The sequence below is a fragment of the Rathayibacter sp. AY1A7 genome (genome assembly GCF_002930845.1).
Taxonomy (GTDB): Bacteria; Actinomycetota; Actinomycetes; order Actinomycetales; family Microbacteriaceae; genus Rathayibacter.
The window spans coordinates 170,958-228,628 of the sequence record NZ_PSTL01000001.1; the positions used below are offsets into that span (position 1 = coordinate 170,958).

Sequence of the window (57,671 nt, forward strand, 5' to 3'; positions counted from 1 at the left end):
AGCCAGGCCCGTGGTCTCGCGGAGAGTGCGGCGGGCCGACTCGGCGAGGTCCTCGTCCGGATGCAGCGGTCCGCCGGGCAGTGCCCAGAGTCCCTCGAACGGCTCGCGGATGCGCCGGACGACGGGGATCCAGACGGTGCTCGCTCGGGTCTCCGGGTGCGGCCGCAGGGCGAAGATCACCGTCGACACGGCGAGCTGCACGTCCGGCATCCGATGTCCCTACTAAGAGTCGCACCGACTGTAAGTGCTGGGATCACCTTAGTGTCACCAACACCTGAACACCTAGCGGGAGAAGCGACACGCCGCTAAGGGCCCGCCCCGCCCGCTAGGCTGACCGCACAACCGAATACCGGGCCGCAATACGCGACGCGGGAGAGCCGACTCCGGTCGGCACCGAAGGAGCAAGCCTCCCCGCCAATCTCTCAGGTCTTGTACCGCGTCGAACTGGCCACTCTGGAAAGCGATCCGCTCGGATCCGCCCATGGTGAAAGCGCTCGACCCCTCGGGGCGGCGCGAATCTCTCAGGCTCCACGACAGAGGGGGAGTTCCCACGGCACTGCTGTGCTCTGCCGCGAACGCGGCGCGAGTCCAGCACTGCGACGAAATGGAGAACTCATGTCCGAGACCCCGACGACCAGCCCCGAAGCCCGCTACTCGCCCCTGCACGAGGTGCACGTCGCCGCCGGCGCGTCCTTCACCGACTTCGCCGGGTGGCAGATGCCGGTCCGCTACTCCGGCGATCTCGCCGAGCACCACGCAGTGCGCACCGCCGCCGGCCTCTTCGACCTCTCGCACATGGCCGAGATCCTCGTCGTCGGCACCGAGGCGGTCGACGCCCTCGACTACGCGCTGGCGAGCGACATCTCGGCCGTCGCCACCGGCCGCGCGAAGTACACCCTTCTCCTGGAGCGCACGGGCGGCGTGATCGACGACCTCGTCGTCTACCGCACGGGCGAGGACCGCTTCATGGTCGTCGCGAACGCGGCCAACCGGCACATCGTCGTCGAGACGCTCCGCGACCGCACCGCGATGTTCGAGTGCGAGCTGTTCGACGAGAGCGACGACGTCGCCCTCATCGCGCTGCAGGGCCCGCGCTCGCTCGAGATCCTGCAGAACGTCCAGGGCCTCGCCGTCGAGACCGAGCGGGGAGCGGAGTCGGTGCTCGACACGGACGACGCCGCCCGCCTGCTCGCGGAGCTGCGCTACTACCGCGCCGTGCCCGCGACCTTCGAGGCGCACCCGATCCTGATCGCGCGCACCGGGTACACGGGCGAGGACGGCTTCGAGATCTACGTCTCGCCCGACTCCGCTCCCACGCTCTGGCAGGCTCTCGCCGAGACCGGCGCCGGAGCGGGCCTCGTCCCCGCCGGCCTCGCCGCCCGCGATACCCTCCGCCTCGAGGCGGGCATGCCGCTCTACGGCCACGAACTCTCCCGCGACGCCTTCCCCGCACAGGCCGGCCTCGGCCGCGTCGTCGCCTTCGGGAAGCCGATCGACTTCGTCGGCCGCGCGGCCAGCGAGGAGGGTCCCTCCGGAGACGCTCCCGTGCTCGTCGGGCTCGTCGGCGAGGGCCGCCGCGCCGCCCGTGCCGACTACACCGTCCTCTCCGGCGACGACGAGGTCGGAGTGGTCACCAGCGGCGTCCTCTCGCCGACCCTGGGCGTCCCGATCGCGATGGCCTACGTCGCCCCCTCCTCCGCGCAGCCCGGGACGGCGCTCGCCGTCGACATCCGCGGCACGCGCCTCCCGATGACCGTCACCGAGCTCCCCTTCTACTCGAGAAAGAAGAATTGACATGGCCGTGCCCACCGAGCTGCAGTACACCTCCGACCACGAGTGGATCCGGGTCGACGGAGAGGTCGCGACCGTCGGCATCACCGCCTACGCCGCGGACAAGCTGGGCGACGTCGTCTTCGTCGAGCTCCCCGAGGCGGGAGCCCGCGTCGAGGGCGGCAGCGTCGTCGGCGAGATCGAGTCGACCAAGTCGGTGGGCGAGCTGTTCGCCCCCGTCGACGGCGAGGTCCTCGAGGCCAACACGGCCGTCGTCGACAGCCCCGAGCTCGTCAACTCCGACCCGTTCGGCGAGGGGTGGCTGATCCGGGTCCGCTTCGACGCCCTGCCCGACGGCCTCCTCGACTCGGCCGCCTACACCGAGCTGGTCGGCGAGTAGATGGCGGCCACCAGGACCCCCGGCGCCTTCGAGTCCCGCCACATCGGGACCGACGCCGACGCGCAGCGCACCATGCTCGCGGCTCTCGGCTACGACTCCGTGGAGGAGCTCGTCACCGCCGCCGTCCCCGAGTCGATCCACGTCCGCGACCTCCCGCAAGTGCTGCCCGCTCCGGCCACCGAGACGGAGGCGCTCGCCGAGCTGCGCGCCCTCGCCGCGAGGAACACGGTGCGTCGGCCGATGATCGGCCTCGGCTACTACGGCACGCACACCCCCGCGGTGATCAAGCGCAACGTGCTCGAGAACCCCAGCTGGTACACGGCCTACACGCCGTACCAGCCCGAGATCTCGCAGGGGCGCCTGGAGGCGCTGATCAACTTCCAGACGATGGTCTCCGACCTCACCGGCCTCGACACGGCCGGCGCGTCGATGCTCGACGAGGGCACGGCCGTCGTCGAGGCCATGCTGCTCGCGCGCCGCGCCTCGAAGGCGCGCACCGACGTCTTCGTCGTCGACTCCGACGCTCTCCCGCAGACCCTCGCGCTGCTGCGCGGCCGCGCGGAGGCCGTCGGCATCCGCATCGTCGAGCTCCCGCTCTCGCGCACCGCCGCGGAGGAGGTGCCGGAGTGCTTCGGCGCACTCGTGCAGTACCCCGGCGCGTCCGGGCACCTCTGGGATCCGTCGGCGGTGCTCGCCGCGGTGAAGGCCCACGGAGGCCTGGCCGTCGTCGCCGCCGACCTGCTCGCGCTGACCCTGGTGCGCTCGCCGGGCGAGCTCGGCGCGGACGTCGCGGTCGGCACCACGCAGCGCTTCGGCGTCCCGCTGGGCTTCGGAGGACCGCACGCCGGCTACCTCGCCGTCCGCAAGGGACTCGAGCGCCAGCTGCCCGGCCGTCTCGTCGGCGTCAGCCAGGACGCGGACGGCCACCCCGCCTACCGCCTGTCGCTCCAGGCCCGCGAGCAGCACATCCGCCGCGAGAAGGCGACCTCGAACATCTGCACCGCGCAGGTCCTCCTGGCCGTCATGGCGGCGATGTACGCGGTCTACCACGGGCCGGACGGGCTCGCCGCGATCGCCGAGCGCGTGCACGGCCGGGCCGCGCTCCTCGCGCGCCTCCTCCTCGACCGGGGCCACTCCCTCCGGCACGCCGACTTCTTCGACACCGTCTCGGTCGTCGTGCCCGGCGGCGCGGAGGCGGCGGTCGCCCGCGCCCGCCAGGCCGGCTTCGACGTGCGCCTGGTCGACGCCGACACGGTCTCGGTGTCGATCGACGAGACGGTCACCGACCTCGAGGTGATCGCCGTCGCGACCGCCGTCGGGCAGCTGGACTCGTCGTTCGGCTTCCTCGGCGGCTCCGCGCGGAGCATCCCCGCCGAGCTCGACCGCCGCACGCCCTTCCTCGTGCACCCGGTCTTCAGCAGCCACCACAGCGAGACCTCGATGATGCGCTACCTCAAGCGCCTCGCCGACTCGGACTACGCGCTGGACCGCGGCATGATCCCGCTCGGCTCCTGCACCATGAAGCTGAACGCTGCCACCGAGATGGAGGCGGTCAGCTGGCCCGAGTTCGCGGGCCTGCACCCGTTCGCCCCCGAGGCGGACGTGCAGGGCTCGCTGGCGCTGATCGACCAGCTGGAGGGGTGGCTCGCCCACCTCACGGGCTACGACTCCGTGTCGCTCCAGCCCAACGCCGGCTCGCAGGGCGAGCTCGCGGGCCTGCTGGCGATCCGCGGCTGGCACCGGTCGAACGGCGACGAGGACCGCACGGTCTGCCTGATCCCCTCGAGCGCCCACGGCACCAACGCCGCGAGCGCGGTCCTCGCCGGCATGCGCGTCGTCGTCGTGGCCTGCGACGAGCTCGGCAACGTCGACCTGGACGACCTCCGGATGAAGATCGCCGAGCACGCGGGCTCCCTCGCCGCGCTGATGATCACCTACCCGTCGACCCACGGCGTCTACGAGCACGAGGTCGCCGAGATCTGCCGCCTCGTCCACGAGGCCGGCGGACAGGTGTACGTGGACGGCGCGAACCTCAACGCGCTTCTGGGCTTCGCCCGCTTCGGAGACTTCGGCGGCGACGTCTCGCACCTCAACCTGCACAAGACGTTCTGCATCCCGCACGGCGGAGGCGGTCCCGGCGTCGGTCCCGTCGCCGCGAAGGCGCACCTCGCGCCGTTCCTGCCCGGCCACCCGCTCGCGCAGCGGCTCGAGCACGGCGTGGGCACGCAGGGCGAGCGGATCGTCCACGGCGGCGCACCGGTGTCGGCAGCTCCCTACGGCAGCCCCGGCATCCTGCCGATCTCGTGGGCGTACGCCCGGATGATGGGCGAGGAGGGCCTGCGGGCCGCGACCGGGGCGGCCGTCCTCTCGGCCAACTACGTCGCCGCGCGCCTCCGCGAGCACTACCCGGTGCTCTACACGGGGGACAACGGGCTCGTCGCCCACGAGTGCATCCTCGACATCCGCCCGCTGACGGCGGCGACCGGAGTGACCGTGGACGACGTCGCCAAGCGCCTCGTCGACTACGGCTTCCACGCGCCGACCATGAGCTTCCCCGTCGCCGGGACCCTGATGGTCGAGCCGACGGAGAGCGAGGACCTCGCCGAGATCGACCGCTTCATCGACGCGATGATCGGGATCCGGGCCGAGGCCGACCGCGTCGGCGCGGGGGAGTGGCCGGTGGACGACAACCCGCTGCGCGGCGCCCCGCACACCGCCGAGTGCCTGACGGCCGAGGAGTGGACGCACCCGTACAGCCGCGAGGAGGCCGTCTACCCGGTCCGCTCGCTGGTGCGCGGCAAGTACTGGCCGCCGGTCCGCCGGATCGACCAGGCCTACGGCGACCGCAACCTCGTCTGCGCCTGCCCGCCCATCGAGGCCTTCGCCTGATCCGCCCGCACGCGCTCGTCCGCAACCGAGGGTGAGAGAGCAGGAACGGAGCCTCGAGCCCGTCCTGTCATCTCCCACCCTCGGCTGCGGACACCGTCGGTCCCGCACAGGCGCGGAGTGGGGCGCAGTCCTCCCGATCCGGGGGGAACGGCGCACGGCGACTCCGGTGCACGAGGGAGCCCGACCGTGGGGAACGCGTGGTGGAGGTGCCGGCAGGGCTCGACGGAGTCGCGACGAGCGAGCAGCTCCACCGTGCGGGCGTCACGCCGCGGCTCCTGAGAGCCGCCGTCGAGCGCGGCGCGGTCCTGCGGCTCCTCGGATGCGATCGGTCCGACGTCACGTCCGCGGAGCCGACGGCGCGAACAGCTCGGGCCAGAGGGCGACGGCCAGCGGGTACCCGACGAACGAGACGATGTCGATGATCGAGTGGGCGATCACCAGGGGCAGGGTGCGGCCGAAGCGCTGGTAGAACAGTCCGAACACCAGGCCCATGACCACGTTCCCGATGAAGGGCCCGATGCCCTGGTAAAGGTGGTAGCTGCCCCGGAGCAGCGCACTGGTCACCAGGATCCGCCACCGCCCCCAGCCCAGATCGCCCAGGCGGGCGAAGAGGTACCCGATCACGACGACCTCCTCCTGCACTCCCGCCCGGATCGCGGAGAGCACGAGCACCGGCACCGTCCACCAGTACGCGTCCAGCGGCGAGGCCACCACCGCCACGGTGATGCCCAGCGCGCGTCCGACGGCGTACAGCGCGATGCCCGGCGCGCCGATCGCCACCGCGAGGACGGTCCCGGTCCCCAGGTCCGCGAACGGCCGGCGCAGGTCGAGCCCCAGGCGCCCGAGCGGACGGCCCGAGCTCTGCCAGAGCAGGAACGCGCAGAGGGCCACCGGCACCAGGTCGAAGAAGAGCGCGAGCAGCTGGTAGACGAGGTCGAAGCCCGGGCGGTCGCTGAGGGCGCCGTTGATCGTCGCGGTCTGGTCGGCCAGTGCGGTCGAGCGGGTGAGCCGGTTGGCGATGGAGACCACCGAGTAGACCGCGGAGGCGCCCAGCGAGAGCCCGAGGACCAGCAGGATCTCGATGCGGATCCGGCGCCGTCCGGGCGCGGATCCTGACAGGTCGGTGGACACTCCGTGCGTCTCCTCTGAAGTCGATGTGTTGCGCGACGGCCGCCCGGTACGCACGTTTCGTGCAGAACAGCGCAAGGATTCCACCTCCCGGTTACCGCTGTGTAACGGTTGCCACACGCTTTTGTGCAGATAGCGGGCGAATACATAGTCTCGTTGAAGGCATCCGCGCGACGGCCACCAGTCTCGTGCGCCGCCGCCGTCGCCACGCGCACGGCACTCCACGCGTCAGGGAAACCACTTCTCGCGCGCCCCCACATCACTGGAGGAATAGTGAACATCAGACGTTACGGATTCGGGGCTCTGGCGCTCGTCGCCGCGAGCACGCTGGTCCTGGCCGGCTGCAGCAGCTCGAACGACTCGGGCGGAGGTGCATCGGGAGGCGACGCCGCCGCGATCATCTCCACGAACGGCTCCGAGCCGCAGAACCCGCTGATCCCGACGAACACCAACGAGGTGGGCGGCGGCAAGATCCTCGACGAGATCTTCGCGGGCCTGGTCTACTACGACGCCAAGGGCGCCCCCGAGAACGACGTCGCCGAGTCCATCGAGTCGGACGACGCGCAGAACTACACGATCACAATCAAGTCGGGCCTGACCTTCACGAACGGCGACCCGGTCACCTCCAGCTCGTTCATCGACGCCTGGAACTACGGCGCCAAGCTGTCGAACAACCAGCTCAGCGCGTCGTTCTTCTCGAACTTCGAGGGCTTCAGCGACACCGAGGACAGCGAGCTCACCGGCCTCAAGGCCGTGGACGACACCACCTTCACCGTCGCGCTCAAGTCCCCGCAGTCGGACTTCCCGATCAGCCTCGGCTACTCGGCGTACTACCCGCTGCCCGCCGCCGCGTTCGACGACATGGCCGCCTTCGGTGAGAACCCGATCGGCAACGGCCCGTACAAGCTCGACGGCGACGACGCGTGGCAGCACGACGTCCAGATCGAGCTCGTCAAGAACGACGAGTACACCGGCCCCCGCGAGGCCCAGAACGGCGGCCTGAAAATCGTCTTCTACGCCACCCAGGACGCCTCCTACGCCGACCTCCTCGGCGGCAACGTCGACGTGATCGACCAGATCCCGGACTCCGCCTTCGGCACCTTCGAGAGCGACCTCGGCGACCGCGCCGTGAACCAGCCCTCGGCCGTGTTCCAGTCCTTCACCATCCCGGGCCGTCTCCCGCACTTCGACGGCGAGGAGGGCCAGCTCCGCCGCCAGGCGATCTCGATGTCCTTCGACCGCAAGGAGATCACCGACGTGATCTTCGAGGGCACCCGCACCCCGGCCTCCGACTTCACCTCCCCGGTGATCGACGGCTACAGCGACGCCCTCTCCGGCGCCGACGTGCTCGAGTACAACCCCGACGAGGCCAAGGCGCTGTGGGCTCAGGCCGACGCGATCAGCCCCTGGGACGGCACCTTCAAGATCGCCTACAACGCCGACGGCGGCCACCAGGGCTGGGTCGACGCGGTGACCAACTCGATCAAGAACACGCTGGGCATCGACGCCGAGGGCGACGCGTACCCGACCTTCGCCGAGGCGCGCACCAAGATCGTCGACCGCTCGATCGAGACCGCGTTCCGCACCGGATGGCAGGCCGACTACCCGAGCCTCTACAACTTCCTCGGACCGCTCTACGTGACCGGCGCCTCGTCCAACGACGGCGACTACTCGAACCCCGAGTTCGACACCCTGCTCCAGCAGGGCCTGTCGGACGCCGACGCCGACGCTGCGAACAAGACGTTCCAGCAGGCCCAGGAGATCCTCCTGAAGGACCTCCCGTCGCTGCCCCTGTGGTACGCGAACGTGACCGGCGGCTACGGCGAGGGCGTGTCGAACGTCGAGTTCGGCTGGAACTCGGTGCCGCTCTACTACGAGATCACCAAGAACTAAGCTCGAACCACTGGGGCGCTTCGCCCGTGCCGTCGGCCACCAGGTCACGGCACGGGCGGAGCGCCCTGTTTCGGTCACAATCGAATGAGGTCCCCATCCATGCGACTCCGGAACCGGCTGGGCTGACATGCTCGCCTACATCGTCCGACGCATCCTGCAAGCCGTCCCCGTGCTCATCGGCACCACGTTCCTCATCTACTTCATGGTCTTCTCCATGCCGGGGAACCCGCTCCTGTCGCTCTTCGGCGACAAGACGCCGAGCCCCGCACTCCTCGCCCGCCTCGAGGAGCAGTACCACCTGAACGAGCCCTTCTTCGTCCAGTACCTGTACTACCTGGGAGGCGTCGTCCGCGGCGACTTCGGCATCTCGTTCTCCGGCCAGTCCGTCAACGAGATCCTCGCCCGCACCTTCCCGGTCACCCTGACGCTCGCCATGATGGCGATCGTCATCGAGATCGTCGTCGCGCTGACCATCGGTCTCATCAGCGGTCTGCGCAAGGGCAGCTTCTTCGACGCGAGCGCGCTGGTCGTCAGCCTCCTGCTCGTGTCGGTGCCGATCTTCGTGCTCTGCTTCATCGCGCAGTCCTTCTTCGCGATCCAGCTGGGATGGTTCCCTCCGACCGTCGGAGCCGACGCGTCGTTCCAGAGGCTGCTGCTGCCCGCGATCGTGCTCGCCCTCTTCGTGGTCGCCTCGGCCATCCGCCTCACGCGCGGCTCGGTCATCGAGACGGCCGGCTCGGACTTCGTCCGCACCGCGTACAGCAAGGGGCTCTCGCGACGCCGCGTCATCCCCGTGCACGTCCTGCGCAACTCGCTCATCCCGGTCACGACGCAGTTCGGAGCCGACTTCGGCCTCCTGATCGTCGGCGCGACCGTGACCGAGGGCATCTTCAACGTTCCCGGAGTCGGGAACACGCTCTATCAGGCGATCATCCGAGGTGAGCGGCCGACCGTCGTCTCCTTCGTCACGGTCATGGTGCTGTTCTACCTCGTGGTGAACATCCTCGTCGACCTGCTCTACGCCGTACTCGACCCGAGGATCCGCTATGCCAAATGAGTCCACCGGCGGCGCGCAGAAGGCCCGCCGCATCGACCACTTCGTGGCCCCGATCGAGGAGACGCCGATCGCGTCGGTCGACGCCGTCAGCCTCGACGAGAAGCCCAGCAACCTCTGGACCGACGCGTGGCGCGACCTGCGCAAGCGGCCCATGTTCTGGATCTCGGGCGTCCTGATCCTCGTCATCATCGCCGTCGCGCTGTTCCCGGGCCTGTTCACCTCGGTGGACCCCCGCCAGTGCGCGCTCTCGTTCAGCAACCAGGGCCCCGGCGACGGCAGCCTGCTCGGCTACACCAAGCAGGGGTGCGACGTCTTCTCGCGGATCATCCACGGCACGTCCACGTCGCTGACCGTCGGCCTCATCGTGATCGTGATCACGACGGTCTCCGGCGTCATCGGCGGCGCTCTGGCCGGCTTCTTCGGCGGCTGGGTCGACACCGTGATCATGCGCCTCGGCGACATCTTCTTCTCGATCCCCTACATCCTCGCCGCGGTCGTCATCATGTCCGTCTTCTCGGCCTACCGGAACGTGTTCGTCATCGCCCTGGCGATCGGCGCGTTCGCCTGGCCGACGACGGCGCGCGTCCTGCGCTCCGAGGTCCTCCGCGTGAAGCAGGCCGACTTCGTCGGCGCCGCCACCGCGACCGGCCTCTCCCGCATGGCGATCCTGTTCCGGCACGTGTTGCCGAACTCGATCGCTCCCGTCATCGTCGTCACGACGATCTCGCTCGGCGCGGCCATCACCGCGGAGGCGACGCTGTCGTTCCTCGGCGTCGGCCTGCCCGGCTCGGTCATGTCGTGGGGCAACGACATCAGCCAGGCCCAGCGCGATCTGCGCACCAATCCGCAGACGCTGATCTACCCGTCGATCGCCCTGACGGTCACGGTGCTGAGCTTCATCCTCCTCGGCGAATCGCTCCGCGACGCGCTCGACCCGAAGGCGAGGGCCCTCCGATGACCGCCACGACACCGAACGCACCGCACGGGCCGCTGCTCGAGGTCACCGACCTCGAGGTCGGCTTCCAGACCGGCAGCGGACTGGTCCCCGCCCTCCGCGGCGTGAGCCTCACGATCGAGCACGGCCAGACCGTCGCGATCGTGGGGGAGTCGGGCTCCGGCAAGTCGACGACCGCCGCGGCGATCATCGGCCTGCTCCCCGGCACCGGCCAGGTCACCGCCGGCTCCGTGCTGTTCGACGGCAAGGACCTCGCGAAGGCGACGAGGACCGAGCTCGAGGACATCCGCGGCCGCCGGATCGGCTACGTCCCGCAGGACCCGATGTCGAACCTGAACCCCGTGTGGTCGGTCGGCTTCCAGGTCGAGGAGACCATCAAGGCCAACGGCCTCGCGACCGGTCGCAAGGAGGTGCGCGCCAAGGCGATCGAGGTCCTGCAGAACGCGGGCCTCGCCGACGCGGAGAAGCGCCTCAAGCAGTTCCCGCACCAGTTCTCGGGCGGCATGCGCCAGCGCGTGCTGATCGGCATCGGCCTGGCCGCGGCTCCCCAGCTGCTGATCGCCGACGAGCCCACCTCGGCGCTCGACGTCACGGTCCAGCGCCGGATCCTCGACCACCTCGAGACTCTGACGAAGACCGACGGCACCGCGCTGCTCTTCATCACGCACGACCTGGGCCTCGCCGCCGAGCGCGCCGAGAAGCTCATCGTCATGTACAAGGGCCGCATCGTCGAGTCCGGCGCCTCGGTGGAGGTGCTGCAGAACCCGCAGCACCCCTACACGCAGCGCCTGATCGCGGCGGCGCCCAGCCTCGCGTCGCGCCGCATCCAGTCGACGGCCGGCCGGGCCGTGGAGTCGGTCTCCGGCGAGTCGGAGGCCGTGCGCGAGGTCGACCTGGTCGGCGCGGGCGCCGCGCACCACGCCGGCGCGGTCGCCTCGGGCGCCCCGATGATCGAGGTCGACGGCCTCACGAAGGTCTTCAAGATCCGCCGCGGCGGCCTGAAGGCCGAGGACTTCACCGCCGTCGACAACGTGTCGTTCTCGATCCCGAAGGGCACCACCACGGCGCTCGTGGGCGAGTCCGGATCGGGCAAGTCGACGATCGCCCGCCTGGTGCTGGGCCTCGAGACGGCGACGTCCGGAGCGATCTCGATCGCCGGTCGCCGGACCGAGAAGCTCAAGGGCCGCGACATGCTGGCGCTCCGGCGCTCCATGCAGCCGGTGTTCCAGGACCCGTACGGCTCGCTCGACCCGCTGCACAACATCGGCAACACCATCTCGGAGCCGCTGCGAGTGCACAAGGTCGGCGACCGGACGTCGCAGCGCGAGCGCGTCCTCGAGCTGCTCGACCAGGTGTCCCTCCCGCGCGTGATCGCTAGTCGGTACCCGAACGAGCTCTCCGGCGGCCAGCGCCAGCGCGTGGCGATCGCCCGCGCGCTCGCGCTGAAGCCGGAGATCGTGGTGCTCGACGAGGCCGTGTCGGCTCTGGACGTCCTCGTCCAGGCGCAGATCCTCCGCCTCCTCGCCGACCTGCAGGCCGAGCTCGGGCTGACCTACCTGTTCATCACGCACGACCTGGCGGTGGTCCGCGTGATCGCCGACGACGTCTGCGTGATGCAGAAGGGCAGGATCGTCGAGCACGCCCCGACGGACACCGTGTTCGACTCGCCGCAGCAGGAGTACACCCGCGAGCTGCTCGACGCCATCCCCGGCGCCGGCATCGAGTTCGCGGTCTGACCGACCGTCACCTGGGCCCCGGCCCCGCCTGGAGCGCTCCTCGGAGCCCTCCGGAGCGGGGATCCGGGGCCCTTCGCCGTGCGGACGCCTCGCTGCGGTACGATGGATGGTCCCCCTTTTGCACGAGAACACGAGACGAGTCCGTATCCATGGCAAGTGCCACCCGCTCCGACCTGCGCAACGTCGCGATCGTCGCCCACGTCGACCATGGCAAGACCACGCTGGTCGACGCCATGCTCAAGCAGACGAACTCCTTCGACGCGCACGCCCACGTGGACGAGCGCGCGATGGACTCCAACGAGCTCGAGCGCGAGAAGGGCATCACGATCCTCGCGAAGAACACCGCTGTCTCGTACAGCGGCAAGCACGCGAGCGACGGTCCCATCACCATCAACGTCATCGACACCCCGGGCCACGCCGACTTCGGCGGCGAGGTCGAGCGCGGCCTGTCGATGGTCGACGGCGTCTGCCTCCTCGTCGACGCGTCCGAGGGCCCGCTGCCCCAGACCCGCTTCGTGCTGCGCAAGGCGCTCGAGGCGAAGCTCCCCGTCATCCTCCTGGTCAACAAGACCGACCGCCCCGACGCGCGCATCGACGAGGTCGTCGCCGAGAGCCAGGACCTGCTCCTCGGCCTCGCCTCCGACATGGCCGACGACGTGCCGGACCTCGACCTCGACGCGATCCTCGACGTCCCCGTGGTCTACGCCTCCGGCAAGGCCGGCCGCGCCTCGGCGAACAAGCCCGAGGACGGCACGCTGCCGGACGCCGAGGACCTGGAGCCGCTGTTCGAGGCGATCCTCAAGCACATCCCCGCGCCGACCTACGACGACGACGCGCCCCTCCAGGCCCACGTCACCAACCTCGACGCGTCGCCGTTCCTCGGCCGCCTCGCCCTCCTCCGCGTCTTCAACGGCACGATCAAGAAGGGGCAGACGGTCGCCTGGGTCCACCACGACGGCACCCACACCAACGCGCGCATCACCGAGCTGCTGATCACGAAGGCGCTCGACCGCTACCCGGCCGAGTCCGCGGGCCCCGGCGACATCGTCGCGATCGCGGGCTTCCCCGAGATCACCATCGGCGAGACCATCGCCGACCCCGAGGACATCCGCCCGCTGCCGGCCATCACGGTCGACGACCCGGCGATCTCGATGACGATCGGCACCAACACCTCGCCGCTCGTCGGCAAGGTGAAGGGCCACAAGCTCACGGCGCGCATGGTCAAGGACCGCCTCGACCGCGAGCTCATCGGAAACGTGTCGCTCAAGATCGTCGACATCGGACGCCCCGACTCGTGGGAGGTCCAGGGCCGCGGCGAGCTCGCGCTGGCCATCCTCGTCGAGCAGATGCGCCGCGAGGGCTACGAGCTGACCGTCGGCAAGCCCCAGGTGGTCACCCGCCAGGTCGACGGCAAGACGCACGAGCCCTTCGAGCACCTCACGATCGACGCCCCGGAGGAGTACCTCGGTGCGATCACGCAGCTCCTCGCCGCCCGCAAGGGCCGCATGGACGGCATGTCGAACCACGGCACCGGCTGGGTCCGCATGGAGTTCATCGTTCCGTCGCGCGGCCTGATCGGCTTCCGCACCGAGTTCCTCACCACCACGCGCGGCACCGGCATCGCGAACGCGATCCTGCACGGCTACGAGCCGTGGGCCGGCGCGATCGTCACCCGCAACAACGGGTCGATCGTCGCGGACCGCAACGGCGTCGTCACCCCGTTCGCCATCATCGCGCTCCAGGAGCGGATGACCTTCTTCGTGAACCCCACCGAGGAGGTCTACGAGGGCATGGTGATCGGCGAGAACTCGCGCAACGACGACATGGACGTCAACATCACCAAGGAGAAGAAGCTGACCAACATGCGTCAGTCCACCTCCGACACCTTCGAGTCGATGACGCCGTCGCGTCAGCTGACGCTCGAGGAGTGCCTCGAGTTCGCCCGCGAGGACGAGTGCGTCGAGGTCACCCCCGAGGTCGTCCGCATCCGCAAGGTGGAGCTCGATGCGAACGCCCGCGCGCGCATGACGAGCCGCCTCAAGAAGCAGGGCTGAGCCCCGGGCGCCTCGGCGCCCGCCCACGACGAGACCGGCCGGAGCGATGCTCCGGCCGGTCTCGTCGTCTCCGCCCGGTGTTGCAGCGTGCAGCGCCGATCCCGTCCCTCGCGGTCCGGATCAGCCCGCCGGACTCGGAGAGGGAGAGGGGGTCGCGGACTCCGCCTCGAGCGTCGAGGTGACGAAGGAGACGAACGCCGCCGCGTCGTCCGGCTTCCCCGTGTACTGCTCGCCGTTCACCAGCACGGTCGGCGTCGACTCGAGCTTCGGAAGGGAGGAGTTCGCGAGGGGGAGCGAGGTGGCCCGCTCCGTCGCGGCCTTCACCCAGGGCCGGAACTCGCCCGCGGTCATGCAGGCGAGGACGTCGTCGTCGGTGACGCCCGCTCCGGTCACCAGCGCCCGCAGAGCGTCGTCGTCGAGGCCCGTCGTCCCCTCCGCCGGCTGCTGCGCGAAGAGCGCCGCGTTCACGGCGAGGAAGCGGTCCGGATCCTCGTCGGCGACGCACGCCGCGGCGTTCGCGGCCCGGCTGGAGTACTCGGAGCCGGCCGAGGAGGAGTCGAGGATCGCCACCGGATGGATCTCGAGCGTGATCGCCCCCTTCGTCAGCCACGACTGCAGCTGCTCGGCGTTTGCCTTCTCGAACTGCCCGCAGTACGGGCAGAGGTAGTCGACGTAGAGGTCGACGGCGACGACTCCGCCTGCCCGTGTGGCGCTCTCGTCGGTCGGGACGGGGGATGCTCCCGGAGCGATCGCCGCGCTCGTCGTCGCCGTCACGGCCGAGCCGTCGCCCGCGAGGACGATGCCGTCGCTGAGCATGTTCGCCGGGCCGGCGCTCGCGACCTCCTGCTGCGACCAGACGTTCCAGCAGACCAGGGCCACGACCGCGAGGAGCCCGACGACCGCTCCGCCCTGCCCGAGCAGCCGGTTCCGGCGCCGCCGGCGCCTCTCGGCTTCGCGGCGCTCCCGCGCCTGCGCTCGGGCGAGCTCCTGGCGCTCGCGCTTGGTCAGGCCGCTTCTCGCACTGTTCCCGGACATCGCCGACGACGCTACGGGCGGAGGCTTCGGCGCGCCGTGGAGTGCGCCCGCCGGATCCTGGGACGGAGTGCGGGTCCTCTCAGGGATCAGGCGAAGAGGCCGGAGCCGAGGAAGTCGGTCTCGTCGCGGGCACCGGGCGGCACCGCGAACACGGCCGAGCCGATGTGCTTCACGTACTCGTTCAGCGCGTCCGTCGCGAGGTTCCGCTGCACGGTGACGAACTGCTCCGGGGAGCGCTGGAACGAGAGGAAGAACAGCCCCGCGTTCAGGCGTCCCAGCTCGTCGTTGCCGTCGACGAAGTTGTAGCCGCGGCGCAGGAGCCGCACCCCGTTGTTCACGCTCGGATGCGCGAGGCGCACGTGCGACTCCTGATCGATCAGCGGGGCACCTGTGGCGCCGGCCGCTGCGAAGTCGGGCTCGGTGGACTCCGTGCCGCCCGAGAGCGGGGCTCCGGACCCCTTGCTGCGGCCGATGACCCGCTCCTGCTCGCCCAGCTGGCTGCGGTCCCACGTCTCGATGATCATCCGGATCTTCCGCGCGACCAGGTAGCTGCCGCCGACCATCCACGCGGGGCCGTCGGAGGACGGGACCCAGACGTGCTCCTCTACGGCGTCGGCCTCCTCGGACTTCACGTTCGCCGTGCCGTCCTTGAAGCCGAAGAGGTTGCGCGGAGTCGCCTGGGCGGTGGACGTCGAGGAGGTGCGGCCGAAGCCGAGCTGCGACCAGCGGAGCGAGGCCCGGCCGAACGCGATCCGGCTCAGGTTGCGGATGGCGTGCACGGCGACCTGCGGATCGTCGGCGCAGGCCTGGATGCAGAGGTCCCCGCCGCCGGCCGAGGGGACGAGCGCGTCGCCGCGGAAGCGGGGCAGTGCCTGCAGCTGCGGAGGCCGGCGGTCGGCGAGGCCGAAGCGGTCGGTGCCGGACTCGTCCGTGAAGAGGGTGGGTCCGAAGCCGACCGTGACGGTGAGCGACGCGGCGTCGAGCCCGAGCGCCTCCCCGGTGTCCTCCGGGGGAGCCGTGTCCGGCCCGTCCACCGCGCCGTTCTCGCCGACCTCGAAGCCCTGGGTCATCCGGGAGGCGGCGAGCGTCCAGTCCTTCAGGAGCTCGACGAGGTCCTCGCGCGTGGTGCCCGCGGCGAGGTCGAACGCGGCGAAGTGCAGCCGGTCCTGCGCGGCGGTGGTGATGCCCGCCTGGTTCGCGCCGAAGAACGGCACGGCGCGCGGGGCGGAGGAGGCCGTCGCGCTCGCGGACGATGTGACGGCCACCGTGCCGCCCACTCCGGCGGCCAGCCCGGCCGTCCCCGCCGAGACGAGGCCGAGCAGCCCGCGCCGCGAGAGGCGGCGGGGTTCGTCGGCGGGCTGCTCGGACTCCGTCGGCCGGGCTCCCTCGTGCTGCTCGGCGTCCACTATGCGGTCGGCTCCTCGACGCCCAGCACCGTGTGGGTCAGCTGCGAGAGCGGCTCGGAGAGAGCGTTGACCGCGTCCGAGAGCTCCTTCTTCTGCTCCGCGGTGAGAGTGGAGTACGCGGCGAAGCCGGAGTCGATCGAGCCGTACTGCGCGAGCAGAGCGTCGAGCTCGGAGAACCGCTGCGTGATCCGTCCGGTGAGGTCGGCGCCCTCGTCGCCGCTGGCGGTCGCGATCGGCTCGACGTTGCCGAACGCCACCTCCGCGCCCTGGACGTTCGCGGCGAAGTCGGTGAGGTCGGTGCTCGACCACCAGTCCTCCTCGCCCGTGATCTTGCCGGCCGCGACCTCGTCGAGCAGGCCGATGGCGCCGTTCGAGATGTCGCCCACCGACACGGTGAAGCCGGGCGCGTTCACGAGGTCGGCCAGGCTCTGCACGTCGTCGACGAGGCCCTGGCCGAACTGGGCGCGCTGCTCGGGGGTGGAGGGCGCCCAGTCGAGGAGCGCGCTCGTGCCGTCGGAGTTGAGGGCACCCTCCGCGGGGGCCCACAGGTCCTTCTCGATGCGGTGGAAGCCGGTCCAGTCCAGGCCCTCGGCGACCGCGTCGACCTCGCGGTAGTCGATGCGCGGGTCGAGGTCGCCGAACGCCTCCGCGGTCGGCTCGATCCGCTCGTAGAAGACGCGGGTCGACGCGAAGAGGCCGCGCGCCTTCTCGTCGTCGCCGGCCTCGTAGGCCTGCGCGAACTCGGCGACCGCGGGGAGCAGCTCGCCCACCTGCGACTTCACGTACGCCACGTAGTTGGTGACCGCCGCCTCCGTCGCCGCCTTCTCGTCCGCCGACTGCGCGGTGGCCTCACCGGTCACGGTGAACTCGCTCAGCCCGACCGGGGCGCCGACCTGCTGGAACTTGCAGGCGGTGTAGTAGGTGCCCGGCTCGAGCTGAGCGACGTAGGAGACGCTCTGGCCCGGGGTCACGTTCTCCTTCTCGCCCACGATCCGCAGCTTGTCCTCGGCCAGGATCTCGAACTCGTTGACGTCCGAGCCGCCGTTGGTCAGTGAGAACGTCACCGCTCCCGCCTCGGCGGTCGCCGTCGACACCTCGCAGGCGTCGTCCCTGATCGCGACGTCGAGCGCGGCGGAGGAGGAGGACGCGGGGGTGTTCGGCACGCAGCCCGTGAGGATCAGCGCCAGGGCGCCGGCTCCGGCGAGGCCGAGGGTGACGCGGGGGAGGGTGGGACGAGCGCGCGAGGACATGCTTCTCCTGGATCGGGGCGAATGCGCCGGCGGTGCCGGAGCGGGTCAGACGGAGGTGGGAGCGGGAGCGGCGACCGGGGCCGCGCTGCCCCGTCGCGGACCGCGCAGGCGGACCTGGCGGACGAACAGGGCACCGACGACGACGAGGTAGAGCAGCCAGGCGGCGAACTGCAGAGCGGTCGGCTCGGGCGTGTAGTTGAAGAGGCCGCCGACCACCGCGGTCACGGGCGGCGGGAGGATCGGGCCGAGCGAGAACAGCGGGGTGCCCCAGCCGGGCAGGAGCGACGCCTCCTGCAGGTCGCCGACGCCGTAGGAGAGGACGCCGGCCGCGACCAGGATGAGGAAGCCGCCCGTCCAGGTGAAGAAGCGCCCGAGGTCGATCCGGACGAAGCCCCGGAAGATCAGGTACGCGATGACGACCGAGCTGAGGATGCCCAGCAGCGCGCCGACCGTGCCGACCCACGCGCTGGATCCGGACCCCGCACTGCTCGAGGACACGCTCGCCCAGACGAAGAGGGCCGTCTCGATGCCCTCGCGCCCGACGCTGATGAAGCCGAGGACCACGATGCCGAGGGCCGACCCCGCGACGGCGCCGTCGAGCCGGGACTCGAGGTCGCCCTTGAGGCTGCGGGCGTTCGCGCCCATCCAGAAGATCATCCAGGTGACCAGCCCGACCGCGAGGATCGAGAGGCCGCCGCCGATGAGCTCCTGGGCCTGGAACGACAGGGTCGAGGGGCCCCAGGTGAGGATCGCACCGGTGACGAGCGAGATCGCGATCGCGGCGGCGATACCGGTCCAGAGCCGCGGCAGCACGTCGCGCCGGCCGAGCTTGGTCAGGTAGGCAACGAGGATGCCGACGACGAGGCCGGCTTCGAGGCCTTCGCGGAGGCCGATGAGGTAGTTTGCGAGCACGCGTGTTCTCTTGGTCGATGGTGGACGAGGAGGGGGCGACTCCCGCCCCGAGTCGATCCGGTCGGCGGGCCTCCGTTGTTCGGTAAGCCTTGCCTAACCCGGGTCGACTGTAGTCCGCTGCCCGGTCGCTGTCCAGAAGCGCCCGCAGCGGAGGCCGCGCAGGACGAGAGGCGGAGAGTGGACGCGGGCCGGGACGCAGCAGCGGAGCGGGTGGTGGCGGTGCACGCCCACCCCGACGACGAGACGATCACCATGGGCGGGACCCTGGCGCGGCTGGTGGCGCAGGGCGCCTCCGTCACCGTCGTCACCGCCACGCGGGGCGAGTGCGGCGAGGTCATCCCCGAGGACCTCGCTCCGCTCGAGAGCTCGGCCGAGCTGGCCGCGCACCGGACGACCGAGCTCGTCGTCGCCCTGACGGCCCTCGGCGTCGCCGACCACCGCTTCCTCGGCGAGGCCGGCGCCCGCGCACCCGGCCTCGCTCCGCGCGTCTACCGGGACTCCGGCATGCAGTGGGGGCCCGGCCGCATCCCGGTGCCGCTCGAGCCGGTGCATCCCGCGTCCTTCACCGCCGCGCCCGAGGACGAGGAGGTGGCGGATCTCGTCGCCGTCCTCCGGCAGGTCGACGCCGGCGTCGTGCTGTCCTACGACGCGGGCGGCGGCTACGGCCACCCGGACCACGTCCGCACCGCCCGGGTCGCCGAGCGCGCCGCCGAGCTGCTGGGCCTGCGCTTCCTCGCCGTCCTCCCCGACGCGGCCCCGCCCCTCCCCGGGGACGTCGTGATCGAGCTGTCCGCCGAGGACCACGCCCGCAAGCGCGCGGCCCTCGAGGCGCACGCGACGCAGCTGGTGGTCGAGGGCGACGAGGCCCGGCTCTCGAGCGGTCCGCCGTTCCCCATCGGCCGCATCGAGCGCTTCCGCCCGGTCGCGCAGGCGGGGCGTCCGGCGCCGCTGCCGGAGGAGCGTCCGACGCTGGGATCTCGGGTGCTGTCGGGCGTCGCCGGAGTCCTGGTCGGCGCGGTGGTCGGAGCGATCACGACCGTCGCCCATCAGAGCACCGTGTCGGTCGGCGGTGTCGTCCTCCCGGTCGGCCTCGCCGCCTCCCTCGCCGGCGTGCTGCTGCTCCTGCTCGGGCTGCGCCTCGTGCTCATCGACCGGTTCGTCGCGTTCTGCACCGCGATGGGCCTGCTCGGGATGATCGGGCTGCTCGCCCTGCGCAGCACGGGCGGATCCGTCCTCGTCCCGGCGAACGGCCTCGGCGTGGCCTGGACCTTCCTCCCCGCCCTCATCGCCCTCGTCGTGATCGCCTGGCCACGGCTGCGGGCGGCCGCCGCCCCGCGGCCCGCGGACGCCGACGCCCCGTCGGCCCCCGTACGATAGAGACACTGTTCGAAGGGACCTGGAGCACCGTGACCTACGTGATCGCACTTCCGTGCGTCGATGTCAAAGACCGCGCCTGCATCGACGAGTGCCCGGTCGACTGCATCTACGAAGGCGAGCGCTCGCTCTACATCCACCCGGACGAGTGCGTGGACTGCGGTGCCTGCGAGCCGGTCTGCCCCGTCGAGGCGATCTACTACGAGGACGACCTCCCCGAGGAGTGGTCCGACTACTACAAGGCCAACGTCGAGTTCTTCGACGAGATCGGCTCCCCGGGCGGAGCCGCCAAGGTCGGCGTGATCGCGAAGGACCACCCGGTCATCGCGGCGCTGCCTCCGCAGAGCCACTGAGGCCGCTCCCGTGGCCCTCGGCGCGCTGCCCGACTACCCCTGGGACCTGATGGCGCCCTTCGCCCGCACGGCGGCGGAGCACCCCGGCGGGATCGTCGACCTGTCGATCGGCTCGCCGGTGGACCCGACGCCCGCCCCGATCCGCGACGCCCTCGCCCGCGCGACTGACTCGCACGCGTACCCCACGACCGTGGGCACCCCCGCTCTGCGCGAGGCGATCGCCGCCTGGTACGCGCGGCGGCGCGGAGTCGAGGGCCTCGGGATCGACGAGGTCCTGCCGACTATCGGCTCCAAGGAGCTCGTCGCCTGGCTGCCCTTCCTCCTCGGACTCGGGGAGGGGGACGTGGTCGTGCATCCGCGCGCCGCCTACCCGACGTACGCGATGGGCGCGGCGATCGCCGGCGCCGAGGCGCTCGCCTCCGACGACCCCGCCGAGTGGCCTGTGACGACCCGCCTGGTCTGGCTCAACTCTCCCGGCAACCCCGATGGCGCCGTGCTCGACGTGCCCGCCCTGCAGCGCGCCGTCGCGCGTGCCCGTGAGCTGGGCGCTGTGATCGCGGGGGACGAGTGCTACGCCGAGCTCGGCTGGGACGGCCGCTGGGCCGACGAGCCGATCCCGAGCGTCCTCGACCCGCGCGTGGTGGGGGAGGACCGCACCGGGGTCCTCGGCGTCTACTCGCTGAGCAAGCAGTCGAACCTCGCCGGCTACCGCGCCGCCTTCGTCGCCGGGGACGCGGCCCTGATCGCGCGCCTGGTGACCGTCCGCAAGCACGCGGGCATGATCGTGCCCGGTCCGCTGCAGGAGGCGATGATCGTCGCCCTCGCCGACGACGAGCACGTCGCCGCGCAGAAGGAACGCTACCGCTCCCGCCGCGACCGCCTCCGGCCCGCCCTCGAGTCGGCGGGCTTCCGGATCGACCGCAGCGAGGCCGGCCTCTACCTGTGGGCGACCGAGGGCCGCCCGGCCTGGGAGTCCATCGACCGGCTCGCCCGCCTCGGCGTCCTCGCGGGCCCCGGCGTCTTCTACGGGGAGGGCTTCCCCGAGCACGTGCGCCTCTCGCTGACGGCCTCCGACGAGCGGATCGACGCGGCCGTCGAGCGCCTGTCCGGCGGCCTCTGAGGCGCTCGACCCGGCCGATCCTGGCGGGTTCCGACAAGGCCCCGGCCCCAGCGCTGGGCGATGTCACAGTGCCCCCGCTTTGCCCATAGGCTGTATGTGGTTCGGTCGACGGCGCCTCGCGAGGCCCCGGCTGCACCACGATCCAGACCCGGCGCCGCCCGCTCCGCGCGAGCGCTTCCGGGGTGCGACCGCGACGACTTGGGAGGCGTTGTGACCGAATCCGGCACGCAGAGCGACGGAACCGCGACGGTGGGCTCCACGGAGCCCGCGACCGGGAGCGCCACGACGCCGCCTCCCGCGCCGGCGGAGCAGGAGCTCCCCGAGAAGGTCACGCTCACCTTCGGCGACCGCACCGCGGACTTCCCGGTCCTGCGCAGCGTCGACGGCTCCTCGAGCATCGACTTCTCGACCCTGTCGAAGCAGACCGGCTTCATGTCGCTCGACTACGGCTTCGTGAACACGGCGGCGACCAAGTCGCAGATCACCTACATCGACGGCGACCAGGGGATCCTCCGCTACCGCGGCTACCCGATCGAGGAGGTGGCCACCAACGCGACCTACCTCGAGGTGGCCTGGCTCCTCATCTACGGCGAGCTGCCGACGGCCGACGAGCTCGCGGGCTTCGACGAGCGCATCCGCCGCCACACGCTCCTCCACGAGGACCTCAAGCGCTTCTTCGACGCGCTCCCGCACAGCGCGCACCCCATGTCGGTGCTCTCGGCCGGGGTCTCGGCCCTGTCGACGTACTACGAGGACAGCTCCAACCCGAAGGATCCGCAGGCGGTGGAGCTCACCACGATCCGCCTCCTGGCGAAGCTGCCCGTGATGGCGGCGTACGCACACAAGAAGGCGATCGGCCAGGCGTTCCTCTACCCGGACAACTCGCTGAGCTTCGTCGACAACTTCCTCCGCCTCAACTTCGGAACGATGGCCGAGCAGTACCAGGTCGACCCGGTGCTCTCGAAGGCGCTCGACCGCCTCCTGATCCTCCACGAGGACCACGAGCAGAACGCGTCGACGTCGACCGTCCGCCTCGTCGGCTCCACCGAGGCGAACCTCTACGCCTCGGTGTCTGCCGGCATCAACGCCCTGTTCGGCCCTCTGCACGGCGGAGCGAACGAGGCGGTGCTCACCATGCTCGGCCGGATCCGCGAGTCGGGCGAGAGCGTGTCGACGTTCGTTGAGCGGGTGAAGAACAAGGAGGAGGGCGTGCGCCTGATGGGCTTCGGCCACCGGGTGTACAAGAACTACGACCCGCGCGCGAAGCTGGTCAAGGAGAGCGCCTCCGAGGTCCTGCAGGCCCTCGGCGTGAAGGACCCGCTGCTCGACATCGCGATGGAGCTCGAGGCCCTCGCGCTCGAGGACGACTACTTCAAGGAGCGGCGCCTCTACCCGAACGTCGACTTCTACACGGGCGTCATCTACAAGGCGATGGGCTTCCCGACCCGGATGTTCACCGTGCTCTTCGCGATCGGCCGCCTGCCCGGCTGGATCGCCCACTGGCGTGAGATGAACACCGACAAGCAGACCAAGATCGGCCGCCCGCAGCAGCTCTACATGGGCTCGCCCGAGCGCCACTGGCCGAACGACCGCTGACCGGTCCCCGAGAGCCCGTCCCCGCCGGGGGCGGGCTCTCGCCGTGCGGCGCACCCGCCTCTCGCCGGCCGTCCGAGGCTCGAACCGCTTCTTCGAGGCGGGACGCAGAGCGGCGTGGTCGCCGCGGACTCGATCAGCACGGTTCGTCCCGGGGTGCCGCCTGCTGGGCCCGGCGGCGCCGGACGCCCGTCCTCAGGCGTGCAGGGCGGCGTTCAGCTCGATGCCGGCGCCGGTGCGGGGGAGGACCTCGACGGCCCCGGTGAGGGAGTTGCGGCGGAAGAGCAGGTTCGGCACGCCCGAGAGCTGCACGGCCTTCACGGTCTGCGGGGCGCCGTCGGCGCGCGGCGCTCCGCCGACCACGACGACCTTGGTGCCGGCGGTCACGTAGAGGCCGGCCTCGACGACGGTGTCGTCGCCGAGGGAGATGCCGATGCCCGAGTTCGCACCCAGCAGGGCCCGCGCGCCGATCGAGACGCGCTGCACTCCTCCGCCCGAGAGGGTGCCCATGATGGAGGCGCCGCCGCCGATGTCCGAGCCGTCGCCGACCACGACGCCCTGCGAGATGCGCCCCTCGACCATCGAGCTGCCGAGGGTCCCGGCGTTGAAGTTGACGAAGCCCTCGTGCATCACCGTCGTGCCGGGTGCCAGATGCGCCCCGAGGCGGACGCGCGAGGTGTCCGCTATGCGCACCTTCGCGGGGGTGACGTAGTCGGTCAGCCGCGGGAACTTGTCGATCCCGGTGGCCTGGATGCCGTGGCGCCGGAGCGAGGGGCGCAGGCGGGTGAACGACTCCGGCGAGACCGGACCGGCGTTCGTCCACACCACGTTCGGCAGGTGCGCGAAGACGCCGTCGAGGTTCACCTCGTTCGGGCGGACCAGGAGGTGCGAGAGCAGGTGCAGCCGCAGGTAGGCGTCGGACGTGGAGGCGGGCGGCGCCTGCACGTCGATCTGCAGCGTGACCACGTCGATGCGGACCTCGCGGCGCGGATCCTCGCCGGCCTGCTCCTCGAACTCCGCCGGCACGATCCAGGGGTCGCGGCCGGCCGGGATGGTGCCGAGGCGGGGCTCCGGGAACCAGGTGTCGAGGACGGTGCCGTCGTCGGCCACGGTGGCGAGCCCGTATCCCCAGGCGGAGGCGGGCGCGGAGGAGTCTGCGGAGTGCTCGAGGGTCATGCCGATCAGGGTAGCGCGGAGCGTCCGGCCGCTACCCTGGGGCGCATGGCCGATCCGACCACCGCCCCTCCGCTCGATCTGCGCACCGATCCGGTCGCCCTGACGCGGATCCTCTGCGACATCCCGTCCGTCTCGGGCGACGAGCTCGAGATCGCGGACGCGGTGCAGTGGGCGCTCGAGCAGTACGACCACCTCGAGGTCATCCGCGACGGCCACACCGTCGTGGCGCGGACGAACCTCGGCCTCGCCCAGCGCGTCGTGATCGCCGGGCACCTCGACACGGTGCCGGTCAACGGCAACCTGCCCGTCGTCGCCGAGACGATCGACGGCGTCGAGCATCTGGTCGGCCGCGGGACCGTCGACATGAAGGCCGGAGTGGCGGTGCAGCTCGTCCTCGCCGCCGAGCTCTCCGATCCGGCCGTCGACATCACCTGGATGTGGTACGACAACGAGGAGGTCGCAGCGGATCTCAACGGCCTCGCCCGGCTCTCCCGGCACCGCCCCGACCTCTTCTCCGCCGACTTCGCCGTGCTCGGCGAGCCGACGAGCGGAGCAGTGGAGGGCGGCTGCAACGGGACGCTCCGGGTCGACGTGGTCACCCGCGGCGTCCGCGCCCACTCCGCCCGCAGCTGGGTCGGCGAGAACGCGATCCACGCGGCGGCGCCGATCCTCGACCGCCTCGCCGCCTACGTACCGCGCGAGGTCGAGGTCGAGGGCCTCGTGTACCGCGAGGGCGTCAACGCCGTGCGCGTCACCGGCGGGGTCGCGGGCAACGTGATCCCGGACCTCTGCACGGTGCAGGTCAACTACCGCTTCGCCCCCGACCGGTCCGGGGAGGAGGCGCTCGCCCACCTCGAGGAGCTCTTCGAGGGGTTCGAGGTGACGGTGGACGATCTGGCCGAGGGCGCCCGCCCGGGGCTGGACGCACCTCTGGCCCAGGCCTTCCTCGCGGCCGTCGGAGCCGAGGCGAAGCCCAAGTACGGCTGGACCGACGTCGCGCGGTTCTCCGCCATGGGCATCCCGGCTGTCAACTACGGACCGGGCGACCCGCTCCGGGCCCACGCCGACGACGAGCGCGTGGCGGTGCACGAGATCACCGAGTGCGCCGAGGGCCTCCGCCGCTGGCTGACCGCGTCCTCGTGAGCGCGAGCGCCACGGCCGTCCCCGTCCGACTCCGCCTCCGCCTGCGCCTGGTCCCGTGGTGGGCGCGGGTCCTCCTGGTGTACATCGCGACCCGCGTGGTCACGACGGTGATCCTGCTGCAGTTCGCCGCGCACCAGCTCGCGAACCCGTGGACCGGACCCTCCCCGTCCTACTCGGCCTTCGCGTCGATGTGGGACGGCCGCTGGTACGAGATCATCGCGGCCACCGGGTACCCCGGCTTCCTGCCGATCACGCAGGACGGCCACGTGGGGGAGAACGCCTGGGCCTTCATGCCGCTCTACCCGGGCGTCGTGAAGGCGCTGATGGCGCTCACCGGCTTCACCTGGGCTCCGGCCGCCGTGACCGTCTCCGTCCTGTGCGGAGCCGGAGCCTGCCTCGTCCTGTACCGCCTCTTCCGGCACTCCCTCGGCGAGTCGCAGTCGCTGACGGCGGTGCTGCTGTTCTGCGTGGCGCCGACCTCGCCGCTGATGCAGCTCGCCTACGCGGAGTCGATGGCGATGCTGCTGACCGCGGTCACGCTCCTCCTCCTGGTGCGGCGGCGCTGGCTCGCTGTCGTGCCCGTCGTGCTGCTGCTGGGCCTGACGCGGCCGAGCGGGCTCGCCTTCGCCGCCGCGCTCGGCCTGTACGTCGTCTACCGGTTCGTCCGGCGCCGCACGGAGCCGTTCCCGCGGTCGGAGTGGCTGCCGGCCGTGGGCCTGACGGCGTGGGGGCTCGTGGTCGGCTTCCTCTGGCCCGCCGTGGCGTGGGCCGTCACCGGGTCGATGACCGCGTACACCGACACCGAGCTGGCGTGGCGTGCGGTCTACATCGGCTACCAGGAGCTGCTCCCGCTGACCCCGTGGTTCCAGGGCGGCGCCTGGTGGGGCTCGTGGTGGTTCGGTGCTCCGGCCGTCGGCGTCGTGCTGGTGGTGCTCCTGCTGGCGGCGTTCGTCGGGATCCTCGCCGCACCGTGGACACGGCGGCTCGATCTCTTCAGCCGGGCCTGGGTCGCCGGGTACGGCGTCTACCTGCTGGCGTTCTTCTTCCCGCAGTCGAGCACCTTCCGGCTGCTGGGCCCGATGTTCCCGCTCGTCGGAGCGCTGGCGGTGCCGCGCTCGCCGGTCTTCCGCGTCGCGCTGGTCCTGCTCGGGATCGGCGGCCAGATCGTCTGGATCTCGATCTGCTGGGCCGTCGCCGGATCGGACTGGACTCCGCCGTGATCGTGCCGCGCGCCCGCCCGGCGCGGTGCTCCTCCGGGGACTCCCGACTCCCGCACGGGTATGCTCGTCGGAATGTCTCCCCTCACGCCAGCCGGTGAGCCGCGACACGCGTCGCCCCTCCTCCGGCCGACCCGCCGGCGAGCCGCGGCGACACCCGCCCGCTCCCCGCTGACGACCGCCTCCGCCTCCTCGACGGACCGCGGGCCGCTCGCGTGAGCGCCACCGCGATCGCGCCGGAGACGGAGGACGACTCTCCGTCCCGCTCCCGCTGGGGTCTGCTCCGGAGGATCCCGTGGTGGATCCAGGTGCTCCTGGTCTTCGCCGTGTCCCGGGTCGTCACGACCGTGATCATGCTCCGTGTCGGCGCCGTGCGTCAGGGCGTCGAGTGGACGGGACTCCGCGACACCTACGTCCGATTCGCGACGACGTGGGACGGCGGCTGGTACGAGCGGATCGGGATGACGGGGTACCCGTCGGTCCTGCCGCTCTCGCCGTCCGGAGCCGTGGAGCAGAACCCCTGGGCGTTCATGCCCGTCTACCCGTTCACCGTCCGCGGCCTGATGAACATCACCGGGCTCGACTGGGCGAACGCGGCGGTGCTCGTCGCCCTGGTCTGCAGTGCAGCGGCGTGCCTGGTGATCTACCGGCTGTTCCGCGTCTCGCTCAGCGAGGGCCAGGCGCTGATGGGGATCGTCTTCTTCTGCGTCGCTCCGACGTCCCCGATCCTGCAGATCGGCTACGCGGAGTCCGGCGGCATCCTCCTGACGGCCGTGCTGCTCCTCCTGCTGGTGCGCCGCAAGTGGATCTGGACGTTCCCCGTCGTGCTGGTCGTGGGGCTCCTGCGCCCGAGCGGCCTCGCGATCGCGGCGATGACGGGCCTCTACTTCCTCTACCGCGTCTGGCGCCACGTGCACGGCACCGAGCCGTTCGCCCGCCGGGATTTCGCCTTCACGGTCGCCCTCACGGTCTGGTCCCTCGCGGTGGGCTTCGCCTGGCTGCTCATCGCCTGGGCCGTGACCGGCTCCTTCACCGCCTACACCGACACCGAGCTCGCCTGGCGCAGCGTCTTCATCGGCGAGGGCGAGCTCATCCCCTTCACCTCCTGGTTCGCCGGTGGAGGCTGGTGGGGAGGCCTCTGGTTCGGCTCGCCGATCACGGGCATGGGCATCACCGTCGTGGTGGTGCTCGGATTCCTGGCGATCCTGTTCTCGCGGGCCACGCGCAGCCTCGACGTCTTCTCGCGGCTCTGGGTCGGCGGCTACGCGATCTACCTCTTCGCGTTCTTCTACCCGCAGTCGAGCACGTTCCGCATCCTGATGCCGATGTTCCCGCTGGCCGGGGCGCTCGCGGTGCCGCGGTCGACTCTCCTGAGGGTGTTCGTGGTGGCCGCATCGATCGTCGGGCAGATCGTCTGGGTGCTGCTGTGCTGGGTGTTCACCCCGGGCGACTGGTCCCCGCCGTGATCGGCTGACGCCCGACTTCCGGGCGCGGTTCGGAACACCCCCGCGGATGCACGATAATAGGGGGATACGTCACGAAAGGGGAACTCTATGGCGGCCATGAAGCCGAGGACCGGAGACGGACCGATGGAGGCTGTTAAGGAGGGCCGACTCATCGTCGTGCGCGTTCCGCTCGAAGGAGGCGGACGCCTCGTCGTCTCGGTCAACGATGCAGAGGCGAAAGAGCTGCACGACGCGCTCGCGTCGGTGGTGTCTCCCGCCTGATCCGCACCGTCGTGAACGCCCGTCGCACACCGTGCGGCGGGCGTTCCGTCTTTCCTCGGTCGGCCGCGCTCGTCAGGCGCGGCGCTTGTTGGCCTGCAGCAGGCCGTCGCCGATCGGCGAGAGCACGCTGACCACGGCGGGGGAGGCGCAGACCTCGGCCACCAGCGTGCGGAACGCCGTCGCGATCTCGTCGCGCTGCGCGGGGTTGGCCACGCGTCCGCGCCAGAGCGCGTGGGGGACGAGGACCGTCCCGCCCGGACGGACGAGCCGCAGCGCGTGCTCGACGTTCTCGATGACCTGCAGCGGATCGCCGTCGACGAAGACGATGTCGTAGGAGTTCTCGTTCATCCGGGGCAGCACCTCGAGGGCGCGGCCCGGGATGAGCCGTAGCCGGTTGGGCGAGATGCCCGCCTCGTGGAACTGGGCGCGCGCGTGCTGCTGGTGCACCGCCTCGGAGTCGATCGAGGTGAGCATCGCCTCGGGGGCGCCGTCGAGCAGCCACAGGCCGCTCACTCCGGTGCCGGTACCGATCTCGATGATGGAGGTCGCGCGCGCCGCGGCGGCGACCAGCGCGGCCTGCGCGCCGATCGAGGGGGAGACGGCGTCGATGCCCAGCTCGACCGAGAGCCGGCGGGCCGAGGCGATGGCCTCCGACTCGACGACCGCGTCCTCGGCGTACTTCCAGTTGGCATCCTTGTCGGACACGGGGGCGCTCCTCTGATCGGTGCACCGGGCGGATCGCGCCCGGGCATCGCCAGGGTACGGTGGCGCGCGGGCTCCGCGAGGGAGGCGCGGCGGGTTAGTGTTGTCCTCGTGTTCGGTCTGACGTTCGACAAGCTCCTCATCATCGGGGTCATCGCCGTCTTCGTGCTGGGTCCCGACCGCCTCCCGCACTACGCCGCCCAGCTCGGGCAGCTCGTGCGCAAGGTGCGCGGATTCGCCACGCAGGCCCGGGAGCGCGTCAAGGACGAGATGGGCGACGAGTTCAACGACGTCGACTGGAAGAAGCTCGACCCGCGCCAGTACGATCCCCGCCGCATCATCCGCGACGCCCTGCTCGAGGACGATCCGGCCCCCACCGTGAAGCCGCCCACCGCTGTCGCCGCTCCGGTCGTGCCGGGCGGCACCGGCTCCGCGCAGGACAGCTACTACACGACGATGCAGCGCTCCGTCTCGTCCGGCACGCTCTCGAGCGTCGCGCCGCCGCCGATCGACTCCGAGGCCACCTGAGCCCTGCTCCGCGAGGAGCGCCGGGCGGGCGTCTCGACCGACGCCGCCCGCACGAAGCCGCGCGAAGGCGTCAGCCGACGGCGAGCGGGAGCCGACGGCCGGTCAGTCCCCGCGGCCGCGCGGCGAGCGTCGCCGCTAGGGCGTCGATCGCCCGGGCGGCAGGATCCTCCGGATCGCCGACGACGACGGGCACGCCCTCGTCGCCCCCCGCCCTCAGCGCGACGGAGATCGGCAGCGACGCGAGCAGCGGCACCTCGTCGCCCGTAGCAGTGAGCCGACGCGCGACCTCGGCCCCGCCTCCGCTGCCGAAGAGCTCCAGCACCGAGCCGTCGGGTTGCGGAAGCCCCGACATGTTCTCGACCACTCCGACGATGCGCTGACCCGACTGGCGGGCGAGCGCGCCGCTGCGCTCGGCCACGTCGGCGGCCGCCGGCTGCGGCGTGGTGACGATGAGGACCTCCGCATGCGGGAGCAGCTGCCCGATGGAGATCGCCACATCCCCCGTGCCGGGAGGCAGGTCGAGCAGGAGCACGTCGAGGTCGCCGAAGTACACGTCGGTGAGGAACTGGGAGATCGTGCGGTGCAGCATGGGCCCGCGCCAGGAGACGGCCGCCCCGCGGGTGTCGCCCTCGAGGAACATCCCGATCGAGATGACCTTCACGCCGTGCGCCACCGGCGGCAGCATCAGCTCGCCGACGCGGGTGGGTCCCGCGACGCGCCCGTCGTGCATCAGGCCGAGCAGGCCGGGGATGGAGAAGCCGTGCACGTCGGCGTCCACGAGGCCGACCGCGAGACCCCGCTGAGCGAGGGCGACCGCGAGGTTGGCGGTGACGGTCGACTTGCCGACGCCGCCCTTGCCGCTGGTGACCGCGTACACGCGGGTGAGCGAGTCCGGGCCGAAGGGCATGCTCCGGCGGCCGCCCTGGAGGCGTTCGGTGAGGGCGGTGCGCTGCGCCGACGTCATGACTCCGACCACGACGTCGACCGCCGTGACTCCGGGAGCCGAGGCCGCGGCCTCGCGCACGTCACGCTCGATCGCGGAGGCGGCCGGGCAGCCGACGATGGTCAGCCGGATCGTGACGCGGACCGCTCCGTCGACGGCCGCCTCGACCGACTCGAGCATGTCGAGCTCGGTGATGGGCTTCCGGATCTCCGGATCGACGACGCGGGCCAGCGCCGTCCTGACGGCGGTCTCGATGGCGGCGACGTCAGGCATCGCGCCGCTCGGGCTCCTGCGCCCGATCCTTCTCGAGCTCCTCGAGCAGGCCGCGCAGCTCCGAGCGGATGAAGTCCTTGCTCGCCATGTCGCGGATCGCCAGGCGCAGGGCCACGACCTCGCGCGCGAGGTACTCGGTGTCCGCGAGGTTGCGCTCGGCCCGCTGCCGGTCCTGTTCGATCTGCACGCGGTCGCGGTCGTCCTGTCGGTTCTGCGCGAGCAGCAGGAGCGGCGCGGCGTAGGAGGCCTGCAGCGAGAGGATCAGCGTCAGCACCGTGAAGCCGAGGGCCTGAGAGTCGAAGCGAGCGTCCGCGGGCCCGTAGGTGTTGAACATCAGCCAGAAGACGCAGAAGATCGTCATCCCGACCAGGAACCACGGCGTGCCCATGCCGCGGGCGAACGACTCGGTCAGGCGGCCGAAGCGGTCGCTGCTCGGGCGGTTCCGCCGCGAGAGGACGCGGGTGCGCAAGCCCTTGGGAGCGTCCAGGCGCCGGTCCTGCTTGGTGTCCCTAGCCACGCGCGCCCCTCCGTCCCCGTCGTGTCCTGCCTGTCGCCGCGGGTGCCGGCGGCACGAGCGGGACGCCCTGCGTCGCCGTCGTCACCGGCTTCCTCGGTTCGTCGTCGTCGCCGTGGCTGCGCCAGTCGTCGGGGAGGAGGTAGTCGAGGACGTCGTCGATGGTCACGACGCCGACGAGGCGGTGGGACGCGTCGACGACGGGCACCGAGACGAGGTTGTAGCTGGCCAGGATCCGGGCGACCTCGGCCGCCGAGGTCTCGGGCGTGATCGGGTCCATGCTCTGGTCGAGCAGGGTGCCGAGGCGCTCGTGCGGCGGGTAACGGAGCATCCGCTGGAAGTGCACCATGCCGAGGAAGCGGCCGGTCGGCGGCTCGTAGGGCGGCAGCGTGACGCAGACGGCGGCGCCGAGGGCCGGGGCGAGCTCGTGGCGGCGGATGAGAGCGAGGCCCTCGGCGACGGTCGCCTCGGAGGAGACGATGATCGGCTCCGTGGTCATCAGACCGCCGGCGGACTCCGGAGCGTAGGTGAGGAGCATGCGGACGTCGTCCGCCTCCTCGGGCTCCATCAGCTCCAGGAGCGCCTCGCCGCGCTCCTCCGAGAGCTGGGCGATCAGGTCGGCCGCGTCGTCCGGCTGCATCTGGTCGAGGACGTCGGCGGCGCGGTCGTCGTCGAGCCGGCCGAGGATCTCGACCTGCTCGCTCTCGGGCATCTCCTCGAGCACGTCCGCGAGGCGGTCGTCCGAGAGCTCGCCGGCGACCTCGAGCATCCGCTGCTGCGGCAGGTCGAGGAGCGTGCTGGCGAGGTCGGCGGGCTTGAGCTCGGAGAGGCTGGCGACGTACTGCTCGGCGGACTGCGCCTCGGTCGAGACGCTCTCGCGGACCTCGCGCCAGCCGGCGAAGGCGGTCGCGCCCTTGGCGAAGGGGGAGGGGCTGGTCTTGGGCCGGCGGACGAAGAGCTGCGCGAGCTCCCACTCGCCGGGAGCGGCCTCCTCGATCGCGACGTCCTCGACGACCGCGTCACCGGAGCCGTCCACGAAGCTCACCCGGCGGCCGAGGAGCTCGGCGATGACGCGGACCTCGCCGCCCCGCTGCTCGAAGCGGCGCACGTTGATCAGCCCGGTGGTGATGATCTGGCCGCTGCCGATGCTGGTGACCCGGCCGATCGACACGAAGACGCGACGGCGCCCGGGGATCTCGACCACCAGGCCGACCACCCGCGGGGCGTCGTTCTGCCGGTAGACCAGGAGCACGTCGCGGACCTTGCCGACGCGATCGCCGGCCGGGTCGAAGACACTGCATCCGGCCAAGCGCGCGACGAAGACTCTGGCGGAACTCACGGCTACAAACCTAGTCCCGTGCAGCCGGGCGGACGCCGAGCGTTCCCGGCTCGCCCTCGGCCGGTTCTCCGAATCCGTTCAGAGACCTTCAAGTGGCCTGTGCGATTCTGTCCGGGTGACTCAGCAGACGCCGTTCAGCGGCCGAGGGCCGGCCTTCCCCACGATCCCGCGCGGGGAGATCCTCGCCACGTTCGACACGTACCAGGAGGCGCAGGCCGCCGTCGACGTGCTCGCCCGCGCCGACTTCCCGGTGCGCCAGCTCGCCATCATCGGCAACGAGCTCAAGAGCGTCGAGCGGGTGACCGGCAAGCTCACCTGGGGCCGCGTCGCTCTCGCCGGAGCGGCCTCCGGCGCCTGGCTCGGCGTCTTCCTGGGCCTCCTGCTCATCATCTTCTCGCCGACGACGGAGCTCTCCTTCCTCATCGCGGCGGTCCTCCTCGGCGCCGGCTTCGGGATGCTCTTCGGGCTCGCCTCCTACGCCGTGAACCGCCGCCGTCGCGACTTCACCTCGACCATGCAGGTGATCGCGACCAGCTACTCCGTGCTCGTGGACCCCGAGGTGGTCAACCGCGCGCGCAACCTGCTCAACGGCGGCACCTCCCCGGCGGAGGCGCCGCAGACGGCCTGGGCTCCGCCGCCCGCCGCGGTCGGCGACCCGCAGCCGCGGCCCGTCCGCCCCGAGGACGACCCGCGCTGACGATCCTCCACGAAGGCCCCCGGTCCGCCGGGGGCCTTCGTCGTTCCGGGGGCGGGGCGGCTCAGGCGGAGCCGACGGGCGGGAGGACGATGTCGACCGCGAGACCCCGGGGGGAGCGGTTGACCAGGGCGACCGTCCCGCCGGCCGAGAGCACGGTGGTGTGCACCAGGGCCAGCCCCAGACCGCTGCCGCCGGAGGCGAGGGTGCGGGAGTCGTCCGGGCGGGAGAAGCGGTCGAAGGCGACCGGGATGAAGGCGTCGGGCATCCCCGGTCCGTCGTCCGAGACGCTGAGCATCAGGCGCCCGTCCGACTGCGAGAGGGAGGCGACGATCATGCCGCCGCCGTTCATCGCCTGGATCGCGTTCCTCACGAGGTTGTCGATCACCCGGCCGAAGTCCTGGGACGCGACCGCGTAGAGCCGCGCCGGCTCGCGCTCGTCGATCTCGTAGTCGATCTCCACCCCCGACTCCGAGGCGAGCAGGCGGGTGCGGTCGACGGCGCCCACCAGCTCGTCGACGAGCTCGGCGAAGGGAGCGGTCGGGCGGACGGTGCGGCTCTCGATGCGCGAGATGTCGAGGAGGGCGGATGCGAGGCGCACGAGCCGGTCGACGCTCTTCTGCGCGTCGAGGATGACCCGGTCGACCGCGACCGGGTCGTCGACGCGGTGGTGGGCGATCTCGAGCTGGGCGGAGAGCGCGGCGAGGGGAGTGCGGAGCTCGTGGCTCGCATCCGACACCATCTGCTTCTCCCGGGCCAGCGACGCGGTCTGCTTGGTCAGGAACGCGTTCAGCGTCACCGCGAGCTCGTCGATCTCGTCGCGCGTGCCGACGACCGGGAGCTGGTCGCCCTGCCCGGGCTCGGCGGCGATCTGATCCGCGCGCGCCCGCATCCGGCGCACCGGGGCGAGGGCCGCGCCCGTCAGGATCCACGAGGCGAGCCCGAACGTGACGACGAGGAAGATCGCGGCGTAGACGAGCACGTGGGCGAAGTCGTCGAGGACGAGCTGCGACGCGGCCTGATCGCGGGCGGAGGCGACCTGCCAGACGCCGCGATCGCTCTCGATGGCCGTGAAGCGGACCAGGTAGCTGCCGTTCGCCGTCGTCACGTCGGCGTACCGGGGCGAGGTGTCGGCGGGCTCCTCCGCCAGAGCGCTGAGCACCTCGCCGCTCAGGCGCGAGGGCATGGTCGAGGTGCTGACGCTCCCGTCGGGAGCGAGGGCGAGGAACAGCTGGCCCGTCGACGAGCCCTGCGTGCGCGGGACGTTGCCCGCCGAGATGTCGCGGCGCACCTCGTCCTCGATCGACATCAGGATCGTCCGCTCGCTGCGGTCGACGATGCCGGTGACCACCTGGTAGAAGAGCAGCGCCGCGAGCGCGAAGAGGGCGGTCGCCACAGCGACCGTTCCCACGGTGATCCTCGCGCGGATCGAGAGCGCGCCGACCCGGCGGCGTGCCGTGCTCATCCGCGACACGGGCTATTCGACCGGGCGGAGGAAGTAGCCCTTGCCGCGGACGGTCACGATGCTGACGCCCGTGTCCTCGGTCGGGAGCTTCTTGCGCAGGTAGCTGACGTACTGGTCGACGATGTTGTTGTCGACGATCTCGCCGCCGCCCCAGATCTCGGAGAGGATCCGCTGGCGGGTCACGACGGAGCCGACGGGAGTGATGAGGAGCTTGAGGAGCTCGAGCTCCTTCGGGCTCACGTGGATGCGCGAGCCGTCGGCGGTGCGCCGGATGCTCGATCCGTCCACGGTGATGCGTCCGACGTCGATCGAGGTGGACATCAGCGACGGGCTGCGGCGCAGGAGGGCCCGGAGGCGCGCGTTGAGCTCGGTGAACGCGAACGGCTTGGTCAGGTAGTCGTCCGCTCCGGCGTCGAGGCCGAAGACGCGGTCCTCGATCGCGTCCCGCGCGGTCAGCAGCATGATCGGCGTGGGCCGGCCGAGCTCGCGGATCCGGCGGCAGATCTCGAAGCCCGACATCGCCGGCAGCATGACGTCCACGATGGCGGCCGAGAACTCGGCGTTGCTGAACGCGACGAGCGCGTCGATGCCGTTCGTGGTCAGCACGGCCTCGTAGCCGGCGTCTTCGAGGCCGCCGACGAGGGCCTCACCCATGGCTGGATCGTCTTCGACGACAAGGATCTTCACGCGCTCACCCTACGGCCCGGCCCGGCTCCCAGGAGGACGCACTGGGCGGGCCGTGTGTCGATCGGATGCGGGATCGACCCATCCGATCGGCGCTGGGCGACGAATGAGGAGCAACAGACCGCTCGGGGGCGTGGCGGGAGAGGCGCGATCAGTGGCGCATTTCTACTCTTCTCTCCCCGTCGGCCCGATGATCCTGTTCGCGAAGTTCACCTCTACCGTCACCCGAAGGCGGCACAGAAATGCTCAATATTCTTTCCATCTGGGCGCGTCTCGCGCTGTCGGTCCTCCTGTGGATCGTCGTTCTTCCCGTCATGCTCGTCCTGCTGCCGTTCCGCACGGGCAGGAGCGCCTCGCTCCCCGCCCTGCGACCGGTGCCGGTTCCCGCACCGACGGTTCCGATCGACACCCGGAGCACCAGCGGCGCGTACTAGGCCCACTTCCCGGTCGTTCCGGGCTCGACGCCCCGCTCCCATGAGCTCCGGCGTCGTCCGCCCACCGATCCCCGACGCCCGAACAGCCGTGCCTCTCTCCGCCAGGAGGGGGCGCGGCTGTTCGTCGTTCCCCGGGTCGATCCCGACTGACCGACAGATGTCGATATCGGCTCCTCTCGATCGCGAGCCGCGTCAAGCCCTTCGCAGAATCTCAGGGACTGGCAATACAGCGCTCGCACATGGTTCACCGATCGGAAGGAACACGGATGCTTCGCGCCACGCGCGACACCGCTGGGATCCAGCTCGATTCGACCACGGGATCCCCCGTGCGCCCCGACACCCCGGTCTCGGTGGTCGCGTCGGCGCCTCAGAGCCTGATCTCGCGGATACTCGGACGCCGCCGCTGCGAAGCCTGCGGAGCGGCCTCGGCCCGTCGCCGCGACGGCTTCTGCTCGGCCGACTGCGCCGGCACCTTCCACCTCTACGAGTGAGCCCGACCGGCCGAGTGCCGGTGGTGAACGTTCCGAAGGCCCGTGATCGACGATCGCGGGCCTTCGTGCTGTCTCGGGAGTGTCGGAGCGCCGGGTGAGGAGTGCCACGGTCGGACTTGGTCGCCCACCGGGTGACGCCGCTCGGTCCGTGATGGAGGGGTGCGCCTCAAGGGGCGTCGAACACCGGAGCTGAGCGCCCATGTGCGAGGAAGGAGAGCGGAGGACCGCGGATGTGCCCCCAGTAGGATTCGAACCTACGCCCCTGCCTCCGGAGGGCAGTGCTCTATCCCCTGAGCTATGGGGGCCAGGAGTGCCTGACCACATTAGCACCCGGGCGGGGCGGGCCCGACGCCGGGAGCGGTCCTCCCGCATGCCACGATGGAGCCATGCTGCGCACCGTCTCCGCCTCGCTGGATCTGCGTCTCAACGGCCCGACCGACCTGATCTTCCTGGTGGCGGCGACGCCCACGGGCGACTCGTTCGAGGACTCCTTCACCGTCCGGCTCGACGGGCAGGACGTGCCGGTGCGGGAGTTCCCGGCGCGGCACGGCGCCCGCGTGCACCGCGTCGCGGGGAACGAGGGCGACCTGCGGGTCGAGTACCGGGCGCGGGTCGCCGGGCACGGCGCTCCGGACGAGCCGAGCGAGCTCGAGCTCGTCGAGTACCTGCGGCCGAGCCGGTACGCCGAGGCGGACGTGCTCGGCGGGATAGCCCGGCGCGAATTCGGGCGGACCCGGGGCCTCGAGGCGCTGACGGCCGTCGAGGAATGGGTGCACGGCCACCTGTCGTACGTCTACGGGTCGACGGTCGGCACCGGGGGAGCGGCGCAGGTCATCGAGAGCGGCCAGGGCGTGTGCCGGGACTTCGCGCACACGGTCGCCGGGCTGCTCCGCGCCCTCGACATCCCCGCCCGGGTGACGGCGGTCTACGCGCCAGGCCTCGAGCCGCGGGACTTCCACGCGGTCACGGAGGCCTGGGTGGGCGGCGCCTGGCACGTCGTGGACGCGACCCGGCTGGCTCCGCGCGGGTCGATGCTGCGCATCTCGTCCGGCCGGGACACGGCCGACACCGCGTTCCTCAGCAGCTACCTGACGGACCTGCGCCTGACCGGGATGAGCGTGCAGGCCGACTGCGACGCGGCGCTCGTCGACGACCACGTCTCGCCGGTGCGCCTGGGCTGACGCCGGGGCTCAGTCGGCGAGGACGCCGATCGCCGACCGCACGAGCGGCTCGGGGTCGCCCGGCTCGACGAAGGAGGCGCTGGACGCCTCGATCCAGTACTCGCCGACGAAGGCGTCCGCGACGCCCCGCCCCTCGGCCACCTGGTAGTAGCCCTCGATCTCCGGCGGCTTGCCGTAGGTGGGGACGGCCTTGCTGGTGGTGAAGAACTCGTTCTTGAGCGCCTCGATCACCGCGGGGTCGAGGTGGGCCACGGCCAGCTGCAGCTCGGCGCCCGAATCGTCCGACCATCCGCAGACCAGGCCGTCGTACTGGGCGATCTCCTCGGAGACGGCGGTGGTCCCGATGCCGTCGTCCGGGGAGAATCCGCCCCACAGGCCCGCGAGCGCCGAGGCCGGGACCAGATGCTCGCAGGCGAGGGGGATCGGCGTGCCGCTGACGGCGCCGCTCGCGCTCGGCTCCGGGTCGGCCGCGGCGGAGCAGCCGGAGAGGGCCGCCGCGGCGAGGGCGACGAGGAGGAGGGCGGCGGGACGGCGCATGCGTCGCACCCTAGCAACGCCGCCCTGCCGAGCGGCCTCACGGTGCAGGAGGGACGGGGGGCGCGGGCGCGGCGGCCGGTAGAATCGCTCCCCGTGACTCCCGAACAGCTCGCCGCCTCCCTGCACGCCCTCGTCCTCGACGCCGTGCAGCGACGGGGGAGCGATGCGGGCGTCGAGCTCTCGGACGTCGTGCTGGAGCGCCCGAAGAACCGCGACCACGGCGACTGGGCCTCGAACATCGCGATGAAGCTCGCGAAGCGGGTCGGCGCGAACCCGCGCGAGCTCGCCGCCGAGCTGGCCGAGGGGCTGGGCGCGGTCGAGGGCGTCGCCACGGTCGAGGTCGCCGGTCCCGGCTTCCTCAACGTCCGGCTCGAGGCCGCGGCCGCGGGTGCCCTTGCCGGCGCGATCGTCGAGGCGGGCGAGGCCTACGGCACCGGGTCCGCCTACGCCGGCGTCCGGATGAACCTCGAGTTCGTCTCCGCCAACCCCACCGGCCCCATCCACATCGGCGGGACGCGCTGGGCGGCGGTCGGCGACAGCCTGGCCCGGATGCTCCTCTCGCAGGGCGCCGAGGTGACCCGCGAGTACTACTTCAACGACCACGGCGCGCAGATCGACCGCTTCACGCGGAGCCTCCTCGCCGCCCACCGCGGCGAGCCGACCCCGGAGGACGGCTACGGCGGCGCCTACATCGGCGACATCGCCGAGCGCGTCGCGGCCGCCTACCCGGGCGACCTCGCCGTCCTGCCCGAGGAGGAGCTCGCCGAGACCTTCCGCTCGATCGGCGTCGAGCTGATGTTCGGCGAGATCAAGCAGAGCCTGCACGAGTTCGGCGTCGACTTCGACGTGTACTTCCACGAGAACTCCCTGCACGAGTCGCGCGCCGTCGACCGCGCGATCGAGCGCCTCCGCGAGCTCGGGCACATCTTCGAGGCGGACGGCGCCACCTGGCTGCGGACCACGTCGTTCGGCGATGATCGCGACCGCGTCATCATCAAGAGCGACGGGGAGGCGGCCTACATCGCGGGCGACCTCGCCTACTACCTCGACAAGCGCGAGCGCGGCTTCGATCGGGCGATCATCATGCTCGGCGCCGACCACCACGGCTACATCGGCCGGATGATGGCGATGTGCGCGGCGTTCGGCGACACCCCGGGCGTGAACCTCGAGATCCTGATCGGCCAGCTGGTCAACCTGCTCCGCGACGGCGAGGCGGTCCGGATGTCCAAGCGGGCGGGGACCGTCGTCACGATGGAGGACCTCACGGAGGCCGTCGGCGTGGACGCCGCGCGCTACTCGCTGGTGCGCTCCTCGGCCGACTCGACCCTCGACATCGACCTCGACCTGCTGACCAAGCGGAGCAACGACAACCCCGTCTACTACGTGCAGTACGCCCACGCGCGCACCCGCCAGGTCGCGGCGAAGGCCGCGGCGTCGGGCGTCCCCGTCGAGCCGTTCGCGCCCGAGACGCTGGTGCATCCGACCGAGTCGGCGCTGCTCGGCGGCCTGCAGGAGTTCCCGCGCATCGTGGCGCACGCCGCGGAGCTGCGCGAGCCGCACCGCGTCGCGAGGTACCTCGAGGAGGTCGCCGGCCTCTACCACCGCTGGTACGACAACTGCCGGGTCGTGCCGCAGGGCGAGGACCCGGTCGAGGCCGTGCACTCGACCCGGCTGCGCCTGAACGAGGCGACCGGGCAGGTGCTCCGCAACGGGCTCTCCCTGCTGGGCGTCACGGCCCCGGACCGGATGTGAGCGCGTCGGGGGCGGCGCCGCGGCGCCGGCGCGGGGGACGCGCGGCCGTGGTGGTCGTCGTGGTGCTGGTGCTGCTCGTGGTCGCGGCGGTGGTGGGTGACTCGCTCGCCCGCCGCGCCGTCGCGGACCGCGCCGCCGCGAGCCTCCGCGAGGCGCTCGCACTGCCCGCGGACCGGGCGGTGGACGTCGACGTCGCGGGCTGGGCCGTGCTCCCGCAGCTCGTCTCGGGGCGGCTGGACCGGCTCGACCTGCGCAGCTCGGACGTGACGTTCGGCGAGCTCGACGGCGACGTCGCCGCGACCCTGATCGGGGTGCCGGTGAGCGGCGTCGGAGCGGTCGAGTCCGGCAGCACGACGGTCGCGATCGACGCGGCCTCGGTCTCGCGGCTCGTCACCGAGCGCAGCACCGTTCCTGTCGACGAGGTGACCCTGGACGCTCCGCTCGTGCGCGTGACCGCCTCCGTCGAGGTGCTGGGCCTCCGGCTCGGCGCGGGCGTGGGGATGGAGCTCGCCGCCGTGGACGGCGCCATCCGGCTGACCCCGGCCGAGGTCTCCGCCGCTGGTGCGACCTTCTCGGCGACCGACTTCCGCGACCGCTTCGGCGCCGTCTCCGGCGACCTGCTCGCTCCGTCCTCCGTGTGCATCGCGGACTCGGTGCCGCGCGGACTGACGCTGACCGGAGTCGAGGTCGCCGACGAGTCGCTGAACGCGAGCTTCGCGCTCTCTCCGACGTTCCTCAGCGACCCCGCGGAGCAGGAACCGGGCACCTGCGCCTGAGCCCGCGCGGCGCCGCCGCCCCGGACCGGTAGGATCGGAGCCCTGTGCCGGCGTCTTCCGCGGGCCGAACACTGACATCGCTGGCTTCAGGGGTCAATCCGGACCCGCTCGCCCCGCAGTGACGCTCCCACTCTCTCCTGTGAGGTCTCACCCGTGGACACCGTCGACGCCCGCGCCCGCGCCCCCCGGCATCCGCTCGCGCCTGAGTGGCTGCACACGCCCGCCGACCCGAACGCCCTGGCCGACGGCGTGTGGCCGGACAGCGCCGAGCGCGGCGAGGACGGCGGGATCCGGATCGCCGGAGTGCCCGTCGCCGAGCTGGTGCGCGAGCACGGCACTCCTCTCTACGTGGTGGACGAGGCCGACGCCCGCCGCCGGGCCGTCGAGATGCGCGAGGTCTTCGCTCGCGAGCTCGGCCGCATCGGCACCGGCGTCACGGTCTACTACGCGGGCAAGGCGTTCCTCTCGACCGAGGTCGCCCGCTGGATGCGCGACGAGGGCCTGAACCTCGACCTCTCCAGCGGCGGCGAGATGGCAGTGGCCCTCGCCGCAGGGATCGAGCCCGAGCGCTTCGGCCTCCACGGCAACAACAAGTCGCTCCGCGAGATCGACCGGGCCGTCGAGGTGGGCGCGGGCACGATCGTGCTCGACAGCCTCGTCGAGATCGAGCGCGTCGCAGCCGCGGCCGAGCGGCACGGCCGCGTGCAGGCGGTGCGCCTCCGGGTCAACAGCGGAGTGCACGCGCACACCCACGAGTTCCTCGCCACGGCGCACGAGGACCAGAAGTTCGGCCTCGCACTCGCCGACTGCCCGGCCGCGGTCGCCCGCATCCGCTCCTTCTCCTCCCTGCGGTTCCTCGGGCTGCACTGCCACATCGGATCCCAGATCTTCGGCTCCGCCGGGTTCGCGGAGTCGGCGTCGCGCCTGCTCGACGTCCACGCGGCACTGCTCGCGGACGGCCCCGTGCCGGAGCTCAACCTCGGCGGCGGCTTCGGCATCGCGTACACCAGTGCCGACGACCCGACCCCGATCGCCGAGATCGCGGCCGCCGTCGCCGACGCGGTCGCCGAGCAGTGCTCCGCCCGCGGCGTCCCGGTGCCGCACATCGCGATCGAGCCCGGCCGCTCGCTGATCGGGCCCGCCGGCGTCACCCTCTACGAGGTGGGCACCGTGAAGGACGTGACGGTCGGCTCCGAGGGCTCGACCGCGGTCCGCCGCTACGTCAGCGTCGACGGCGGCATGAGCGACAACGCCCGTCCGGCGCTCTACGGCGCCGACTACACGGCGCGGATCGCCGACCGCTCCTCCTCGGCCGAGCCCGCCCTCGTGCGGGTGGCCGGGAAGCACTGCGAGTCGGGCGACATCGTCGTCCACGACGACTTCCTGCCCGCGGACGTGCGGCCGGGCGACCTGCTCGCCGTCGCCGCGACCGGCGCCTACTGCTGGTCGCTCGCCAGCAACTACAACTACCTCGGGCGCCCCCCGGTGGTCGCCGTCCGCGACGGGCGCTCGCGCGTCCTCGTGCGCGGCGAGACCGAGGAGGACCTCCTCCGCCGCGACGCCGGCATCGAACGAAAGGCCACCTCCCGATGATCGAGTACCGCAGCCTCCGCGTCGCCCTGCTGGGCGCCGGGTCCGTCGGTGCACAGGTGGCGCGCCTCCTGCTCGACCACGGCGACGAGCTCGCCCAGCGCGTGGGGGCGCCGCTGGAGCTCGTAGGCGTGGCCGTCAGGGACGTGGACGCGCCCCGCACCGCCGACATCCCGAAGCACCTGCTCACCACCGACGCCGAGTCGCTGATCCTGGGCGCCGACATCGTGGTCGAGCTGATCGGCGGGCTCGAGCCCGCCCGCAGCCACATCCTCACGGCGATCTCGTCGGGCGCGGACGTGATCACGGCCAACAAGGCGCTGCTCGCCGCCCACGGCAACGAGCTCTTCGAGGCCGCCGACCAGGTGGGCGCCCAGCTCAACTACGAGGCGGCCGTCGCCGGCGCGATCCCGATCATCCGGCCGCTGCGCGACAGCCTCGCCGGCGACCGGGTCCACCGCATCCTCGGCATCGTCAACGGCACGACCAACTACATCCTCGACCGGATGGACACCGAGCACGCGAGCCTCGAGGACGCGCTCGCCCGCGCGACCGAGCTCGGCTACGCCGAGTCCGACCCGACCGCCGACATCGAGGGCTACGACGCGGCGCAGAAGGCGGCGATCCTCGCCCGCCTCGCGTTCCACACCGACGTCCCGGTCGCCCTGGTGCACCGCGAGGGCATCACCGGCATCACGAAGGCGCAGGTCGACCAGGCCCGCGACTCCGGCTACGTGATCAAGCTGCTCGCGATCTGCGAGCGGCTGACCGACGCCAAGACCGGCGTGGAGGGCGTGTCCGCGCGGGTCTACCCCGCGCTCGTGCACCGCTCCCACCCGCTCGCGGCCGTGCACGGGGCCAACAACGCGGTCTTCGTCGAGGCGGAGGCGGCCGGCGACCTGATGTTCTACGGCGCCGGCGCCGGCGGGATCGAGACGGCCTCCGCCGTCCTCGGCGACGTCGTGTCGGCCGCCCGCCGCCACGTCGTCGGCGGCCCCGGCCTGGTGACCAGCGCGAGCTCCGGGCTCGCGGTCCTCCCGATCGGCCACGTCACCACCCGGTACCAGGTCACCCTCGAGGTGCTCGACCGCCCCGGCGTGCTCGCGCAGATCGCGGGCGTCTTCGCCGACCACGGCGTCTCGGTCGAGACCCTGGTGCAGACCCCGCCCGGCGCCGACCCGCTGGAGGAGCAGGGCGGTGCGGAGCGGCGCGAGCCGACCGCTACCCTGGTCATCGGCACGCACGCCGCGGCGGAATCCGATCTGGCGGCCACCGTCACCGCCCTCCATTCGCATGGTTTCGTCGGCGCCGTGACGTCCGTTCTACGAGTTGAAGGAGCCTGAGATGGCCAAGCAGTGGCGCGGAGTCCTGCACGAGTACGCGGACCGCCTCGATGTCACCGAGGCGACCCCGGTCATCACTCTCGGCGAGGGCGGCACGCCGCTCATCCCCGCGGCGGCCCTCTCGGCGCGCACGGGCGCGAAGGTGTGGGTCAAGTACGAGGGCATGAACCCGACCGGCTCCTTCAAGGACCGCGGCATGACCATGGCGATCTCGAAGGCCGTCGAGCACGGCGCGAAGGCCGTCATCTGCGCCTCGACCGGCAACACCTCCGCGTCGGCCGCCGCCTACGCGACGCACGCCGGCATCACCGCGGCCGTCCTGGTGCCGGAGGGCAAGATCGCCCTGGGCAAGCTCAGCCAGGCGATCGCGCACAACGCGCAGCTGCTGCAGGTGCAGGGCAACTTCGACGACTGCCTCGACATCGCCCGCGACCTCGCGAAGAATTACCCGGTCCACCTGGTCAACTCGGTGAACCCGGACCGCATCGCCGGCCAGAAGACCGCGGCCTTCGAGGTCGTCGAGGTGCTGGGCGATGCTCCGGACTTCCACATCGTCCCGGTCGGCAACGCGGGCAACTACACCGCCTACTTCCGCGGCTACTCGGAGGAGCTGGAGCGCGGCGAGTCGACCCGCCTCCCGCGCATGTTCGGCTTCCAGGCCGAGGGCTCGGCTCCGATCGTGCACGGCGCCCCGGTCCGCCACCCCGAGACGATCGCCAGCGCGATCCGGATCGGCAACCCGGCCTCGTGGGAGCTCGCCCTGAACGCGCGCACCGTCAGCGACGGCTACTTCGGCGCGATCAGCGACGAGAAGATCCTCGAGGCGTACCGCATCCTCGCGGGCGAGGTCGGCGTCTTCGTCGAGCCGGCGTCGGCGATCAGCGTCGCGGGGCTCCTCGAGCGCGCCGAGGCCGGAGCGATCCCGAAGGACGCCACCGTCGTCCTGACGGTCACCGGCCACGGGCTCAAGGACCCGCAGTGGGCGCTCCGCACGGCCGACGGCGCGGACATCACGCCGACCGTCGTCCCGGTCGACACCGCCGCGATCGCGGACGTGCTGGGGCTGGCCGGCGCATGACCTCGGCGGTTCCCGTCGGCCGCACCGTCCACGTCAAGGTCCCCGCCACCTCGGCGAACCTGGGCCCCGGCTTCGACACGCTCGGCCTGGCGCTCTCGTTCTACGACGAGCTCGACGTGACGGCCGTCGCGGCCACGGGTGCGCGGGTCACCGTGCACGGGGTCGGCGAGGGAGAGGTGGCGACCGACGAGACGAACCTCGTCGTGCAGGCCATCGCGTACACGTTCGCCGACCAGCGGCAGGAGATGCCCGGCATCGAGGTGATCGCGCGCAACATCATCCCGCACGGCCGCGGGATGGGCTCGTCCGGCGCCGCGATCGTCTCCGGCATCATGGCCGCGAAGGGCCTGCTCGAGGGCGTCGTCGAGCTCGACTCGGACGACCTCCTCCGCATCGCCACCGAGATGGAGGGGCACCCCGACAACGTGGCGCCCGCGCTGTTCGGCGGCCTCACCATCGCCTGGGTCGAGCCGCACGCCTCCGGCGCCGACGACTCGCCGCTGCGCCCGCGCTCGAAGAAGCTCATGGTCCACCGCGGCGTGTCCCCGGTCGTCTTCGTGCCCGAGCACACCATGTCGACGCGGCTGGCCCGCTCGCTGCAGCCGCAGAGCGTGCCGCACGAGGACGCGGTGTTCAACGTCTCGCGCTCCTCTCTCCTGATCGCCGCCCTCATCCAGAGCCCGGAGCTGCTGTTCGCGGCGACCGAGGACAAGCTGCACCAGAACTACCGCGCGGCCGCCATGCCCGAGACCTCAGCGCTGATCGCGCTGCTGCGCTCGAACGGCTACGCCGCCGTCGTCTCGGGTGCCGGACCGAGCGTCCTGGTGCTCTGCAGCGACCCCGCCCAGCGCCTCGCCGCCGCGGATCTGGTGGAGCGGGAGGCCCCCACGCCGTGGCGCGCGCACATGCTGGCCGTCGACTTCAAGGGTGCTACAGTGGGGACCGCATCCCGAGGAACCGCGTAACGAGCGGAATCTGTCCGACGGATCGTCCCGACAACCACGGCCATCACATCGTGTGAAGGGCGCCCCTGCTCCTCTTGCAGACCGGCGCCTGGTCTCCGGGCCCTCTCCTCGCTCTCTGCGGCAGTCGGTCCCGGCGGCCGAGAGCATCGCGTGGATCAGAACACGCGATGGCACCGCACGGTCGATGAGCTCTCCCGGTGAGCACTCGTTCCCGGGGGGAAGGAACCCTCTCCAGTGACAGACGTCAACACCCACGGCTCGACCGTGGACCTCACCGCCGACCTCTCCGGTCTGCGCGTCGCCGAGCTCCAGGCTCTCGCGACGCGGCTCGGCCTCGGCGGCGCCTCCAAGCTCCGCAAGGGCGAGCTGGTCCAGGCCATCTCGGACCTGCGCGCCGCCTCCGCCGAGGACGCGCCCGCCGCGATCGCCGACGCGGTCGCTCCGGACGACGCAGCGGTCGCCCCGGACGTCGACGCCTCCGGCGTCGAGGCCGAGCCGGCCGATGTGGCCGAGCAGTCCGCTCCGCAGCCCGAGGCGCCGGCGGAGCTGCCGACGCCCGTCGAGAGCACCGAGGCCGACACGGCCGACGTCCTCGAGCAGGCCGCGCCCACCGTCGACGAGCCCTCCGCGACGGCCGCCGAGTCGGCCCCGGTCGAGCTCGAGCTCCCCGCGGCGGCCGAGCCGGTCGCCGAGCCCGCCGAGCGCGCGCCCCGCCGCCGCAGCTCGCGCCGCGCCTCCAGCGGCACCGTCGCCGCCGGCGAGCACCTCAACATCCCCGGCGGGACCGGCGTCGAGTCGCTGATTCCCGACCTCCCCGTCATCGAGCAGGACCGCGACGCCGACCAGGCCGCGAAGTCCGTCATCGACATCGAGCTGCCCAACGGGCCGGAGTCGGACGACTCCTCCCGCGAGGGCGGCCAGCGCGAGCGCCGCGGACGCCGCCGCAGCCGCGGGGGCGCCTCCGAGCAGAGCGAGCAGGCCGAGCAGGCGCCCGCCGAGAACGACGCCGACTCCGGCGACCAGCAGGAGCAGCAGGGCGGAGACCAGCAGCAGAACGGCGACCAGCAGGGCACCGGCCGCGGCCGCAACCGACGCAACCGGAACCGCAACCGCGGGGACGACCGCCAGAACGACGCTCAGCAGAGCCCCGCCGCGCAGTCCCAGCCGCAGAACGGCCAAGGCGCGCGCGGCGCCGCGCAGTCCGAGGGCCAGCAGGCTCCTCAGCAGAACGGCTCCGGACAGCCCCAGAACGGGCAGCAGGCCGAGGGCGAGGACGGCCGCCGCAGCCGCTACCGCGACCGCAAGCGCCGCGGCGGAGCGATCGGCGACGACTTCGAGCCCGAGATCGGCGAGGACGACGTCCTCATCCCGGTCGCCGGCATCCTCGACGTCCTCGACAACTACGCCTTCGTGCGCACCACCGGGTACCTGCCCGGCGTCAGCGACGTCTACGTCTCCCTCGGCCAGGTCAAGAAGTACAACCTGCGCAAGGGCGACGCGGTCGTCGGCGCCATCCGCCAGCCCCGCGAGGGCGAGGGCGGCGGCCGCCAGAAGTACAACGCGATCGTCCGCGTCGACTCGATCAACGGCCAGACCGTCGAGGAGGCCGCTGCGCGCGTCGAGTTCCAGAAGCTCACGCCGCTCTACCCGACCGAGCGCCTGCGCCTCGAGACGGAGCCCGGCAAGCTGACCCAGCGGATCATCGACCTGGTCGCCCCGATCGGCAAGGGACAGCGCGGCCTGATCGTCGCGCCGCCCAAGGCCGGCAAGACCATCGTCCTGCAGCAGATCGCCAACGCGATCGTGCAGAACAACCCCGAGGTCCACCTGATGGTCGTCCTGGTCGACGAGCGTCCGGAGGAGGTCACCGACATGCAGCGCACCGTGCGCGGCGAGGTCGTCGCCTCCACCTTCGACCGCCCGGCCGAGGACCACACGACCGTCGCCGAGCTCGCGATCGAGCGCGCGAAGCGCCTGGTCGAGCTGGGCCACGACGTGGTCGTGCTGCTCGACTCCATCACCCGTCTCGGCCGCGCCTACAACGTGACCGCTCCTCCCTCGGGCCGTGTGCTCTCGGGCGGTGTGGACGCGTCGGCGCTGTACCCGCCGAAGAAGTTCTTCGGAGCGGCGCGCAACATCGAGAACGGCGGCTCGCTCACCATCCTCGCGACGGCGCTCATCGAGACCGGCTCGAAGATGGACGAGGTGATCTTCGAGGAGTTCAAGGGCACCGGCAACATGGAGCTCCGCCTCTCCCGTCACCTCGCCGACAAGCGGATCTTCCCCGCTGTCGACGTGAACGCCTCCGGCACGCGCCGCGAGGAGATGCTGCTCAGCGCCGACGAGGTTAAGATCACCTGGAAGCTGCGCCGCGCCCTCGCCGGGCTCGACCAGCAGCAGGCGCTCGAGATCATCCTGTCGCGCCTGAAGGAGACCTCGTCCAACGTCGAGTTCCTCATGCAGGTCTCGAAGTCGGCCGTCGGCCCGGCCACCGCCGGCCACGGCAACGGCCACCACTAGCGCCCCGACGTCCGCGGTCGCCCCTGTCACCGGGGGCGGCCGCGGACGTTTTCGCGTCCCCGGGCGATGAGCCCGACCCCGACCACCTCCGGAAGCCAGGACCCCATGTTCGAATCCGTCAGCGTCCTCCTCGCCGAGCACGAGGACCTGCAGACGCAGCTCTCCGACCCGGCACTCCACGCCGATGCCGCCCGCGCCAAGAAGGTCAACCGGCGCTACGCGGAGCTGAGCCAGATCAAGGCGGCCCACTCCGCCTGGATCCAGGCCGGCGAGGACCTCGAGGCCGCGCGCGAGCTCGCCCGCGAGGACGAGGCCTTCGCGGAGGAGGTCCCCGAGCTGGAGGAGTCGCTGCGGGTGGCGCAGGAGAAGCTGCGGCGCCTGCTCATCCCGCGCGACCCCGACGACGGCCGCGACGTCATCATGGAGATCAAGGGCGGCGAGGGCGGAGCCGAGAGCGCGCTGTTCGCGGCCGACCTCCTCCGGATGTACCTGCACTACGCCGAGGCGAAGGGCTGGAAGACGGAGATCCTCGACCGCGACGAGTCCGACCTCGGCGGCTACAAGAACGTGCAGGTCGCGATCAAGAGCAATGCCACCGATCCCTCGCAGGGCGTGTGGGCGCACCTCAAGTACGAGGGCGGCGTGCACCGAGTGCAGCGCGTCCCCGTGACCGAGTCGCAGGGGCGGATCCACACCTCGACCACGGGCGTGCTCGTGTTCCCCGAGGTGGACGCGCCCGAGGAGGTCGCGATCAACCAGAACGACCTGAAGATCGACGTCTACCGCTCCTCCGGTCCCGGCGGGCAGTCCGTCAACACGACCGACTCCGCCGTGCGGATCACCCACCTCCCGACCGGCATCGTCGTGTCGATGCAGAACGAGAAGAGCCAGCTGCAGAACCGTGAAGCGGGCATGCGCGTGCTGCGCGCCCGCATCCTGGCCCGCCAGCAGGAGGAGATCGCCGCGGCGGCCTCGGACGCGCGCAAGACGCAGATCCGCACGATGGACCGCTCCGAGCGCATCCGGACCTACAACTTCCCCGAGAACCGCATCGCCGACCACCGCACCGGCTACAAGGCGTACAACCTCGACGGCGTGATGAACGGCGCGCTCGACCCGGTGGTGGAGAGCGCCATCCAGGCCGACGAGGAGGCCCGCCTGGCCGACATCGGCTCCGAGGAGGCGTGACCCTCGTGACCACCGGTGTCGACGCGCGCACCCTCCTCGCGGATGCGGTCGCCCGCCTCGCCGCCGCCCGCGTCCCCACGCCGGACGTCGACGCGGAGCTGCTTCTCGGGCACCTGCTCGGGCTCGGCCGCGGCCGGCTGCAGGCGCGCCTCATCACGGGGTTGAGCGTCGACGAGGAGCACGCCGCGGCGTTCGCGAGCGCTATCGAGCGCCGGTCGGCTCGCGAGCCCCTGCAGCACATCACCGGGATCGCACCGTTCCGCTCGCTCGAGCTCGCGGTCGGACCCGGCGTGTTCGTCCCGCGACCCGAGACCGAGGGCGTCGCGCAGATCGCGATCGACGCGCTCCGAGCGGTCGTCGATCCGGAGCCGATCGCCGTCGACCTCGGCACGGGCAGCGGAGCCCTGGCGCTCGCGCTCGCGCACGAGGTGCCGCACGCGCGCGTGATCGGCGTGGAGAACGCTCCCGAGGCGTTCATCTGGGCCCGCGGCAACCGCGAGCGGCTCGGGCTCGAGAACGCCCGCATCGTCTTCGACGACCTCGCCCGGGCACTTCCCGAGCTGGACGGCACCGTCTCCGTCGTCGTCTCCAACCCGCCCTACATCCCGGCCGCCGCCGTCCCGCGCGACCCGGAGGTGCGCCTGTTCGACCCGCCCTCGGCGCTCTACGGCGGCGAGGACGGCCTGGACGTCGTCCGCTCGCTCTCGGCGACCGCCCTCCGCCTGCTCCGCTCCGGGGGAGTGCTGGTGATGGAGCACGGCGAGCTGCAGGGCGCCGATATCCGCGCCCTGCTCACCGCCGACGGCTGGCGCGGAGCGACCACGCAGCGCGACCTCACCGGCCGCGACCGCGCGACGGTGGCGGTGCGCTGAGGCGTCGCGGAGCTCTGCTGGCCTCAGCGGCGATCCGGTGGCCGCACCGGGCAGGCAGGCTCGGGAGGCTCGCATCGCCGCTGCACGCGATCGGCCGTGCCGTCGGCTCCGCCGCCCGCTGCTGATCGTCCTGGCCGTCGTGGTGGTCGCGGCCCTCGTCGTGGTCGCCGTGCGGCTCCTCGAGCGGAGCGACGGAACTGCTCCCGTGGCCTGCGCGCCGTCGTCCGCCTCCGCGTCGCCCGCGCCTGCCATCGGCTCGGTCGACGACTACCTGGGCGGCCGGTCCTACCTCCGCGGCGTGAACGTTTTCGACCTGCAGTCGCGCGTCGACGTCGGAGTCGACTGCACCGCCGGGAATCCGGCCGAGAGCTACGAGTTCCTGGCGGACCGCGGGCTCACCCTGGTCCGGCTCGCGGTGCCCTGGTCGCTCCTGCAGCCGCAGGCCGACGGGGAGAGCACCGACGACGCTCTGGCGAAGGGGCTCGATCCGGCGGCGGTCGCGCTGCTCCGGACCGAGATCGCCGCCATCGGCGCCGCCGGTATGCGGGCCGTGCTCGACCTGCACAACAACGGCACCTATCCGGCGAGCCAGGGCGATCTGCCCGAGGGGACCGTCTGGTTCGGATCCGGGCTCTCGGTATCCCAGGCGCAGCGGGTCTGGACCCTGCTCGCGGCGGAGTTCCAGGACGACGGACGCATCGCCGCCTACGACCTCTTCAACGAGGTGAAGCGGTCGCTGGTCCCCGTCGAGACCTACAAGGCCTACACGGAGGCCGTGGTGTCGGCCGTCCGGGGGACCGGCGATCGGCACACGATCTGGGTCGAGGGGATGCGGGAGGCGACGACGGGCACGGTCGCTGCGATCGCACCCGACGGGCCGTGGATCCAGGACCCGCTGGACCGGATCGTGTACTCGCAGCACTTCTACCCCGGCGGCACGGGCACGACCCTGCGCTCGGACAAGCAGGGCGGCACCGACGAGCAGGTCTTCGTGGCGGCGGTGACGACCTTCGGGCAGTGGTGCCGGCGGTACGGGGTGCACTGCTCGGTCGGGGAGGTCGGCTGCCCCAGCGATCAGAGCCTCTCTCTCACCGCGGGCGGCGCGGGCTCCTGGACGGACGTCGGCGAAGCCTTCTACACAGCACCGACTGGCTGTTCCCGCTGATCGAGAACGACGAGCCTCTGGTGGTGGTCGCCGTGGGCGGCACGCCGGAGTCCTCGGCCAAGGCGGCGGAGGCGGTCGCCGCCCGCACGTCCCGGATGACCTGGCTCGCGTACGACGGATTCGACCAGCAGTGGCACGGCATCGGCGAGGAGCGGCCGCTCGCCGAGTCGCTCGCCCGTGCCGATCTCGTCCTGGTCGGGATGGGCATGCCCCGCCAGGAGCGCTGGATCCTGGAGAACCGGGACCTCGCCCCGCGGGCGGCGTTCGCGAACGTGGGGGGGCTGCCTCGACTACATCGCCGGCACGCAGGCGCTCGCCCCGCGGTGGATGGGCGCCCTGGGCGTGGAGTGGCTGTTCCGCCTGGCGCGCGACCCGCGCCGGCTCGCGGCCCGCTACCTCCTCGAGCCACTGCAGCTGCTCCGCATCGTCCTGTCCGGTCGGTCCCGCGCGAAGCGGACGCCCGGCCCGTGCGACTCTCCGCGGCCCTCCGGCCGGGTGTCGACCGGAGTCGGTCCGCACTGATCCCCGCCGGCGGGCCGCCTCAGGCCTGAGCGGAGTACTTCTCCTCGGTGGCGGCCTTCGCGGGGCGCCACCAGTCCTCGTTGTCGCGGTACCAGTCGATGGTGGCGGCGAGTCCGGCGTCGAAGTCGGTATAGCGGGGGCGCCAGTCGAGTTCGGTGCGCAGGCGGGTGGAGTCGATGGCGTAGCGGAGGTCGTGTCCGGCGCGGTCGGTGACGTGGTCGAAGGCGTCCTCGGGTTGTCCGAAGGCGGTGAGGATGCGGGTGACGACGTCGAGGTTGCTCTTCTCGCCGTCGGCGCCGATGAGGTAGGTCTCGCCGATCTCGCCGCGGTCGATGATGGCCCAGACGCCGGTGTTGTGGTCGTCGACGTGGATCCAGTCTCGGACGTTGGCGCCGGTGCCGTAGAGCTTGGGGCGGATGCCGTCGATGGCGTTGGTGATCTGGCGGGGGATGAACTTCTCGACGTGCTGGTAGGGGCCGTAGTTGTTGGAGCAGTTGGAGATCGTGGCGCGCACGCCGAAGGAGCGCACCCAGGCGCGCACGAGGAGGTCGCTGGCGGCCTTGGTCGAGGAGTACGGGCTGGAGGGGTTGTACGGGGTGTGCTCGGTGAAGCGCGCGGGGTCCTCGAGCTCGAGGTCGCCGTACACCTCGTCCGTCGAGATGTGGTGGTACCGCACGTCGTGCGCGCGCACCGCCTGCAGGAGCGCGAAGGTGCCGATGACGTTCGTCGCGAGGAAGGGCGTCGGGTCGTGCAGGGAGTTATCGTTGTGCGACTCCGCGGCGAAATGGACCACCAGATCCGCGTCGGCGACCAGCCGGTCCACCAGCTCGGCGTCGGCGACGTCGCCCTCGACCAGCCGCACTCGGTCGGCGACGGGGGCGAGGGAATCGCGGCTGCCCGCGTAGGTGAGCTTGTCGAGCACGGTGATCCGCGCGTCGGGACGCTCGCGCAGGGTCAGGTGGACGAAGTTGCTGCCGATGAAGCCGGCACCGCCGGTGACGAGGATCCGCACGGGTTCTCCTGGAGGTCGGGAAGGTCGGGGGAGGCCGGGCTCAGCGGCCCGCGTTCACGCCTTCGAGGCTGAGCAGGCGGTGGAGGTAGGCGCCGTATCCGCTCTTGACCAGCGGTGCGGCGAGCTCGGCGAGGCGGGCGTCGTCGATCCAGGAGTTGCGCCAGGCGATCTCCTCGATGCAGCCGATCTTGAACCCCTGCCTCTGCTCGATCACGCGCACGAACTCCGTCGCCTCGATCATGGAATCGAAGGTCCCGGTGTCGAGCCAGGCCGTTCCCCGGTCGAGCACCTGGACGTTCAGCCGCCCCGCCTCGAGGTAGCGCTCGTTGATCGTCGAGATCTCGAGCTCGCCGCGGGCCGAGGGCGTGATCGTCTTCGCGATCGCCACGACGTCGTTGTCGTAGAAGTAGAGGCCGGGCACGGCGTAGTTGCTGCGCGGCTGCTCGGGCTTCTCCTCGATGGAGACGGCTCGGAAGTGCTCGTCGAACTCGACGACCCCGTAGGCGCGCGGGTCGGCGACCTGGTAGGCGAAGATGACGGCGCCCTCGATCGTGGTGTTCGCCGCCAGGGCGGTGCCCAGGGCGGTGCCGTGGAAGATGTTGTCGCCCAGGACCAGGGCGACCGACTCGTCGCCGATGAACTCCTCGCCGATCAGGAACGCCTGCGCGAGCCCGTCGGGGGAGGGCTGCACGGCGTACTCGATCCGCATGCCCAGGCTCGACCCGTCGCCCAGCAGGGCGCGGAACTGGTCGTTGTACTCGGGGGTCGTGATCACGAGGACCTCGTCGATCCCGGCCATCATCAGCGTCGACAGCGGGTAGTAGATCATCGGCTTGTCGTAGATCGGCATCAGCTGCTTCGAGATGCCCTTGGTGATCGGCCACAACCGCGACCCCGAACCACCCGCGAGGACGATGCCCCTCATCGGAGCAGCCCCGGGTGAGGAGCGGCGGCGGGGGTCCGCTGCACCGCCGAGGGGAGCGTGAAGATCTGCGGGGAGAGGGTCACGGAGCCGACTCTATCGGCGGCGCCGCGGTGCCTCCGCATGCCGGTGCGGCGGGCGCGGAACCCGTGGCGGGGACTGACGGTCGAGCGACCGCTGCCGACGCGATCCGACTCCGTGAGCGGCGCGCACGCCGCCTCCGCGTCCGTATCGCGCCTCCCACTCGGAGGCCGCCGGGCACGGGGATAACTTCTCCGACGTCCGCGGCTCCGCCTGCCGCGACGGAGAGAGGTACCGCCCTGTGCACGAGGTCATCGACCAGCGGGACTCCGCGCTCCTTACGTCTCCCGGTCCCTGCCGCCGATTCCCCCTGACGGGGGGAGTCCGCCCGTGCTGACCATCGGGATCGTCGCCCTCGACGCCTGGCACGCGGCTCCGCTCGAGCGCGCCTGGCGCCGCCAGGGACACCGCGTGGTCGTGGTGACCGGTGACCCGGAGGGGTTCAGCGGGGCGGAGCTCCGCACCAGCGTGCTCGCCCGCTTCCTCGAGCCCGCCGGCCGGAGGGGCGCCGGGTCCGTCGGGCTCGCCGTCGTCACGCGCCGGGCCCGCCGACTGCTCGATCCGGAGCGGCCCGACCTCGTGGTGGCTCTCCCGGGGACGGCCGTGGAGCTCGCCGGGCTCGCTCCGATGACCGTCCTCCTGGCCGACGACCTCCCGGCACTCCCGCGCCTCCGGTTCGAGGAGGAGCGCCGCGGTGCTGTCGTCGTCACCCCGACGGAGCGGCTCGCGTCAGCCCTCGCGGGAACGGTCGTGCCCCTGGGCCTGCCGGACGCGTCGTTCCCGACGCCGTCCGCCCCCGACGGGCCCCTCCGCTTCGCCGCCGTGGGAGCCTCCGGTCTCGACCGGGGCACCGAGCGGCTCGATCTCCTCGCCCGGCTGGACGGCACCGAGTACGTCACCGTGATCGACGACGGCGGCGGGATCGCCGACGACCTCGCATCGGGGCTGCGCTACGTCGGCGAGCAGGACCGCGACGGCGTCGTCGAGGTGCTCCGCCACTCCCACGCGTACGCCCATCTGACGCCGTCGACGACCGGCGCGGCCGCCGGACTCGACGCGCTGGCGAGCGGGCTGCCGGTCCTCGCGATCGAGTCGAGCGTCCTGGCCGATCTCTGCGCGGCGGGGGCGGGCGTGGTCCTCGCAGACGACGCGACGCGCGAGGAGTACGAGGACGCCCTCCACCGGCTCCGACGCGAGTGGACGGCTCTCTCCCGGGGGGCCGCCGAGCTCGCGCGTGAGCGCCCGTGGTCCGTCGCGGCCGAGGAGATCCTCGCCCTCGCGGAGGGACGCGTCCGTGTCCCTTGAACCGGTCCCGGCTGTCGGCGCCTCCGCCGACGCGATGCTGCCGAACGCCGTCGCCCTGCGCCAGGCCGCCGTGCTGGTGCAGTACACCCTGCGGACGCACTGCGTCCGCAGCCTCGTGGTGAAGGGCGAGGGTCTGCACCGCCAGGGGATCCGCGCCCCGATGACGTCGGCCGACGTCGACATCTGGGTCGACCCCGAGCGCTTCGACGAGGCTCTCGCGCTGCTCGCCTCGATGGGCTGGCGCCGCCGCGCCGAGGCTCTCAGCTGGACCCTCTTCGTCGACCACTCGATCACGCTCGTCCACCCCTCGTGGCCGTGCGACGTCGACGTCCACCGCTCCTTCCCGGGTGCCTTCGAGGAGGAGCGGATCGTCTTCGACCGCCTCTGGGCGGCCGCCGAGGATCTGCCGCTGAGCGACGAGACCCTGCGGATCCCCGGGCGCGCACACCACCTCGTGCTGCACGCCCTGCACCAGCTGCGCAGCGCGCGCTCCGCCTCGGCGACCACGGCGCTGGCAATTCTGAAGGCGCACGCCGCCGGCCTTCCGAGCGAGGAGCGCGAGGCGATCCGCGACGCGGCCGTCGAGCTCGGCGCGCAGACGCCGATGACGGAGCTCCTCACCTCCTGGGGAGTCCCCGCCGCGCCCGAGGAGCGCTACCGGCAGGCCCAGATTCTCTGGGACGTGCGCCGCAGCTCCGACCGGCACACCTTCAACTGGCTGCACGCCGTGGCGTCCGCTCCCTGGCGCCTGAAGGGAGGCCTGCTGCTGAGAGCCGCCTTCCCCACCCGCGCGGATCTCGAGGCGAGCCATCCCGAGGCGACGACGGTCCGACGTCGGCTCCGGCTCCGGGGGGAGCGGACCCTGCGGGCGCTCCGAGGCCTCCCCTCCGCCCTCACCGGTTTCGCCAGGGTGGCGCTGAGCGGCCGCAGCGAGGAGCAGGGCTCGGCGTCCTCGTTCGAGGCGATCGCGGCGACCACGGCGCCGGTGAGCGACCTCCCGGCCTCGTCCGATCCCGCGGCGAGCGCCGTGCATCCGGTGGAGGCCTCCGCCGAGGCGCAGGGTGGCAGCGCGCCGCCGGCCCAGCGCTTCGCCGTCGAGCGCACGGACCGTCAGGTCTACGTGCTCGACCTGTCCCGCCCGTCGGTGCCCCCGATCGTGCTCTCGCTGAGCGCCGCCTCGGTCTTCGAGGCCGTGATCCGGCAGCGCCGGCCCCGGGACGAGGTCGTCGACCTCCTCGCCGATCACTACGACGTCGACCCCGGGACGATGGGCCGCGACGTCGACGCCGTCCTGGCCGAACTCGACGTCCGCTTCCCGGGCGCGGTTCCCGACGGGGCGCTCTCATGAGGGCCGCCCGTTCCCGATCCCTGCGGATCCTGCACGTCCTCGACTCCTTCGAGGACGGCGGAGCGCAGCGTGTGGCCCTCTCCCTGGGCGCGTGGAGCCGCGAGCACGGCTGCGAGACCGCCTACTGGGGGCGTCCCGGGCCGCTCAGCGACCGCGCCGCGCAGGAGTCGCCCGTCTTCGTGGTGCCGAGACCCGGACAGGGCTTCGCGGCCGATCTCCGCGGCCTCGCTCTCGCCGTCCGCCGGTTCCGCCCGCACGTCCTGCACGCCCACCAGCGCCGCGAGGCTCTGCTGGCCCTCCTCGTCGGCGCCGCGCTCGGTGTCCCCGTGGTCGAGCACGCGCACACCGAGCTGCCCGGGATCGACAGGCGAGCGCTCTCCTTCCGCTCCCGGCGGGTGTTCGCCGTGTCCGCCTCCGTGGGGCGGATGGTCGTCGAGGGCTACGGCCGCCCGCAGGATCGCGTCGTGGTCACCGGCAACGCCCCGGCGAACGTCACCGCGGAGCCCGCGAGCGCGCAGGAACTCGCCGAGCCGGTCGTCCGCGTCCTCGGCATCGGGCGGCTCGCGGAGCAGAAGGACCCGATCCGCTTCCTCGCGGCCGTCGAGGCCCTCGCCCGGGTCCGGCCCGTCACCGGCACCTGGCTCGGCGACGGTCCGATGCTGCCGGTGCTGCGCGAGCGCGCCCGGGGAGCCGGAGTGGTCGACTTCGCCGGTCCGTCGGCGGACGTGACCGGAGCGCTGGACGCGGCGCATCTCCTCCTGTCGACCTCGCGGTGGGAGGGGACTCCGCTCGTGATGCTGGAGGCGATGGCCCGCCGTCGCCCGGTCGTGGCGACCGACGTCGGCGGTGTGGGTGAGCTGCTCGCCGACGGCCGGGGCCTCCTGCTCCCCGCCGACGCCGACGGGGAGCGGATCGCCGAGCTCCTCGCCGCCGCTCTGGAGCGACCCGAGGGGCTCCTGATGCAGGCCGACCGCGCGAAGGCGTGGGTGGACGAGGCCGCCTCGCCCGACGCCGTCTTCGGACCCGTCGTCGCCGCCTACCGCGAGCTCGGGGGCCGACGGTGAGCGGGGGCGTGCACTCGGTGACCGTCGTGGCTCCCTGCTACAACGCGATCGCCCGGCTCGACGGCTTCCTCGCGCGGCTCGCACTCACTCTCGGACCGGGGACGCGGGTCGTCCTCGTCGACGACGCGTCCTCGGACGGCACGGCGGAGGTGCTCGAGAAGTGGGCCGAGGGACGCGAGGACACCCGGGTCCTGC

The 57,671-nt window shown here is 71.9% G+C and carries 52 protein-coding genes, 1 tRNA gene, 1 pseudogene and 1 riboswitch (2 of these 55 cut by a window edge); of the genes and pseudogenes, 37 read left to right on the top strand and 17 right to left on the bottom strand.

The window, feature by feature from the left end; all coding sequences use genetic code 11:
- Positions 1-210 carry the 5' end (the start) of an NUDIX domain-containing protein gene (locus C5B95_RS00730; protein WP_104348260.1) on the bottom strand. The gene continues 468 nt to the left of window position 1, outside the view, so 210 of the gene's 678 nt are visible here — the first part of the coding sequence; it begins with the start codon at positions 208-210; its stop codon lies off the left edge, out of view.
- A gap of 149 nt (positions 211-359) precedes the next feature.
- A riboswitch (glycine riboswitch) is annotated at positions 360-447 on the top strand.
- 168 nt (positions 448-615) lie between these two features.
- On the opposite strand from C5B95_RS00730, the gene gcvT reads away from it, so the two are divergent.
- Genes gcvT through gcvP form a run of 3 tightly spaced genes read left to right on the top strand, consistent with a single transcriptional unit; the run spans position 616 to position 5,059 of the window.
- Positions 616-1,794: a glycine cleavage system aminomethyltransferase GcvT gene (gene gcvT / locus C5B95_RS00735; RefSeq protein WP_104348261.1), complete on the top strand. Its 1,179-nt coding sequence runs from the start codon at positions 616-618 to the stop codon at positions 1,792-1,794.
- Position 1,795: 1 nt separating this feature from the next.
- Positions 1,796-2,170 carry a glycine cleavage system protein GcvH gene (gene gcvH, locus C5B95_RS00740; RefSeq protein ID WP_104237541.1) on the top strand — a complete coding sequence of 125 codons (375 nt, stop codon included), beginning with the start codon at positions 1,796-1,798 and terminating at the stop codon, positions 2,168-2,170.
- Positions 2,171-5,059 (top strand): aminomethyl-transferring glycine dehydrogenase, encoded by a 2,889-nt coding sequence (gene gcvP, locus C5B95_RS00745; protein WP_104348262.1) that lies wholly within the window; start codon positions 2,171-2,173, stop codon positions 5,057-5,059.
- A gap of 336 nt (positions 5,060-5,395) precedes the next feature.
- On the opposite strand, the gene C5B95_RS00750 is transcribed toward gcvP, so the two are convergent.
- Positions 5,396-6,190, bottom strand: coding sequence for a CPBP family intramembrane glutamic endopeptidase (locus tag C5B95_RS00750; protein ID WP_258059724.1), 795 nt, complete (start codon positions 6,188-6,190; stop codon positions 5,396-5,398).
- 270 nt (positions 6,191-6,460) lie between these two features.
- On the opposite strand from C5B95_RS00750, the gene C5B95_RS00755 reads away from it, so the two are divergent.
- From C5B95_RS00755 to typA, 5 genes are all read left to right on the top strand, one after another.
- Positions 6,461-8,080 carry an ABC transporter substrate-binding protein gene (locus C5B95_RS00755; protein ID WP_104222974.1) on the top strand — a complete coding sequence of 540 codons (1,620 nt, stop codon included), beginning with the start codon at positions 6,461-6,463 and terminating at the stop codon, positions 8,078-8,080.
- Positions 8,081-8,207: 127 nt separating this feature from the next.
- The gene (locus C5B95_RS00760; protein WP_104222975.1) at positions 8,208-9,137 is read left to right on the top strand and encodes an ABC transporter permease; all 930 of its coding nucleotides are present in this window, start codon (positions 8,208-8,210) and stop codon (positions 9,135-9,137) included.
- Positions 9,127-10,095: an ABC transporter permease gene (locus C5B95_RS00765; protein WP_104348263.1), complete on the top strand. Its 969-nt coding sequence runs from the start codon at positions 9,127-9,129 to the stop codon at positions 10,093-10,095. The genes C5B95_RS00760 and C5B95_RS00765 overlap by 11 nt, the downstream gene beginning before the upstream one ends.
- Positions 10,092-11,828, top strand: a complete 1,737-nt coding sequence (locus C5B95_RS00770) for an ABC transporter ATP-binding protein (RefSeq protein ID WP_104260189.1) — start codon at positions 10,092-10,094, stop codon at positions 11,826-11,828. Before C5B95_RS00765 ends, C5B95_RS00770 begins: the two co-directional genes overlap by 4 nt.
- Before the next feature lie 149 nt (positions 11,829-11,977).
- A complete protein-coding gene (gene typA / locus C5B95_RS00775) occupies positions 11,978-13,882 on the top strand; it encodes a translational GTPase TypA (RefSeq protein ID WP_104222978.1) in 1,905 nt (634 codons plus the stop codon).
- Between the two features lie 120 nt (positions 13,883-14,002).
- Here the strand turns inward: typA and C5B95_RS00780 are convergent, their stop codons facing one another.
- The 4 genes from C5B95_RS00780 to efeU all read right to left on the bottom strand — a co-directional run bounded on the left by C5B95_RS00780 (position 14,003) and on the right by efeU (position 18,485).
- On the bottom strand, positions 14,003-14,917 hold the full coding sequence (locus C5B95_RS00780; RefSeq protein WP_104348264.1) for a thioredoxin domain-containing protein: 915 nt from the start codon (positions 14,915-14,917) through the stop codon (positions 14,003-14,005).
- A gap of 86 nt (positions 14,918-15,003) precedes the next feature.
- The gene (efeB, locus tag C5B95_RS00785) at positions 15,004-16,323 is read right to left on the bottom strand and encodes an iron uptake transporter deferrochelatase/peroxidase subunit (RefSeq protein WP_104348265.1); all 1,320 of its coding nucleotides are present in this window, start codon (positions 16,321-16,323) and stop codon (positions 15,004-15,006) included.
- Positions 16,323-17,573, bottom strand: coding sequence for an iron uptake system protein EfeO (efeO, locus tag C5B95_RS00790; protein WP_104335114.1), 1,251 nt, complete (start codon positions 17,571-17,573; stop codon positions 16,323-16,325). The genes efeB and efeO overlap by 1 nt, the downstream gene beginning before the upstream one ends.
- Before the next feature lie 45 nt (positions 17,574-17,618).
- On the bottom strand, positions 17,619-18,485 hold the full coding sequence (gene efeU, locus C5B95_RS00795) for an iron uptake transporter permease EfeU (protein WP_104232741.1): 867 nt from the start codon (positions 18,483-18,485) through the stop codon (positions 17,619-17,621).
- A 177-nt stretch (positions 18,486-18,662) separates the two neighbouring features.
- Between efeU and C5B95_RS00800 the strand changes: the two genes are divergently transcribed.
- The 4 genes from C5B95_RS00800 (at position 18,663) to C5B95_RS00815 (ending at position 22,928) form a co-directional block, all read left to right on the top strand.
- A complete protein-coding gene (locus C5B95_RS00800) occupies positions 18,663-19,862 on the top strand; it encodes a PIG-L family deacetylase (protein WP_146076467.1) in 1,200 nt (399 codons plus the stop codon).
- A gap of 29 nt (positions 19,863-19,891) precedes the next feature.
- Positions 19,892-20,212, top strand: a complete 321-nt coding sequence (fdxA, locus tag C5B95_RS00805; protein WP_104222984.1) for a ferredoxin — start codon at positions 19,892-19,894, stop codon at positions 20,210-20,212.
- A 10-nt stretch (positions 20,213-20,222) separates the two neighbouring features.
- Entirely contained in the window at positions 20,223-21,332 is a 1,110-nt protein-coding gene (dapC, locus tag C5B95_RS00810) for a succinyldiaminopimelate transaminase (RefSeq protein WP_104336950.1), read from the top strand.
- Positions 21,333-21,542: 210 nt separating this feature from the next.
- On the top strand, positions 21,543-22,928 hold the full coding sequence (locus C5B95_RS00815; RefSeq protein WP_258059725.1) for a citrate synthase: 1,386 nt from the start codon (positions 21,543-21,545) through the stop codon (positions 22,926-22,928).
- Positions 22,929-23,120: 192 nt separating this feature from the next.
- Here the strand turns inward: C5B95_RS00815 and dapD are convergent, their stop codons facing one another.
- Entirely contained in the window at positions 23,121-24,101 is a 981-nt protein-coding gene (gene dapD, locus C5B95_RS00820) for a 2,3,4,5-tetrahydropyridine-2,6-dicarboxylate N-succinyltransferase (protein ID WP_104348267.1), read from the bottom strand.
- Positions 24,102-24,146: 45 nt separating this feature from the next.
- Here dapD and dapE point away from each other — a divergent pair, with 45 nt between their 5' ends.
- The 4 genes from dapE (at position 24,147) to C5B95_RS00840 (ending at position 28,188) form a co-directional block, all read left to right on the top strand.
- On the top strand, positions 24,147-25,244 hold the full coding sequence (dapE, locus tag C5B95_RS00825) for a succinyl-diaminopimelate desuccinylase (RefSeq protein ID WP_104348268.1): 1,098 nt from the start codon (positions 24,147-24,149) through the stop codon (positions 25,242-25,244).
- Entirely contained in the window at positions 25,241-26,464 is a 1,224-nt protein-coding gene (locus tag C5B95_RS00830; protein ID WP_258059726.1) for a hypothetical protein, read from the top strand. Before dapE ends, C5B95_RS00830 begins: the two co-directional genes overlap by 4 nt.
- 212 nt (positions 26,465-26,676) lie before the next feature.
- Positions 26,677-27,927: a hypothetical protein gene (locus C5B95_RS00835; protein ID WP_104348269.1), complete on the top strand. Its 1,251-nt coding sequence runs from the start codon at positions 26,677-26,679 to the stop codon at positions 27,925-27,927.
- A gap of 87 nt (positions 27,928-28,014) precedes the next feature.
- Positions 28,015-28,188, top strand: coding sequence for a DUF3117 domain-containing protein (locus tag C5B95_RS00840; protein ID WP_068208299.1), 174 nt, complete (start codon positions 28,015-28,017; stop codon positions 28,186-28,188).
- A gap of 72 nt (positions 28,189-28,260) precedes the next feature.
- Here the strand turns inward: C5B95_RS00840 and C5B95_RS00845 are convergent, their stop codons facing one another.
- Positions 28,261-28,893 (bottom strand): O-methyltransferase, encoded by a 633-nt coding sequence (locus C5B95_RS00845; protein WP_104222989.1) that lies wholly within the window; start codon positions 28,891-28,893, stop codon positions 28,261-28,263.
- Positions 28,894-29,001: 108 nt separating this feature from the next.
- Between C5B95_RS00845 and C5B95_RS00850 the strand changes: the two genes are divergently transcribed.
- Entirely contained in the window at positions 29,002-29,418 is a 417-nt protein-coding gene (locus C5B95_RS00850) for a twin-arginine translocase TatA/TatE family subunit (RefSeq protein WP_146076468.1), read from the top strand.
- Positions 29,419-29,488: 70 nt separating this feature from the next.
- Here the strand turns inward: C5B95_RS00850 and C5B95_RS00855 are convergent, their stop codons facing one another.
- Genes C5B95_RS00855 through C5B95_RS00865 form a run of 3 tightly spaced genes read right to left on the bottom strand, consistent with a single transcriptional unit; the run spans position 29,489 to position 32,487 of the window.
- Complete coding sequence (locus C5B95_RS00855; protein ID WP_104348270.1) at positions 29,489-30,634, bottom strand: Mrp/NBP35 family ATP-binding protein; 1,146 nt, start codon at positions 30,632-30,634, stop codon at positions 29,489-29,491.
- Positions 30,627-31,151 (bottom strand): DUF1003 domain-containing protein, encoded by a 525-nt coding sequence (locus C5B95_RS00860; protein ID WP_104222991.1) that lies wholly within the window; start codon positions 31,149-31,151, stop codon positions 30,627-30,629. Before C5B95_RS00860 ends, C5B95_RS00855 begins: the two co-directional genes overlap by 8 nt.
- A complete protein-coding gene (locus tag C5B95_RS00865) occupies positions 31,144-32,487 on the bottom strand; it encodes a magnesium transporter MgtE N-terminal domain-containing protein (protein ID WP_104225554.1) in 1,344 nt (447 codons plus the stop codon). The genes C5B95_RS00860 and C5B95_RS00865 overlap by 8 nt, the downstream gene beginning before the upstream one ends.
- A 115-nt stretch (positions 32,488-32,602) precedes the next feature.
- Between C5B95_RS00865 and C5B95_RS00870 the strand changes: the two genes are divergently transcribed.
- Positions 32,603-33,184, top strand: coding sequence for a general stress protein (locus C5B95_RS00870; protein WP_258059727.1), 582 nt, complete (start codon positions 32,603-32,605; stop codon positions 33,182-33,184).
- Positions 33,185-33,245: 61 nt separating this feature from the next.
- On the opposite strand, the gene C5B95_RS00875 is transcribed toward C5B95_RS00870, so the two are convergent.
- Positions 33,246-34,646: a cell wall metabolism sensor histidine kinase WalK gene (locus C5B95_RS00875; RefSeq protein WP_146076469.1), complete on the bottom strand. Its 1,401-nt coding sequence runs from the start codon at positions 34,644-34,646 to the stop codon at positions 33,246-33,248.
- Between the two features lie 12 nt (positions 34,647-34,658).
- Positions 34,659-35,333, bottom strand: coding sequence for a response regulator transcription factor (locus C5B95_RS00880; RefSeq protein WP_258059273.1), 675 nt, complete (start codon positions 35,331-35,333; stop codon positions 34,659-34,661).
- A gap of 239 nt (positions 35,334-35,572) precedes the next feature.
- Between C5B95_RS00880 and C5B95_RS00885 the strand changes: the two genes are divergently transcribed.
- Positions 35,573-35,764: a hypothetical protein gene (locus C5B95_RS00885; RefSeq protein WP_104260121.1), complete on the top strand. Its 192-nt coding sequence runs from the start codon at positions 35,573-35,575 to the stop codon at positions 35,762-35,764.
- 266 nt (positions 35,765-36,030) lie between these two features.
- Entirely contained in the window at positions 36,031-36,255 is a 225-nt protein-coding gene (locus C5B95_RS00890) for a hypothetical protein (protein ID WP_104348271.1), read from the top strand.
- Between the two features lie 233 nt (positions 36,256-36,488).
- Here C5B95_RS00890 and C5B95_RS00895 read toward each other — a convergent pair.
- A tRNA-Arg gene (locus tag C5B95_RS00895) sits at positions 36,489-36,560 on the bottom strand.
- Positions 36,561-36,641: 81 nt separating this feature from the next.
- Between C5B95_RS00895 and C5B95_RS00900 the strand changes: the two genes are divergently transcribed.
- Positions 36,642-37,436, top strand: a complete 795-nt coding sequence (locus C5B95_RS00900; protein WP_104348272.1) for a transglutaminase family protein — start codon at positions 36,642-36,644, stop codon at positions 37,434-37,436.
- 9 nt (positions 37,437-37,445) lie between these two features.
- On the opposite strand, the gene C5B95_RS17665 is transcribed toward C5B95_RS00900, so the two are convergent.
- Positions 37,446-37,973, bottom strand: a complete 528-nt coding sequence (locus tag C5B95_RS17665) for a hypothetical protein (RefSeq protein ID WP_219813797.1) — start codon at positions 37,971-37,973, stop codon at positions 37,446-37,448.
- Between the two features lie 93 nt (positions 37,974-38,066).
- Between C5B95_RS17665 and argS the strand changes: the two genes are divergently transcribed.
- From argS to C5B95_RS18030, 12 genes and pseudogenes are all read left to right on the top strand, one after another.
- A complete protein-coding gene (gene argS, locus C5B95_RS00905) occupies positions 38,067-39,725 on the top strand; it encodes an arginine--tRNA ligase (RefSeq protein ID WP_104222999.1) in 1,659 nt (552 codons plus the stop codon).
- 47 nt (positions 39,726-39,772) lie between these two features.
- Complete coding sequence (locus C5B95_RS00910; RefSeq protein WP_104262485.1) at positions 39,773-40,501, top strand: LmeA family phospholipid-binding protein; 729 nt, start codon at positions 39,773-39,775, stop codon at positions 40,499-40,501.
- Between the two features lie 153 nt (positions 40,502-40,654).
- On the top strand, positions 40,655-42,094 hold the full coding sequence (gene lysA, locus C5B95_RS00915) for a diaminopimelate decarboxylase (RefSeq protein WP_104225560.1): 1,440 nt from the start codon (positions 40,655-40,657) through the stop codon (positions 42,092-42,094).
- The gene (locus tag C5B95_RS00920) at positions 42,091-43,434 is read left to right on the top strand and encodes a homoserine dehydrogenase (protein WP_104348274.1); all 1,344 of its coding nucleotides are present in this window, start codon (positions 42,091-42,093) and stop codon (positions 43,432-43,434) included. The genes lysA and C5B95_RS00920 overlap by 4 nt, the downstream gene beginning before the upstream one ends.
- 1 nt (position 43,435) lies before the next feature.
- Complete coding sequence (gene thrC, locus C5B95_RS00925) at positions 43,436-44,512, top strand: threonine synthase (protein WP_104223003.1); 1,077 nt, start codon at positions 43,436-43,438, stop codon at positions 44,510-44,512.
- Positions 44,509-45,477 (top strand): homoserine kinase, encoded by a 969-nt coding sequence (thrB, locus tag C5B95_RS00930; RefSeq protein WP_104225562.1) that lies wholly within the window; start codon positions 44,509-44,511, stop codon positions 45,475-45,477. The genes thrC and thrB overlap by 4 nt, the downstream gene beginning before the upstream one ends.
- Before the next feature lie 234 nt (positions 45,478-45,711).
- The gene (rho, locus tag C5B95_RS00935) at positions 45,712-47,997 is read left to right on the top strand and encodes a transcription termination factor Rho (protein WP_104348275.1); all 2,286 of its coding nucleotides are present in this window, start codon (positions 45,712-45,714) and stop codon (positions 47,995-47,997) included.
- Positions 47,998-48,102: 105 nt separating this feature from the next.
- Positions 48,103-49,185 carry a peptide chain release factor 1 gene (gene prfA / locus C5B95_RS00940; RefSeq protein ID WP_104232724.1) on the top strand — a complete coding sequence of 361 codons (1,083 nt, stop codon included), beginning with the start codon at positions 48,103-48,105 and terminating at the stop codon, positions 49,183-49,185.
- The gene (gene prmC / locus C5B95_RS00945) at positions 49,182-50,057 is read left to right on the top strand and encodes a peptide chain release factor N(5)-glutamine methyltransferase (protein WP_104260199.1); all 876 of its coding nucleotides are present in this window, start codon (positions 49,182-49,184) and stop codon (positions 50,055-50,057) included. Before prfA ends, prmC begins: the two co-directional genes overlap by 4 nt.
- Before the next feature lie 139 nt (positions 50,058-50,196).
- A complete protein-coding gene (locus C5B95_RS00950) occupies positions 50,197-51,222 on the top strand; it encodes a glycoside hydrolase family 5 protein (RefSeq protein WP_181067962.1) in 1,026 nt (341 codons plus the stop codon).
- Between the two features lie 32 nt (positions 51,223-51,254).
- Positions 51,255-51,434: pseudogene (locus C5B95_RS18025) on the top strand (hypothetical protein); the annotation flags it as partial.
- The gene (locus tag C5B95_RS18030) at positions 51,400-51,744 is read left to right on the top strand and encodes a WecB/TagA/CpsF family glycosyltransferase (protein ID WP_219813756.1); all 345 of its coding nucleotides are present in this window, start codon (positions 51,400-51,402) and stop codon (positions 51,742-51,744) included. The pseudogene C5B95_RS18025 and the gene C5B95_RS18030, both read left to right, overlap by 35 nt.
- A gap of 19 nt (positions 51,745-51,763) precedes the next feature.
- On the opposite strand, the gene rfbB is transcribed toward C5B95_RS18030, so the two are convergent.
- Complete coding sequence (rfbB, locus tag C5B95_RS00960; RefSeq protein ID WP_104348277.1) at positions 51,764-52,756, bottom strand: dTDP-glucose 4,6-dehydratase; 993 nt, start codon at positions 52,754-52,756, stop codon at positions 51,764-51,766.
- Positions 52,757-52,796: 40 nt separating this feature from the next.
- Positions 52,797-53,681 carry a glucose-1-phosphate thymidylyltransferase RfbA gene (gene rfbA, locus C5B95_RS00965; RefSeq protein ID WP_104223010.1) on the bottom strand — a complete coding sequence of 295 codons (885 nt, stop codon included), beginning with the start codon at positions 53,679-53,681 and terminating at the stop codon, positions 52,797-52,799.
- Between the two features lie 408 nt (positions 53,682-54,089).
- Here rfbA and C5B95_RS00970 point away from each other — a divergent pair, with 408 nt between their 5' ends.
- The 4 genes in view from C5B95_RS00970 to C5B95_RS00985 are tightly spaced (each overlapping or abutting the next) and all read left to right on the top strand, a layout consistent with a single transcriptional unit that may run on beyond the window.
- Positions 54,090-55,064 (top strand): glycosyltransferase family 1 protein, encoded by a 975-nt coding sequence (locus C5B95_RS00970; protein WP_104348278.1) that lies wholly within the window; start codon positions 54,090-54,092, stop codon positions 55,062-55,064.
- Positions 55,054-56,412 (top strand): PqqD family peptide modification chaperone, encoded by a 1,359-nt coding sequence (locus tag C5B95_RS00975; protein ID WP_104348279.1) that lies wholly within the window; start codon positions 55,054-55,056, stop codon positions 56,410-56,412. The genes C5B95_RS00970 and C5B95_RS00975 overlap by 11 nt, the downstream gene beginning before the upstream one ends.
- A complete protein-coding gene (locus C5B95_RS00980) occupies positions 56,409-57,476 on the top strand; it encodes a glycosyltransferase family 4 protein (protein WP_104348280.1) in 1,068 nt (355 codons plus the stop codon). Before C5B95_RS00975 ends, C5B95_RS00980 begins: the two co-directional genes overlap by 4 nt.
- Positions 57,473-57,671: the 5' portion of a glycosyltransferase family 2 protein gene (locus C5B95_RS00985; RefSeq protein WP_181067963.1), read on the top strand. It continues 833 nt past the right edge of the window; 199 of the gene's 1,032 nt are visible here — the first part of the coding sequence; it begins with the start codon at positions 57,473-57,475; the stop codon falls past the right edge of the window. The genes C5B95_RS00980 and C5B95_RS00985 overlap by 4 nt, the downstream gene beginning before the upstream one ends.

Bases quoted from the DNA above. Each gene is read 5' to 3' on its own strand.
- gcvT (WP_104348261.1), top strand. From the start codon at position 616: ATGTCCGAGACCCCGACGACCAGCCCCGAAGCCCGCTACTCGCCCCTG.
- gcvH (WP_104237541.1), top strand. From the start codon at position 1,796: ATGGCCGTGCCCACCGAGCTGCAGTACACCTCCGACCACGAGTGGATC.
- gcvP (WP_104348262.1), top strand. From the start codon at position 2,171: ATGGCGGCCACCAGGACCCCCGGCGCCTTCGAGTCCCGCCACATCGGG.
- C5B95_RS00760 (WP_104222975.1), top strand. From the start codon at position 8,208: ATGCTCGCCTACATCGTCCGACGCATCCTGCAAGCCGTCCCCGTGCTC.
- C5B95_RS00765 (WP_104348263.1), top strand. From the start codon at position 9,127: ATGCCAAATGAGTCCACCGGCGGCGCGCAGAAGGCCCGCCGCATCGAC.
- C5B95_RS00770 (WP_104260189.1), top strand. From the start codon at position 10,092: ATGACCGCCACGACACCGAACGCACCGCACGGGCCGCTGCTCGAGGTC.
- typA (WP_104222978.1), top strand. From the start codon at position 11,978: ATGGCAAGTGCCACCCGCTCCGACCTGCGCAACGTCGCGATCGTCGCC.
- C5B95_RS00780 (WP_104348264.1), bottom strand. From the start codon at position 14,917: ATGTCCGGGAACAGTGCGAGAAGCGGCCTGACCAAGCGCGAGCGCCAG.
- efeO (WP_104335114.1), bottom strand. From the start codon at position 17,573: ATGTCCTCGCGCGCTCGTCCCACCCTCCCCCGCGTCACCCTCGGCCTC.
- dapD (WP_104348267.1), bottom strand. From the start codon at position 24,101: ATGACCCTCGAGCACTCCGCAGACTCCTCCGCGCCCGCCTCCGCCTGG.
- dapE (WP_104348268.1), top strand. From the start codon at position 24,147: ATGGCCGATCCGACCACCGCCCCTCCGCTCGATCTGCGCACCGATCCG.
- C5B95_RS00840 (WP_068208299.1), top strand. From the start codon at position 28,015: ATGGCGGCCATGAAGCCGAGGACCGGAGACGGACCGATGGAGGCTGTT.
- C5B95_RS00855 (WP_104348270.1), bottom strand. From the start codon at position 30,634: ATGCCTGACGTCGCCGCCATCGAGACCGCCGTCAGGACGGCGCTGGCC.
- C5B95_RS00875 (WP_146076469.1), bottom strand. From the start codon at position 34,646: ATGAGCACGGCACGCCGCCGGGTCGGCGCGCTCTCGATCCGCGCGAGG.
- C5B95_RS00885 (WP_104260121.1), top strand. From the start codon at position 35,573: ATGCTCAATATTCTTTCCATCTGGGCGCGTCTCGCGCTGTCGGTCCTC.
- C5B95_RS00890 (WP_104348271.1), top strand. From the start codon at position 36,031: ATGCTTCGCGCCACGCGCGACACCGCTGGGATCCAGCTCGATTCGACC.
- C5B95_RS00900 (WP_104348272.1), top strand. From the start codon at position 36,642: ATGCTGCGCACCGTCTCCGCCTCGCTGGATCTGCGTCTCAACGGCCCG.
- C5B95_RS17665 (WP_219813797.1), bottom strand. From the start codon at position 37,973: ATGCGCCGTCCCGCCGCCCTCCTCCTCGTCGCCCTCGCCGCGGCGGCC.
- C5B95_RS00920 (WP_104348274.1), top strand. From the start codon at position 42,091: ATGATCGAGTACCGCAGCCTCCGCGTCGCCCTGCTGGGCGCCGGGTCC.
- thrC (WP_104223003.1), top strand. From the start codon at position 43,436: ATGGCCAAGCAGTGGCGCGGAGTCCTGCACGAGTACGCGGACCGCCTC.
- thrB (WP_104225562.1), top strand. From the start codon at position 44,509: ATGACCTCGGCGGTTCCCGTCGGCCGCACCGTCCACGTCAAGGTCCCC.
- prfA (WP_104232724.1), top strand. From the start codon at position 48,103: ATGTTCGAATCCGTCAGCGTCCTCCTCGCCGAGCACGAGGACCTGCAG.
- rfbA (WP_104223010.1), bottom strand. From the start codon at position 53,681: ATGAGGGGCATCGTCCTCGCGGGTGGTTCGGGGTCGCGGTTGTGGCCG.
- C5B95_RS00980 (WP_104348280.1), top strand. From the start codon at position 56,409: ATGAGGGCCGCCCGTTCCCGATCCCTGCGGATCCTGCACGTCCTCGAC.